The following is a 55,017-nucleotide window of genomic DNA, read 5'->3' on the forward strand; positions in this document are numbered from 1 at the left end:
TGACCTTCACCGGTGACGTGCTCAACGGCATCATAAAGAGCATCGTCTTTGCCTTTGTGGTGACCTGGATTGCCGTATTCCAAGGCTATGACTGTGAGCCCACTTCAGAGGGGATCAGCCGTGCCACTACCAAGACCGTTGTATACGCCTCGCTGGCGGTACTGGGCCTTGACTTCATTTTGACCGCCTTGATGTTTGGAGATTTCTGATGCAAAACCGCACTGTGGAAATCGGTGTCGGCCTTTTCTTGCTGGCTGGCATCCTGGCTTTACTGTTGCTGGCCCTGCGAGTCAGCGGCCTTTCGGCCAGCCCTACCGCCGATACCTATAAACTTTACGCGTACTTCGACAATATCGCCGGTTTGACGGTCAGATCCAAAGTGACCATGGCCGGTGTCACCATCGGCAAGGTCACGGCAATCGATCTGGATCGCGACAGCTTTACCGGTCGGGTAACGATGCAACTGGACAAGAAGGTAGATAATCTGCCAACTGACTCCACGGCATCTATCCTCACTGCGGGTTTGCTGGGCGAGAAGTACATCGGGGTCAGCGTGGGTGGGGAAACAGCCCTGCTCAAGGATGGTTCGACCATCCACGACACACAGTCGTCGCTGGTGCTTGAAGACCTGATCGGGAAATTTTTGCTCAATACGGTCAATAAAGACGCTAAATGAGGAATCTGTTCATGATCTCTACCTTGCGACGTGGCCTGCTGGTACTGCTTGCAGCATTGCCGATGATGGCCAACGCGGCAGGTTCTGCCCACGATTTGGTGCAGGACACCACCAGCAAAATGCTGGCTGACCTCAAGGCTAATAAAGAACAGTACAAGCAAGACCCTTCCAAGTTCTACAACGCGCTCAACACGATCGTTGGCCCTGTGGTCGATGCTGAAGGCATCTCCAAAAGCATCATGACGGTCAAGTATTCGCGCAAGGCTACGCCTGCACAGATGCAGACGTTCCAGGAAAACTTCAAGAAGGGTCTGTTCCAGTTCTACGGCAACGCTCTGTTGGAATACAACAACCAGGGCATTATCGTTGATGCGCCCAAGGACGAGTCGGGCGACCGTGCTGAAGTCGGGATGAAAGTCTCCGGCAGCAATGGCGCCGTGTACCCTGTGTCCTACACCCTGACGAAGATCAACGGTGAGTGGAAACTGCGTAACGTGATCATCAACGGTATCAACATCGGCAAGCTGTTCCGTGATCAGTTCGCCGACGCGATGCAGCGCAATGGCAACGATCTGGACAAGACCATCAACGGTTGGGCCGGTGAAGTGGCCAAGGCCAAGGAAGAAACCGATAAAGCTGCCGGGAAGCCTGCGCAATGACCGAGTCGGCTGTTCGTATCGGCGACGCCGGCGAGCTGTTCCTCAGCGGCGTGCTGGATTACCGCACCGGGCCTGACCTGCGCAAGCAGGGCCAGGCGCTGATCAAGGCCAGCAAGGCGCCAGAGCTGGTGCTTGATTGCTCGGCGGTGACCAAGTCCAGCAGCGTCGGCCTGTCGTTGTTGCTGTGCTTCATGCGTGATGCCGAGGCGGCGAAAAAACCGGTCAGTATCCGTGCGTTGCCGGAAGACATGCGCGAAATTGCCGAAGTTTCCGGTTTGACCGAGCTACTGGCGCATCCTTAATACACATTGTTAAAGAAGCCCCCCGTCAGAGTCCTGCTATGCGGGGTTCGCAGGCGCGGGGCTTTTTTGTATGATGTGCGACCCGTGCGCACTGGGCGCCGATAGAGGTTGAGCATGCAGGCCCTAGAAGTTAAGAGCTTCCTTGAAGGAAAGCTGCCTGAAACGACTGTAGAAGTCGAAGGCGAAGGCTGCAATTTCCAGCTGAACGTGATTAGCGATGAACTGGCGGCATTGAGCCCGGTCAAGCGTCAGCAGCAGATCTATGCCCATTTGAACCCATGGATCACCGATGGCAGCATCCATGCGGTCACTATGAAATTTTTCAGCCGCGCGGCCTGGGCCGAGCGCACCTGAGCCCCCAAGGCGTCGAGATTCTTATGGATAAATTGATTATTACCGGCGGTGCCCGCCTTGATGGCGAGATTCGCATTTCCGGTGCGAAAAACTCCGCCTTGCCGATCCTGGCAGCGACCCTGCTGTGCGATGGCCCGGTGACTGTGGCCAACCTGCCGCACCTGCACGACATCACCACCATGATCGAGCTGTTCGGTCGCATGGGCATTGAGCCGGTGATCGACGAGAAGCTGGCCGTCGAAATTGACCCACGTACCATCAAGACCCTGATTGCCCCGTACGAACTGGTGAAAACCATGCGTGCGTCGATCCTGGTGCTGGGCCCGATGGTTGCCCGTTTCGGCGAAGCCGAAGTAGCCTTGCCTGGCGGTTGCGCCATTGGTTCGCGTCCGGTCGACCTGCACATCCGTGGCCTTGAGGCCATGGGCGCAGTCATCGACGTCGAAGGCGGCTACATCAAGGCCAAGGCGCCGGAAGGCGGCCTGCGCGGCGCGAACTTCTTCTTTGATACCGTCAGCGTCACCGGTACCGAGAACATCATGATGGCCGCTGCCCTGGCCAACGGTCGCAGCGTGTTGCAGAACGCCGCACGCGAGCCGGAAGTGGTCGACCTGGCCAACTTCCTCAACGCCATGGGCGCCAAAGTTTCCGGCGCTGGCACTGACACCATCACTATTGATGGTGTAGAGCGTCTGCACACCGCCACCTACAAAGTCATGCCTGACCGCATCGAGACCGGTACCTACCTGGTTGCCGCTGCCGTGACCGGTGGCCGTGTGAAGGTCAAGGACACCGATCCGACCATCCTGGAAGCCGTCCTGGAAAAACTCAAGGAAGCCGGCGCAGAGATCACCACCGGCGAAGACTGGATCGAGCTGAACATGCACGGCAAGCGGCCAAAAGCCGTCAACGTGCGTACCGCTCCGTACCCGGCGTTCCCGACCGACATGCAAGCGCAGTTCATCTCCTTGAACGCGATTGCCGAAGGCACCGGTGCTGTGATCGAGACCATCTTCGAAAACCGCTTCATGCACGTGTATGAACTGCACCGCATGGGCGCCAAGATCCAGGTCGAAGGCAACACCGCCATCGTCACCGGGATCGACAAGCTCAAGGGCGCGCCAGTAATGGCAACCGACCTGCGTGCCTCGGCCAGCCTGGTAATCTCGGCACTGTGCGCCGAAGGTGACACCCTGATCGACCGCATCTACCACATAGACCGTGGTTACGAGTGCATCGAAGAGAAACTGCAGATGCTCGGCGCGAAGATTCGCCGCGTACCGGGCTAGTCCCCGCTGCCCTGTAGGAGCGAGCTTGCTCGCGAAGGCCTCATGTGCACCGCGTTGACTCTGAATAAACGCGTTATCGTTGACGTTCTTCGCGAGCAAGCTCGCTCCTACAAACACTGGTTTGTTTCAAATCGAGGCTGTCATGGCCTCGATCTGTGTCTGGCGCCGTTTGCGACCGGACAGCAATAGCCTGATGAAGGACTGACATTTCCCATGTTGACCATCGCACTGTCCAAGGGCCGCATCCTTGACGACACGTTGCCGCTTCTGGCTGAAGCGGGCATCGTGCCGACCGAGAATCCGGACAAGAGCCGCAAGCTGATCATCCCCACGACCCAGGACGACGTGCGCCTGCTGATCGTGCGGGCTACCGACGTGCCGACCTACGTTGAACATGGCGCCGCCGACCTGGGTGTTGCCGGCAAGGACGTGCTGATGGAATACGGTGGCCAGGGCCTGTACGAGCCTCTGGACCTGCGCATCGCCCTGTGCAAGCTGATGACCGCTGGCCGCGTGGGTGATGTCGAGCCCAAGGGCCGCCTGCGGGTCGCCACCAAGTTCGTCAACGTTGCCAAGCGCTATTACGCCGAACAAGGCCGTCAGGTCGATATCATCAAGCTCTACGGCTCCATGGAGCTGGCACCGCTGATCGGGCTGGCCGACAAGATCATCGACGTGGTCGACACCGGCAACACCCTGCGCGCCAACGGTTTGGAGCCCCAGGATTTTATCGCTGACATCAGCTCCCGCCTGATCGTCAATAAAGCATCGATGAAGATGCAGCACGCCCGTATTCAGGCGTTGATCGACACCCTGCGCAAGGCAGTGGAGTCTCGACACCGCGGTTGACTCACCCGCGTAGCTGAAGAGCTGCGCCCGTCTATCCGCCTCATAGCCAGAATTCTCAGGTGCCCAAGCGGAAACGACTGCTAGTTTAGGGCGCCTGAGTTTTTGCCAATTCTATTGAGGCCCTCGCTATGACCACGTCCACTGCAATTGCCCGACTCAACGCTGCCGACCCGGATTTCGCCCATCATCTGGATCATCTGCTGAGCTGGGAAAGCGTGTCTGACGACTCGGTCAACCAGCGGGTGCTCGACATCATCAAGGCCGTGCGTGAGCGCGGTGATGCTGCGCTGGTGGATTTCACCCGCCAGTTCGACGGCCTGGACGTGCAGTCCATGGCTGACCTGATCCTGCCGCGTGAACGCCTTGAGCTGGCGCTGACGCGCATCACCGCACCGCAGCGCGAAGCCCTCGAAGTCGCTGCGGCGCGGGTACGCAGCTATCACGAAAAACAGAAGCAGGACTCCTGGAGCTACACCGAGGCCGACGGCACTGTGCTGGGCCAGAAGGTCACGCCACTGGACCGCGCCGGCCTTTACGTGCCGGGCGGTAAGGCGTCGTATCCATCGTCGGTGTTGATGAATGCGATCCCGGCCAAAGTCGCCGGCGTGACCGAAGTGGTCATGGTGGTGCCGACCCCCCGTGGCGAGATCAACGAGCTGGTGCTGGCTGCCGCCTGCATCGCCGGTGTCGACCGGGTATTCACCATCGGTGGCGCCCAGGCCGTTGCAGCGCTGGCCTATGGCACCGAAAGCGTGCCGAAGGTCGACAAAGTGGTCGGCCCCGGCAATATCTACGTCGCGACTGCCAAGCGCCATGTGTTTGGCCAGGTCGGTATCGACATGATCGCCGGTCCTTCGGAAATCCTCGTGGTGTGTGACGGCCAGACCGACCCGGACTGGATCGCCATGGACCTGTTCTCCCAGGCGGAGCACGATGAAGACGCCCAGGCGATCCTGGTCAGCCCCGATGCCGAGTTCCTCGACAAGGTCGCCGCCAGCATCAATAAGCTGCTGCCGACCATGGAGCGTGCCGAGATCATCGAGAAGTCGATCAACGGCCGTGGTGCGCTGATTCGGGTGCGTGACATGGAGCAGGCCATTGAAGTGGCCAATCGCATCGCACCGGAGCACCTGGAGCTGTCCGTAGCGGACCCACAGGCCTGGTTGCCATCGATCCGTCACGCTGGGGCGATCTTCATGGGCCGTCACACCAGTGAAGCCCTGGGCGACTATTGCGCCGGCCCCAATCACGTGTTGCCCACCTCCGGCACTGCGCGTTTCTCGTCGCCGCTGGGGGTGTACGACTTCCAGAAACGCTCGTCGATTATCTTCTGCTCGCCACAAGGCGCTTCCGAGCTGGGCAAGACCGCCTCGGTGCTGGCCCGTGGTGAATCCCTCAGCGCGCACGCACGCAGCGCTGAATACCGCATCGTCAAGGGAGCGTAAGGCATGAGCAAATTCTGGAGCCCTTTCGTCAAGGACCTGGTGCCTTACGTACCCGGTGAGCAACCGAAGCTGACCAAACTGGTCAAGCTCAACACCAACGAAAACCCCTACGGCCCATCCCCCAAGGCGCTGGCGGCAATGCAGGCCGAGTTGAACGACAACTTGCGCCTGTACCCGGACCCCAACAGCGACCTGCTCAAGCAGGCCGTGGCCAGGTATTACGGGATCGATGCCGGCAAGGTGTTCCTCGGCAACGGTTCTGACGAAGTCCTGGCGCACATCTTCCATGGCCTGTTCCAGCACGATCTGCCGCTGCTGTTCCCGGATATCAGCTACAGCTTCTACCCGGTGTACTGCGGCCTGTACGGCATTACGTTCGACGCGGTGTCACTGGACGAACAGTTCCAGATTCGGGCCGCTGACTATGCCAGGCCCAACGGCGGGATCATCTTCCCCAACCCTAACGCGCCCACCGGCTGCGTACTGGCGCTGGACGCGGTGGAGCAGATCCTCAAGGCCAGCCCGGACTCGGTGGTGGTGGTCGATGAAGCCTATATCGACTTCGGCGGCGAAACTGCCATCAGCCTGGTCGACCGTTACCCGAACCTGCTGGTGACCCAGACCCTGTCCAAATCGCGCTCACTGGCCGGTTTGCGTGTGGGCCTGGCTGTGGGCCACCCAGACCTGATCGAGGCGCTGGAGCGGGTCAAGAACAGCTTCAACTCCTACCCGTTGGATCGGTTGGCGATTGTTGGCGCGGCGGCCGCGTTTGACGACCGTGAATACTTTGAGAAAACCTGCCAGTGGGTGATCGACAGCCGCAACCAGGTCGTCGCGCAATTGGAAGCGAAGGGATTCGAGGTATTGCCATCGGCAGCGAACTTCATCTTCGCCCGTCACCCGCGGCATGACGCTGCAGGGCTGGCCGCCAAGTTGCGTGAGCAAGGGGTGATCGTGCGGCACTTCAAGCAGGAGCGGATTGCCCAGTTCCTGCGGATCAGCATCGGGACGCCGGAGCAGAACCAGGCGCTGATCGACGGGCTCGGTGAGCTCTAACAGACGCTGAAAATCAAATGTGGGAGCTGGCTTGCCTGCGATGACGGTGTAACAGTCGACCTATCTGTCGTTTGATACACCGCTATCGCAGGCAAGCCAGCTCCCACACTGATTTGCGTTTAGTCAGTTACAGCAGCGGCTCATCCGGCTTCTTGTTCTTCCAGCCATCATTGCCCGGTAGCAGCAAGTTCAAACCAATTGCCACCACCGCACACAGGGCGATGCCCTTGAGGCCGAAATCATCCGGGCCGGTGCCGGTACCCACCAGCACACCGCCAATCCCGAACACCAACGTTACCGACACAATCACCAGGTTGCGCGCCTCGCCCAGGTCGATCTTGTGGCGAATCAGCGTGTTCATCCCCACCGCGGCAATCGAGCCGAACAGCAGGCACAGAATCCCGCCCATCACCGGCACCGGGATGCTCTGCAGCAGCGCGCCGAACTTGCCGATGAACGCCAGGCTGATGGCAAACACTGCCGCCCAGGTCATGATTTTCGGGTTGTAGTTCTTGGTTAGCATCACGGCGCCGGTCACTTCGGCGTAGGTGGTGTTCGGCGGGCCGCCAAACATGCCGGCAGCCGTGGTGGCGATACCGTCACCCAGCAGCGTGCGATGCAGGCCAGGCTTTTTCAGGTAATCGCGGCCGGTCACGCTGCCTACCGCAATCACACCCCCGATATGCTCGATCGCCGGGGCCAGTGCTACCGGGACGATAAACAGGATCGCCTGCCAGTTGAACTCCGGCGCCGTGAAGTGGGGCAGGGCGAACCAGGGGGCGGCGGCGATTTTCGCCGTGTCGACCACACCAAAGTAGAACGACATGGCAAAACCCACCAGCACGCCGGAAATGATCGGCACCAGGCGGAAAATGCCCTTGCCGAACACCGCCACGATCAAAGTGGTAAGCAGCGCTGGCATCGAGATCAGCATCGCCGTCTGATAGTGGATCAGCTCTGCACCGTCGCCAGACTTGCCCATGGCCATGTTGGCGGCAATCGGCGCCATGGCCAGGCCGATCGAGATAATCACTGGGCCAATCACCACGGGCGGCAGCAGCCGGTCGATAAAACCGGTGCCCTTGACCTTCACGGCCAGTCCCAGGAACGTATAGACGAAACCCGCCGCCATCACGCCGCCCATGGTCGCCGCCAGGCCGAACTGGCCCTTGGCGAGAATGATCGGGGTGATGAACGCGAAGCTCGATGCCAAAAATACCGGCACCTGCCGCCCTGTCACCACCTGGAACAACAACGTGCCCAGGCCTGCGGTAAACAGCGCGACGTTTGGATCAAGACCTGTGATCAGCGGCATCAACACCAACGCGCCAAATGCTACGAAGAGCATTTGTGCGCCAGACAGGATCTGGCGCCAAAGCGGGTCGTTGAATTCATCCTGCATGCTCACGCGTCCTTCTGCTTGGTGCCGAAGATCTTGTCACCGGCATCGCCCAGGCCCGGGATAATGTAGCCGTGTTCATTCAGGCGCTCATCGATGGATGCGGTGTAGATCTGTACGTCCGGATGGGCCTTCTCGACGGCGGCGATGCCTTCTGGCGCGGCCACCAGCACCATGGCGCGGATGTCCCGGCAACCGGCTTTTTTCAGCAAGTCGATGGTGGCGACCATGGAACTGCCGGTGGCGAGCATCGGGTCGATGATCATGGCCAGGCGTTCGTTGATTTCCGGGACGAGTTTCTCCAGGTAGGTGTGGGCCTGCAGTGTTTCTTCATTGCGGGCTACGCCCACGGCGCTGACCTTGGCGCCCGGGATCAGGCTGAGTACACCTTCGAGCATACCGATACCGGCACGCAGGATAGGGACGACGGTAATTTTCTTACCGGCGATTTTCTCCACTTGTACGGGACCAGCCCAACCGGGGATCTCGTAGGTTTCCAGGGGCAAATCCTTGGTGGCTTCGTAAGTGAGCAACGCTCCGACTTCCTGAGCAAGCTCACGGAAGTTCTTCGTGCTAATGTCGGCACGGCGCATAAGGCCGAGTTTGTGTCGGATCAGCGGGTGGCGGATCTCGCGAGTGGGCATAGGAAAGGCTCCGGCGGCGGGCAAAAAAACCGGCCTAGATTAATCTATCCGAGGGTGTTGTCCTATAGACATCAAGTACGTTAGTCCATAAAGGCTTGATTGGAGCGCACGAGAAGCGTACCTTCGCCCGCTTTTCTTGCCACAGCACCCCCTTGGAGAGCGCCATGTCTGCTGATCTCGAGCATATCCGTCAAATCATGCACGAGGCTGACTGCCTGTACACCGAAGCGCAAGTCGAAGCAGCGATCGCCAAGGTTGGCGCGCACATCACCCGCGAAATGGCCGACACCAACCCGGTGGTCTTCTGCGTGATGAACGGTGGCCTGATCTTCGCCGGTAAATTGCTGACTCACCTGCAGTTCCCGCTGGAAGCCTCTTACCTGCACGCCACCCGCTATCGCAATGAGACCAGCGGCGGCGACTTGTTCTGGAAGGCCAAGCCGGAAGTGTCGTTCATCGACCGCGATGTGTTGATCATCGATGACATTCTCGATGAAGGTCACACCCTGGGCGCTATCATCGATTTCTGCAAACATGCCGGCGCACGCAAAGTGCACACCGCCGTGCTGATCGACAAAGACCACGACCGCAAGGCGCGCCCAGAGCTGAAAGCCGACTTTGTCGGGTTGCCGTGCGTCGACCGTTATATCTTCGGGTATGGCATGGACTACAAGGGCTACTGGCGTAATGCCAATGGCATCTACGCCGTTAAAGGAATGTAATCGATGGCCCGCTTTCTTGATCAGACGCTGTTTGCCGAGTTGGCCGAGAAAGCGGCCGCCAATCCCCGTGGTCGTCAAAACGTTAACTTCCATGAGATGCAAGAGCCTTGTCATCGCATGGCCGTCGGTTTGCAGCCCAGCACCTATGTACAGCCTCACCGTCACCTGAGTGCCGATAAGGCGGAGACGTTGCTGGTGCTCAAAGGGCGTCTGGGAATCCTGATTTTCAGCGAGACGGGGGAAGTGTTGAGCAAGCGTGTGTTGGAAGCGGGCGGGGAATGCCAGGGCGTCGACCTGTCGCCCGGCGTGTTCCATGGCCTGGTAGTGCTTGAGCCGGACAGCGTGATGTTTGAGTGCAAGGCTGGCCCTTACCGCGCTGTGGGTGAGGGTGAGCTGGCCGACTGGGCTCCCCGTGAAGGCGAGGCAGGTATGGCTGAATATCATCGCTGGATGCTTGCCCAGTTCGACTGAGCAAGCCCCGTCCCACATTGCTTTCTCACCGCTTTCGAAGCCGGCGTCGCGCAGGTAGACTTCAAGCCCCGTGTAAATGTCTGCAGGCTGGAGTCGGTAATGCGTAAAGATAAGAAACAGGTGATTGGCGACGAAATCGGTGACGACCAGATCAAGTTGTTCCTGGACTTCGAGCCGGTTGATGCGACGTCGCCGTCCCTGCACAAACTGATCAAGGCCTATCGCGGCCTGCGTATCGACGACTTCGAGCGTTTCCTGGGCTTTTTCAAAGAAGCAGGCCTGGACCTGGACGGCAAGGACGAGCATGGCCAGACCTTCGTCGACCTGATCAAAGACCAGCGCAACGCCGCCGAATACATCGAGCTGATCGACAACGCCCGCGGCTGATTATCCGAGCCACAAAAAAACGCCCCGGCCTCATGAGAGGCCGGGGCGTTTCGCGCTCGTTCCCACGCTCTGCGTGGGAATGCATTCTGTGACGCTCTGCGTCACGACCTCACGCGTAGCTTTCAGCCTCGTTGCTTTGCTCCACCAGCTCCAGGCTGATGTTGTTCTGCGTGTTGAGCTTGCGATACAGCTCGGCGTCCGTCTCCAGCACTTTCTCGCGTGCCGGGAAGATCTCATGCAGCTTGGTAGCCCACTCACCGGCGGCTTTCTCCGGGAAGCAGCGCTCGATCAGCTCCAGCATGATCGAGACCGTGACCGAAGCACCAGGAGACGCGCCCAGCAGTGCCGCAAGCGAACCGTCCTTGGCCGCGACCAGTTCGGTGCCGAACTGCAGCACGCCGCCTTTCTTCGGGTCTTTCTTGATGATCTGCACGCGCTGGCCGGCCACTTCCAGGCGCCAGTCTTCGGCTTTCGCCTCGGGGTAGAAGCGACGCAGGGATTCCAGGCGCTGTTCCATGGACTGGCGCACTTCGCTGACCAGGTACTTGGTCAGGTCCATGTTGTCGCGGGCCACGGCCAGCATTGGGCCGATGTTGCCGGCGCGAATCGACATCGGCAGGTCAAGGAACGAGCCGTGCTTGAGGAACTTGGTGGTGAAACCGGCGTATGGCCCGAACAGCAGGGATTTCTTGCCATCCACCACGCGGGTGTCCAGGTGCGGCACGGACATCGGCGGCGAGCCCACGGCAGCCTGGCTGTAGACCTTGGCCTGGTGCTGCTTGACCACTTCCGGGTTGTCGCAACGCAGCCACTGGCCGCTCACCGGGAAGCCGCCGAAGCCTTTGCTCTCTTCGATGCCCGAAGCCTGCAGTAACGGCAGCGCCGCACCGCCAGCGCCGAGGAACACGAACTTGGCATCGACGTCGCGGCTGTTACCGCTGTTGACGTCCTTGATGCTCACGGTCCAGCCTGCGCCGTTGCGCTTGAGGCCGGTTACGCGCTTGCAGTACTTGACCTGGGCGTCTGGCGAACTGGTCAGGTGGCTGAGCAGCTGATTGGTCAGGGCTCCAAAGTTGACGTCGGTGCCGTTCATCACGCGGGTGGCGGCGATTTTTTCGTCGAGCGGGCGGCCCGGCATCATCAACGGCATCCACTCGGCCATTTCGCTGCGGTCTTCGGTGTAGTGCATGTCCGAAAACGCGTGGTGCTGGCTGAGGGTCTCAAAGCGCTTCTTGAGGAAGGACACGCCTTTGTCGCCCTGCACGAAGCTCAGGTGCGGCACTGGGCTGATGAACGACTTGGACGAGCCAAAGGTGCCTTTCTTGGTCAGGTAAGCCCAGAACTGCTTCGACACCTCGAACTGGGTGTTGATGTGCACGGCTTTCTTGATGTCGATGGAACCATCGGCGGCCTGTGGCGTGTAGTTCAGCTCACACAGCCCGGCATGGCCGGTGCCGGCGTTGTTCCACGGGTTGGAACTCTCCGCGGCACCCGAGTCCATCAGCTCAACGACTTCCAGCGTGAGGCTGGGGTCGAGCTCTTTGAGCAGTACGGCCAGGGTGGCACTCATGATGCCGGCCCCTACCAGTACTACGTCGACTGCTTCGTTATGCGCCATTTAACGCGTCTCCAAAATCTGCAGCACCAAATTGACGGCATGGCTGCCAGGAGTGACGGGGCGATTCACGTGTTGCCCCAGGTTACCCATGGCCAGGATCGCCATGTCCGTTTCGCAATTCTTTGCAACTTCAGCACACGCTTCCTGCCGGGCTAATCTGCCTATGAACGCATTCATGGGCGCCTGTGGCAATTCGACTTATGGTCAAAGCGTGCGATTCGTGCAACCAATCCGTAGCGGACAGGCTCAAGCTCCGGTTTTTGAGGCGTGCTCGATCCTGTGTAATTGGGCTGACCCAGACGCTGATGGTGCTTGTACAAACGCCAAACTATTCATTTGCTCGCCACACTCTTGTGAAGTTGTGAAAACCCGTTTTTTCACGCTCTTTTGAAGACGTGAACCTCAAAAAAGGGCTGCCCCAGCCTGGCACCTGGCCCGTAAACCTCTGCCGACACGCGGCAAAACGGGCAAACAACTCAAGTGGCCGAGCGCAATGGCAGCTCTGGCAGATTCGATGAAAGACGGGGTGGTTTGCAAAGGAAACAGCAAGCACGCCAGCTTCACTCGATCTGTGTGGGCGGCTCTCTGTGGGCGATTTTGGGGGCTAATGCCTGGGCATTAACGATGCTGCGGGGCCCGATCAGGAGACGTCCTTATAATCGGGGGGAGATTGTAGCGAAGAATGCCAAGGAAATGGGCGTGTTTTATGACTTTTATTCGGGTCCCGGTCAGGAGGCCAACGCTTGCCGATGTTGTGCGCGAAAAACCTGCGGGCTGACCCGGGCGCTGGCCGGCAGTGGGCGGTGCATCCAGCCCAGGTGAGTCTCGGTCACTTCCACCCAGCCTTCACCGACGGGCGGCAGGCTGCACTGCTTGAATGCCTGGCAATGGCCTTTGGCATCGAGCAAGGCAAAGTGACGATGGCGCGTGTGTGACATGAACAGGGTCTTGAGAAGGCGCATGGCTGTGTACCTGGTGTGTTACATGCTTGAAGGTTGCCAGTGTGGCATGACACTGGGGTGACGAATTTATGCGAATTTGTAATTTGCACCGGGGCTTCAGCCGTCGTTCAGGATCGCTGGTGAGTGGCGCGCATGCACCGTTATACTGGCGACCTGTCTGCACCTAGTCCTGGAGAAATGCGATGTTGCAACGCCTGTTGTTCGGTTTGATCACTGTGACCAGTTTGACCCTTGTCGGCTGCGCCAACAGCCCGCAACAACTCAGCCCGCAACCTAAAGTCACTGCGCCGTTGGCTGCGGTAGGCCATGGCCAGCCGGTGTCGGTGCGCGTGGTCGACGGTCGTCCGTCGCCGACCCTGGGCTCGCGTGGCGGCCTGTACCCGGAGACCGCACTGATTTCGGTGACCGGCCAGGATGTGCTGCCCAAGTTGCAGGCCCAGGCTGAAGCTGCTGTGCGTTTGTTGGGCTTTACGCCGACCAACTCGCCAGGCGTACCACAACTGACCGTGACCCTGGCCGAGCTTAAATACCAGTCGCCCAAAGACGGCCTGTATGTGACCGAGGCTTCCATCGGCGCCACCTTCAAGTCTGACGTCAGTGCCGGCACCCGCCGTTACAGTGGCCGCTACGCCGCCTCGCTCAACCAGCGTTTCGGCATGTCGCCCAACCAGGAAACCAACACCAAGCTGGTCAGCGACGTGCTCAGCGATGCCCTGACCCGCCTGTTCAAGGACCCAAGCATCGGCCAACTGCTCAGCGCGCAATAAGCCGCTCACAAAAAAACCGGGCTCATCGCTGTGCCCGGTTTTTTTATGTCTGTGGTTTTGTCATGCCGCCGTATCGACATAAAAGTCCAGCATGCTCACGCCGGTGAGCACATCCAGCTCCGGCAGATCGGCATGCTGGTGCCCGCCGAGGGCGCAATACACCAGCCAATGGCGGTCCTGAACGTTGAACGCGAGGCTGCCGATCAGCGCCTCCTGTTCATCGCTCTGGGCGATCAGATACAGCCGATCCTGGTTTTGCGCATGCAACATGACAAGCTCCTCAAGCGTCGAAGGGCAACAGAGTGGCTTGTTAAGGTGACGTTCAGGTGACGGCGTAAATTACTGGATACATTAGCCGTCCATGGGGAAGGAGCATTAAAGGCGCAGGAGGCGACTGTCGTTCAGGTGTGTATCTGGACTGATACCCGAACACTGGTTCACCGAGGTTTGCGATGGCGCTGCCCGCACTGCTCATTAATATTGTTGCCCTGTTGGTTGCCTGCTCGGGCGCCTGGGTGCTGTTCATCACCCGCCTGCATGCACAGCGTGCGATGGCCGACCTGGCCCTGCGCAGCGAAGAGCGCGCTATCGACCAGCCGATGCTGTTTCTGGATACACGCACCGAGCGGGCGCATCGCCTGGCATACCGCGTCGGGTTCGCCTGCCTTGGCTTGGCCCTGGCCATCTCCTGGCTCAGCACCCACTTTTAATTCCACTGCAAAACCAAATGTGGGAGCGGGCTTGCCCGCGAAGGCGGTGTATCAGCCGCTGAATCTTTAACTGACCCACCGCTATCGCAGGCAAGCCAGCTCCCACACTGGCCATGTACTGCCCACAGAATCAGCGCTTGCCCCATATCCCCTGTGGGCTCACATATTTGGGTTGGTGTTTATAGAGGGATCCCAGCCTTGACTCGGTATTGGTTGCGTACCGGCGTCGCATACTGCACCACCAGATAAGGCCGGTGCTCCGCCGGGCATTCGTTCAAGCGCCGTTCCCATTCCGCCTTGGCCTTGGCCAGCTCATCGGCAGGGAATACGTCCGCCGCCTTGGGCACCTGCAATTGCGGGTCGGCGTCACTCCACTGCGCATATGCCAGGTAGTGCACCGGGAACAACCGATAGCCGCCCAGGATCTGCCGGTCCATTTCCACGGCCAGCAGCTTGGTGTCTTCGAAACGCTCGGTGATCGGCGGCGCAAAGTTCACGTGTACCCGGCCTTTATAGCCGGTAATGCCCAGGGCAATGCTCACATCATCCTCGCCCGGTGCCTTGCTGTAGGTACCGGTGGTGGCGCGGATATACAACTCGCGGGCTTTGGCGGCATCGCAAGGGTCGTACTCGTAGCTGATGGACACCGGCGTCAGGTTCAACGACTGGATGACCTCGGCAAATGGCTCGTCCTTGCGGCTGACGTGGAACATCTTGAGGATCGCCGATTCGGTACGGTCATCGCCATCCTTGGCCCGGCCTTCAGCCTGGGCAATCCAGATCGACTGGCAGTCGTTGCGGATCGAATGGTTGATGTAGGCCGACAGCAGGTTGTAAGCCGCCATCTTCTCCTTTCGCCCGGTGATCGAACGGTGCACGATGAAGCTCTTGTTCAAGCGCATCAGGTCGCTGACAAACGGCTTTTGCAGCAGGTTGTCGCCGATGGCGATGCGCGGCGTCGGCAGGCCGGCGTGGTACACGGCGTAGTTGACGAAGGCCGGATCCATCACGATGTCGCGGTGGTTGGCCAGGAACAGGTAGGCGGTGCCGGATTTCAGTTGCTCGACGCCGGTATAGGTCACGCCGTCGGTCGCCCGGTCAATGGTGTGGTCAACGTAGTACTCGACCTTGTCCTGCAGCGTGGCCACGGTGGTGACGCCAGCGAACTCACGCCGCAGTTTGCGCGCGATCATTGGCTTGAGCAGCCAGCCCAGGGCGCCTGCAAAGCGCGGGAAGCGGAAGTGGGTCAGGATGTCCAGAAAGGCCTTGTCACTGAACAGGCGCGCCAGCACTGCCGGGACTTCGCTGTCGTTGTAAGGTCGGATGGTATCGAATTCGCCCATCATGCTCTCTTGTTAGAAACGGCTAGGGTAAGTAAAAGGAAATGTCAGGGTGCGGTCCGAATAAGGGGCCGGCCAAGAATAGCCCTGTAAATAGACCGGCGATTATACGCACAAGTCACCTGGGAGACTGCGATGCTCGAAACTGCGCTGTACGATTGTCCTTATTGTGGCGAAGAGGTCGAGACAACGGTGGATTTGTCCGGTGGTGACCAGACCTATATAGAAGACTGCCAAGTGTGTTGCCGGCCGATCACATTCGACCTGCAAGTTCATGGTGAAGAGTGGATGCTTGAAACTCGCAGCGAAAATGAATAATGCGCAGCGGGAACGAATAAAAAGGTACGCCCATGCAGCGAGTCTACGAACCGGAAAACCTGATGGAGGGCGAGTTGCTGCAGCAGATGCTTGCCAGTGAAGGTATCGAGGCGCATCTGGTGGGGCGCCACCTGCTCGGCGGCACGGGCGAGTTGCCGATCTTCGGCTTGCTGGGGCTGGAGGTCGATAACGATCAGGCGGCTGTTGCCCGCGAGCTGATCACTGCCTATATCGGCGCGCAACCGTTGCCCGGCGACGAACCCGACAGCTTCCCCGACGTATTGGTCTGTTAGGCTGTCGGTCGGTTTACCCCAAGAGTCGTGTTGCCCCATGTGTGGACGTTATGCCCTGTTTCGCTGGAACCCTGCCTTTGCTGCCTTGCCCGGCTTCCCCGCGGATCAGCAGGCCCAGTGGAACATTTCCCCCAATGATTCGGTACTGATCCAGCGCCTGAGCGAAGGCCAGCTCACCCTGGCGCGTGCCCGTTGGGGCCTTACGCCGCCTTGGCTGACAGACCTGTCGCGTACCCCAGCCCATGCCCGCGCCGAAACCCTGGCCGAACAACCGATGTTCCGTGAAGCGTTCCGCCAGCGCCGCTGCCTGCTGCCGGCCAACGGTTTCTACGAATGGCGCGGCACCCAGCGCAAGCGCCCGTATTGGCTCACGCCGGGGGAGGGCTCCACGTTGTTCTTTGCCGCAGTGTGGGAAGCGTATCCGGTGCAGGAGCAGGTATGGCTGAGTACGGCGGTGGTTACCCAAGCGGCGCAAAGTCAGCGCCGGCCATTGATCCTGGACGCGGCAGCGCAGGCCGCCTGGCTCGACCCCGAGACACCGCTGCATGTATTGCAGAGCCTGCTGGCGGCTGAGCCTGCCGTGCTGCGCGAGCGGGTGCTGGCCAATATGGTCAACGATCCGAAGCTCAATGGGCCCGAGTGCCTGACCCCGGCGTGAGCTTTGCCAGTCCGGTCGCGTTCGGATGTATCTGAAATTCAGCGGTTAAACGTCTGGTGTATCTGGCGCAGATACCAATGACCGCCTACGATACGCGCCATGTTTTCAGGGAGCGTGTTCATGAAGAAGTCATTGGTGGTAAGCGGTTTGGTTGCAGCGATGCTGCTGGCGGGTTGTCAGTCGGTCAATACCACCAGCGGCGGCGCCGTTGGGGTGGAGCGCAAGCAGTACATGTTCAGCATGCTGTCGAGCCAGGAAGTCGACCAGATGTATGCCCAGTCTTATCAGCAGACCCTGGGTGAAGCCAGCAGCAAAGGGGTGTTGGACAAGACCAGCGCCAACGCCAAGCGCGTGCAGGCCATTGCCAAGCGCCTGATCGCCCAGGCTCCGACTTTCCGCGCGGATGCGGCCCAGTGGAACTGGGATGTGAACCTGATCAAAAGCGATGAGATGAACGCCAACTGCGGGCCTGGCGGCAAGATCCTGGTGTACAGCGGCTTGATCGACAACCTCAAGCTCACCGATGACGAACTGGCCGCCGTGATGGGCCATGAAATCGCCCACGCCTTGCGTGAGCACGGCCGAGAAGCCATGTCCAAGGCTTACGGTATCCAGATGGCCAAGCAGGGCGCCGGGGCAATATTCGGTCTCGGCCAGGACAGCCTGGCACTGGCCGATACCGTGGCCAACTACGGCATGACCTTGCCCAACAGCCGCAGCAATGAAAACGAAGCCGACCTGATCGGCCTGGAACTGGCCGCCCGCGCTGGTTACAACCCGAACGCGGCCATCACCTTGTGGAACAAGATGGCCAAGGCTTCGGAAGGCGCACCGCCGGAATTCATGAGCACGCACCCGGCTTCCGACAGCCGCATCGCGTCCTTGCAGGCGGCGATTCCGAAGGTAATGCCGCTCTACCAGCAGGCCAAAAAATCCTGATCCTGTAGGAGCGAGCTTGCTCGCGAAAAACTCACCGGCGCCGCGTTTATTCAGGCAGCACGCGTTATCGTTGACGTTTTTCGCGAGCAAGCTCGCTCCTACAGGCAGTGTTCGGTTTACAGCCAGCCGCTGCTTTGCATCGCTTTGTACACCGCAATAATCGCCAGGATGAAGAACGCTGTTGCCGCCAAGCGACGAATCAAGGTCAGCGGCAGCTTCTCCGCGGCAAAATTCCCCGCCAGCACCACCGGAACGTTGGCAATCAACATGCCCAGGGTGGTACCGATAATCACCAGCCAAAGTTCCGGGTATTGCGCCGCCAGCATCACCGTGGCGATCTGGGTCTTGTCACCGATTTCGGCGAGGAAGAATGCAATCAAGGTGGTCAGGAAGGGCCCGAACTTACGGGTGGTACTGGCTTCGTCATCATCGAGTTTGTCCGGCACCAGAGTCCACAGCGCCGTGGCGCAGAAGCTCGCGGCGAGGATCCAGTGCAGCACCGCATCCGAGAAGAAACTCCCGAACCAGGCGCCCACGGCACCGGCCGCCGCATGGTTGGCCAGGGTCGCGGCGACGATACCGGCGATGATCGGCCAGGGCTTGCGAAAGCGCGCAGCAAGGATGAGTGCGAGCAGTTGCGTCTTGTCGCCGATTTCGGCCAAGGCAACGATTGCGGTAGGAACGAGTAGTGAATCCAGCATCAGGTAGTTTCCAGGGGCGGGTCGACACGGCTATGACACGTACAGCCTTCCCGCCCCGGGTAAGGTGTGCGTGTCATAGGTCTTGTCAAACCCCGGTCCGTCTGTGCGGACTCCTGGGTCGCATACGCCATGGTCTGCTGACCAAGTATGTTGACGTATGCCGGACGAGCATGGCGCTCGTGGGAGACTACTCCCCTAGGACGCTGCGGATTCTGCCTAGGCAAAACCCATTCGGCAAGCGTTCTTTTTCAAACCTCCGTCAGGGACGCTTGGCGCGGTAAATGCGAAAACCATTGCCTTCGGCCTTGATTGCGCAGATGCCCAAATGCTCTTCGATCAGTGGCTGGTACTTCAGGAAACTATTGGCGACCAAGCGAAGTTCGCCACCTTTTGCCAGGTGTTTCGCCGCTTTTCGCAGCAGATTCTCCGTGGCGAAATAATCGGTGTGCACGCCGACATGGAACGGCGGATTGCTCAAAATCGCGTTCAAACCCATGGGCGCGGCGTCGATGCCGTCACCGGTCAACACATCAGCTTCCAGGCCGTTCGCTGCCAGCGTCAGGCGACTGCTGGCGGCGGCGAAGGCATCCACATCCAGCATCGTCACGGTGTTATGCGGGTAGCGGCGTTTGACCGCAGCCCCCAACACCCCGGCGCCGCAACCGAAATCGAGCAGGTTGCCGCTGGGCAGCTTGTCCAAGTGCTCCAGCAACAACTCGGTGCCGCGGTCCAGGCGACCATGGCTGAACACCCCTGGCAAGCTCACCACCTTCAGCGGGCCTTCGGCCAGCGGTACGTCGAAGACCTGTGCCAGGCTCTCAAGCTCCACGGCGTGCGGCGCGTTGGCGACGGTGACCTGCCACAGCTGGCAATGCCGTGCACTATCGAGCTTGCGCGGTTTGCCGAACGGAACCATCTGTTTGGCGGCGCTTTCGATACCCCCCTTTTTCTCGCCCACCAGAAACAGCTCAGCGCCAGGCAGGCGCGCGGCCACGGCGTTGAGCAGGTAGTCGGTGAGGTCTTTGGACTTGGGCAGGAAAATCACCGCCGCATCAAAGGCGCGCTCTGGCACCGTCACGCCAAACTGGCTGCGCTCTGCGAAGCGCGCATCGAGCGCCGCTTGGTCACCGGCATGCCAGCACCAGCCGTGGGCATTGGGCAGGCGCCCAAGCAAATCGTCGGCAGGCAAACCTACGAGCAGCAGGTTGCCTTGAAAAAGTTCGGCCTGGCGAAGCAGTACTTCACTGCGCGGATCCATAGTCTGCTCCTTGAAAAGGGGCGCAGTTTATCAACTGACGACGCGCAGCGGGGTGCCGTTGAAAAAGCCCTGGGCGTTTTCCGTGAGCTGGCCGACGATGCGCTGCCGCGCTTCGCGACTGCCCCAGGCGTTGTGGGGCGTGACGATCAAGCGTGGAATGTTTCCCGCCAGCAGCGGATTACCAGTGACTGGCGGCTCGACACTCAACACGTCAGTCGCGGCGCCGCCAAGATGACCACTGCGCAGCGCGTCGGCCAGGGCCTGTTCATTGATCAAGCCACCGCGTGCGGTGTTGACGATAAACGCGCCGGGCTTGAGCAGCGCCAGTTCACGGGCGCCGATAAAGTCGCGGGTGTGTTCATTGAGTGGGCAATGCAGGGTCAGCGCATCGACCTGGGTCAGCAATTCGTCCAGCGGCACACGGTCGGCGCGGGCAGGGCGCCCAGGTATCGCGCCGAGCACCACGCGCATGCCGAACGCTTCAGCCAGGCGTGCCACGGCACTGCCCAATTCACCGTGGCCGAGCAGGCCGAGGGTTTTGCCTTCCAGTTCGACGATCGGATGGTCCAGCAGGCAAAACTGTTTGGCCTGCTGCCATTTGCCAGCGGCCACATCCTGTTGATAGTCCTTCAAGCGCGTGGCGAGGTTGAGCAGCAGCATGATCGTATGTTGTGCCACCGACGGCGTGCCATAGCCCTGGCAGTTGCTCACGGTGATGCCGTGGGCGCGGGCCGCTTCAAGGTCGATATTGTTGGTGCCAGTGGCCGACACCAGGATCAGTTTGAGCTCGGGGCAGGCGGCCAGGGTTTGCGCCGTGAGCGGGATTTTATTGCTGATGGCGACTTGGGCGCCCTGCAAGCGCTCCAGCACATTTTCTGGCGTGGTCTGTTCAAACAACTGAAGCTGGCTGAAGCAGTCATGCAAACCGCTGAGGTCGAGGTCGCCCAAGTCCAGGGAAGGGTGGTCGAGGAAGACGGCGCGGCGATTGTTCATGATCAACTGTACCTTTTGCGACGAGGTTCGAAGGCGTAATCTGCCGAGCCTATCAGATGAAATAATCAGTTACTTAATGGAGTGAGCATGTACGTCGCCGAGTTTTTGACCGTAGCCTTGATTCACTTGTTGGCAGTGGCGAGCCCCGGCCCGGATTTCGCCGTGGTGGTGCGTGAAAGCGTGACCCACGGCCGCCGTGCCGGAACCTGGACGGCCTTGGGTGTCGGTTCGGCGATTTTCCTGCATGTGGGTTACTCGTTGCTGGGTATCGGCTTGATCGTGTCCCAGTCTATTGTGCTGTTCAATGCGTTGAAGTGGGCCGCAGCCGCGTACCTGCTGTACATCGGCTTCAAGGCCCTGCGCGCTCAGCCGGCCAAGCCTGCGGCCGAGGGCGATCTGCACCGTGAAGCGGGCGAGCGCACTCCACGCGGCGCGTTTACCGCAGGCTTTGTGACCAATGGCTTGAACCCCAAGGCCACGCTGTTCTTCCTGTCGCTGTTCACCGTGGTGATCAACCCCCACACACCGCTGGCGGTACAGGCTGGTTACGGTGTGTACCTGGCGGTGGCCACGGCCCTGTGGTTTTGCCTGGTGGCCATGTTGTTCAGCCAGCAGCGCGTGCGCGCCGGGTTTGCAAAGATGGGTCATTGGTTTGATCGGACCATGGGCGCGGTGTTGATTGCCATCGGGGTGAAGCTGGCCTTTACCAGCATGAAATAATCACTTTTCTCAAGTCAGCACAGTCCAAATGTGGGAGCGGGCTTGCTCGCGAATGCGGTGGTTCAGTCAAAGATATACTGGCTGACACTCCGCATTCGCGAGCAAGCCCGCTCCCACATTGGGTCTCATTAGGTCCTCGGTAATGGCGTAACGCTAGCATTTGCTGGTCCCTGCAAATCATTCCTTTGGCTGATTTGGCTGAAACATAAGCGCTCTACAGTGCAGGTCTTCAAGCCAAGACCGTGCAGTCATTAAAGGGATTCTTATGTTGCAGACCCGTGTTATCCCGCCCGCCGAAGGTGCGTACCAGTACCCGCTGTTGATCAAGCGCCTGTTGATGTCCGGGACTCGCTACGAGAAGACCCGGGAAATTATCTACCGCGACAAGCTGCGCTACAGCTACCCGACGCTGATCGAGCGCGTTGCGCGCCTGGCCAATGTGCTGACCGAAGCCGGGGTCAAGGCTGGTGATACTGTGGCGGTGATGGACTGGGACAGCCACCGTTACCTGGAGTGCATGTTCGCCATCCCGATGATCGGCGCGGTGATTCACACCATCAACGTGCGCCTGTCGCCAGAACAGATTCTGTACACCATGAACCACGCCGAAGACCGCTTTGTGCTGGTCAACAGTGAGTTCGTGGGGCTCTACCAGGCCATTGCCGGGCAGCTCACCACCGTCGACAAGACCTTGTTGATTACCGATGGTGACACCCTCACCGCCGAGCTACCCAACCTGGTGGGTGAGTATGAAACCCTGCTGGCCGCGGCCAGCCCCATCTATGACTTCGAGGATTTCGACGAAAACTCGGTCGCCACCACCTTCTACACCACCGGCACCACCGGTAACCCCAAGGGCGTGTACTTCACCCACCGGCAACTGGTGCTGCACACCATTGGCGTGGCGACCATCATGGGCAGCGTCGACAGTGTGCGCCTGCTGGGCACCAACGATGTGTATATGCCGATCACGCCGATGTTCCACGTACACGCCTGGGGCTTGCCGTATGTGGCGACCATGCTCGGGCTCAAACAGGTGTACCCCGGCCGCTACGACCCCGAATACCTGGTGGAACTGTGGCGCAAGGAGAAGGTGACGTTCTCCCACTGTGTGCCGACCATTCTGCAAATGGTGCTCAACGCCAAGGCTGCGCAGAACGTGGATTTCGGCGGCTGGAAAATCGTCATCGGCGGCAGCGCCCTCAACCGTTCGCTGTATGAAGCTGCCAAGGCTCGTGGCATTCAGCTGACCGCTGCGTATGGCATGTCCGAGACCGGGCCGCTGGTGTCCTGCGCTCACCTCAATGATGAGCTGATGGCCGGCAGCGAAGATGAGCGCACCACCTACCGCATCAAGGCCGGTGTGCCGGGCCCGTTGGTCGAGGCGGCAATCATGGACACCGACGGTCGTTTCCTACCCGCCGATGGCGAAACCCAGGGCGAACTGGTGCTGCGCGCGCCGTGGCTGACCGAGGGTTACTACAACGAGCCGCACAAGGGCGCCGAGCTATGGGCCGGTGGCTGGCTGCACACCGGTGATGTGGCCACGCTGGATGCCTTCGGTGTGATTGATATCCGCGACCGCATCAAGGATGTGATCAAGACCGGCGGCGAATGGATCTCTTCCCTGGCACTCGAAGATCTGGTCAGCCGCCACCCGGCGGTACGGGAAGTGGCGGTGGTGGGCATTGCCGATCCGCAATGGGGCGAGCGGCCCTTCGCCTTGTTGGTGGTGCGTGAAGGGCATGTGATCGATGCGCGAGAGCTCAAGGAACACCTCAAGCCTTTTGTCGAGCTGGGCCATTTGAGCAAGTGGGCGATCCCGAGCCAGATCGCCGTTGTTACTGAAATTCCCAAGACCAGTGTCGGCAAACTCGACAAGAAACGTATCCGTGTCGACATCATCGAATGGCAGGCCAACAACAGCACGTTCCTGTCCACGCTCTAAACCCTCTCGCCGCGCCCGTTCGGGCGCGGCAATGCTCTATATCAAGCCTTTACTTGTGATTTGCCGAATTTCAGCCATCCTTCCCGCGTCGACCTTCGTCGGCGTGGCGAAAGGGTTGTGGCAGACAGGTTGGTGATGCAAATCACACTTTAGAGGGATCAAGCACTACCCCCCTCTGGCTATAGTCCCTTTCAGAGTTTTTCGCGGATGTTGCGCTTCGAGCCATGGAGGCTCGGTGGCGATGCGGCATTGGAATCGTTGTATCCCGGCCGTTACATCTGAAGAAAGGGCTCACTGCCATAACAATAAAATATGCACATGGAGTAGCGTCGATGACCTCAGTAAACCAGTTCTGGCGCCGGGCAAGACTGCCCCTGGCCGTCAGCCTCGCTTCTACGCTCGCCGGGCCGGCATTCGGCGTCAGTTTCAACATTGGTGAAATCGAAGGGAGCTTTGACTCGTCGCTTTCCGTGGGGGCGAGCTGGTCCACGGCCAAACCCAATCGTGACCTGATCGGTGCCAACAACGGCGGCAAGGGCCTGTCCCAGACCTCCGATGACGGCCACTTGAACTTCAAGCGCGGCGAGACGTTCTCGAAGATCTTCAAGGGCATCCACGACCTGGAACTGAAGTACGGCGACACCGGTGTGTTTGTGCGGGGCAAGTACTGGTACGACTTTGAACTCAAGGACGAAAGCCGTCCGTTCAAGGACATCAGCGACAACAACCGCAAGGAAGGCGCCAAGTCTTCGGGCGGGCAGATTCTCGACGCATTCGTCTACCACAACTACTCGATTGCCGATGCGCCGGGTTCCGTGCGTTTTGGTAAGCAGGTGGTGAGCTGGGGCGAAAGTACCTTCATCGGCGGCGGCATCAACTCCATTAACCCGATCGACGTGTCGGCGTTTCGCCGTCCGGGGGCCGAGATCAAGGAAGGCTTGATCCCGGTGAACATGTTCTACGTGTCCCAGTCGCTCACCGACAATCTGTCGGCCGAGGCGTTTTACCAGCTGGAGTGGGACCAGACCGTGACCGATAACTGCGGCACGTTCTTCTCGCAGCCGGACGTGATCTCCGATGGTTGCAGCAATAACCTGCGGGTACTGAACAAGCGTTCGACCATTCCTGCCGCCGCCCTGCCGACCCTGGGTGCCCTGGGGGTGGACGTGAACAGCGAAGGCGTGCTGGTGCGCCGTGGGCCGGACCGTGATGCCCGCGACAGCGGCCAGTTTGGCGTGGCCATGCGCTACAACTTCGAACCGCTGGATACCGAATTCGGCGCCTACTTCATGAACTACCACAGCCGTGCGCCGATCTTCAGCGCGCAGGGCGCGCCATCGGCGGCCTACACGCGTCCGCTGGGGCCACTGGGGGCCTTGCGACCGTTGATCGTGGCGGGTAGCTCGAACTACTTCGTCGAGTACCCGGAAGATATTCGCCTCTACGGCCTGAGTTTCTCCACCACCTTGCCTACCGGCACCGCCTGGAGCGGTGAGTTGAGCTACCGTCCGAATGCGCCGGTGCAGTTGAGCACCACTGACATTCTGTTCGCCGGTGTCACGCCGATCCCCGGCTTTGGCAATGCGTCCGTGCTCAAGGGCACGCCGGGCCAGGACCTGCACGGCTACAACCGCAAGGAGGTCACCCAGTTCCAGACCACCTTCACGCACTTCTTCGATCAGGTGATGGGCGCCAGCCGCCTCACCACCGTCGGTGAAATCGGCGTGACCCACGTGGGTGGCCTGGAAAGCAAATCCCAGGCTCGTTACGGCCGCGACCCGGTGTTCGGCCCAGGCACGCTGCCAGGTGGGTTCTGCAACGCCCTCAACAACTCCACCGCCAACGGCGCCGGCTTGCCCAACGCTGCTGGCCTGAACACCAACTGCAACAACGACGGCTACACCACCGCAACGTCCTGGGGCTACCGCGCCCGTGCCATCTGGGAATACCCGGACGTGTTCGCGGGCGTGAACCTCAAACCCAACGTGGCCTGGTCCCATGACGTCAAAGGTTACTCGCCAGGCCCTGGCGGCAACTTTGAAGAAGGTCGCAAGGCGGTCAGCCTGGGCCTGGATGCCGAATACCAGAACACCTATACCGCGAGCCTGGCGTACACCAACTTCTTTGGTGGCAAGTTCAGCACTGTGGATGACCGCGACTTTGTCGCCTTGAGCTTCGGCGCCAACTTCTAAGCACACTCTTTTCAAGTGGCATGTATTCAGGAAGACCAGAGCATGAAAATAACAAAAAGTCTGTTGCACGTGGGTGTGCTTGGGCTGTCGATCCTGGCGAGTAACGTCATGGCGGCAGTCTCGGCAGATGAAGCCGCCAAGCTCGGCACGACCCTGACCCCGATGGGCGCCGAGATGGCCGGTAACGCGGCCGGCACCATTCCAAAATGGTCGCCATTGCCGACCAATGCCGGTGCGGTCGACGCCCGTGGTTTCCTCGCCAACCCGTATGCCAGCGAGCAACCGCAGTTCACCATCACCGCGCAGAACGTCGAGCAGTACAAAGACAAGCTGGCCCCCGGGCAATACGCGATGTTCAAGCGTTACCCGGACAGCTTCAAGATGCCGGTGTACCCGACCCATCGCGGCGCCACCGTGCCGGCCGAGGTGTTTGCCTCGATCAAGAAAAACGCCACCACCACCAACCTGGTGTCCGGCGGCAACGGTCTGGAAAACTTTGAAACCGCCGTCCCGTTCCCGATTCCCAAGAGCGGCGTTGAAGTGATCTGGAACCACATCACCCGTTACCGCGGCGGCAGCGTGACCCGCCTGGTTACCCAGGCCACCCCGCAAACCAACGGTTCCTACAGCCTGGTGTACTTCCGCGACCAGTTCGTGTTCCGCGACAAGATGAAGGACTTCGATCCGAAAAACCCAGGCAACGTGCTGTTCTACTTCAAGCAGCAAGTGACTGCGCCAGCGCGCCTGGCCGGTGGTGTGCTGCTGGTGCACGAAACCCTGGACCAGGTCAAAGAACCGCGTTCGGCCTGGGTCTACAACGCCGGGCAGCGCCGTGTGCGTCGGGCGCCGCAAGTGTCCTATGACGGGCCGGGTACTGCCGCCGATGGCCTGCGCACCTCCGACAACCTCGACATGTACAACGGTGCGCCGGACCGCTACGACTGGAAGCTGGAAGGCAAGAAAGAAATCTACATTGCCTCCAACAGCTACAAGATCGACGATCCCAAGCTCAAGTACGCCGATATCATCAAGGCTGGCCACATCAACCAGGACCTGGCTCGCTACGAGCTGCGCCGTGTCTGGCACGTGGTCGCCACCTTGAAGGAAGGCCAGCGCCACATCTACGCCAAGCGTGACTTCTACATCGACGAAGACACCTGGCAGGCAGCGGTGATCGACCACTACGACGGTCGTGGCCAACTGTGGCGCGTCGCCGAGGCCCATGGTGAGAACTACTACGACAAGCAAGTGCCGTGGTACGCCCTGGAAACCCTCTACGACCTGCAGTCCGGCCGCTACCTGGCCCTGGGCATGAAGAACGAAGAGAAGCAGGCCTATGACTTCGGCTTCACCGCCAGCACCAGCGACTTCACCCCAGCGGCCCTGCGCCAGGACGGTGTTCGCTAACCTCTGCTGATGCGCCCTGTGGGAGGGGGCTTGCTCCCGATAGCGGTCTGACAGTCGCTGAATGCGTGACTGATCCGCCGCTATCGGGAGCAAGCCCCCTCCCACTTTTGTTTGTGGGGCCCGCAGGGATATTTCTTGTCGCAGTTCTTTTTCAGCCATTTGTTGCAAAGATCTACAATCCCGCCGCTTTTACCGCTAGTCTGCGGACATCTGCAATGCCGACAACAGCCTTCTACAAGAGCCCGGCGATGACTGATCTGTCCCGAACCCATGGGCCTGCCAGTGTGGTGATGCCGCCGCTGGAAGGCCGCTTTTACCGGCCCCCGCTGCCTGACGGCTACGTGCTGCGCCCGCGCCTGTGCGAACGGCTGAATGCGGGCCTTGATGGGCGACTGTTGCTGGTCAGCGCGCCCGCGGGGTTCGGCAAGAGTTCGTTGGCGGTGGAGTTCTGCCAGGGCTTGCCAGCCCAGTGGCAAAGCCTGTGGTTGGGCCTGAGCCCTCGTGACAGCGACCCCGGCCGTTTCCTGGAGCGGCTGCTCGACGGCTTGCAACAGTATTTTCCGCAACTCGGCGCCCAATCCCTGGGGTTGCTGAAAATGCGCCAGCGTCACCAACCCTTTGCCTTCGAAGAATGGCTCGATGGCCTGCTCGACGAACTGGCCGTGCACCTGTCTGCACGTTCGCCGTTATTGCTGGTGCTGGATGACTATCACCTGGCCCAGGGCCCGGTGCTGGATCGTTGCCTGCAGTTTTTTCTCAATCATTTGCCTGATGGCCTGGTGGTGCTGGTCACCAGCCGGCAGCGTCCGGACTGGCACCTGGCACGCCTGCGTCTGTCGCGACACCTGTTGGAACTGCATGAGCAAGACCTGCGCCTGACCCATGACGAATCCCTGGCGGTGCTGGATGGACACGGCAATGCATTGCGCGGTGAGGCGTTGGAAAACCTGATCCGTCGTAGCGAGGGCTGGGTGGCCGGCCTGCGCTTCTGGTTGTTGGCGGCCTCCGAAGCCGGCAGTGAGGGCGCCTTGCCGCAAAGCCTGCACGGTGGCGAAGGGCTGATTCGCGATTACCTGCTCGAAGAAGTCATCGACTGCCTGCCCGCAGAAGTGCAAGCGTTCCTGTATGACACCGCACCTCAGGAGCGTTTTTGCAGCGAATTATGCGACGCCGTCCGCGAGGCCCATGACAGCGCAGAAATCCTGCGCTATTTGCAGGCTCATCAAGTGTTCCTGGTGCCGTTGGATGAGCAAGGGCACTGGTACCGTTATCACCATTTGTTCTCCGACCTGCTGCGTACCCGCCGCGAGAAAAGCGCCACCTTGCCGCCGGCCAGCCTGCACTTGCGCGCCTGTCGCTGGTTTAACACCCAGGGCTTGATCGACGAGGCGGTGGAGCAGGCGCTGCGGGCCGGGCATCTGGATGTGGCGGCGAATCTGGTGCAGAACCTGTCCGAAGAGCAACTGCTGGCAGAGCAGAACATCGGCATGCTGCTGCGCTGGAAGATGGACTTGCCCGACAGCCTGCTGATCAGCACGCCGCGTTTGATCGTGCTGTACAGCTGGGCGCTGGGGCTCGCATGCCAATTGGATGCAGCGCAGGAGCTGTCCAGCTACCTCAGCCGCTTCCTGCCGGCGCCATCGGCCACCGCGCAAAAATCCATGTTGGCCCAATGGTTGGCGCTGAGCGGGATTATTGCCCGTGGGCGCGGAGACCGTGAGCTGACCCAGCGCTATTGCAACGAAGCGTTGGAAAGCTTGCCGCCAAAGCGTTACGGCCAGCGCCTGATGTGCCTCTCGACCCTGTCCAACCTGGCGATCGTCGATGCCGACCTGTGGCGCGCTCGTGGCCTGAACCGCGAATCGTTGGAGCTGGCGCAGCGCGTCGGTAACCCCTTGTTTGAAGCCTTGGCCCATTACGACCGGGCGCGGGTGCTGCAGGCGCGGGGGGAGATCCTGCGTTCCCTGGATGAAGCCCGCCAGGGCCTTGAGCGCCTGCATGGGCTGGCGCCCCAGCGCCTGTATGCCGTGCGCGCACGGCTGTCGCTGTACGAGGGGTACCTGCTGCTGGTGCGTTACCAGCCCGAAGCCGGCCTGGCGCGTTTGCGCGCCGGCCTGGCCGAGGCCCGTGCCTGCCGCGATATCAGCGTGCTGATCGGGCACTGCGTCATCGCCAGCTTCGAAGGGCGGCGTGGGGAGTTTGCCCATGCTTTTGCCGAACTGGCCGAGGCCGAACGCTTGATGCACATCTGGGATGTGCCGCCGATCTATTACCTGGCGATGATCACCCTGATCAAATGCGAGTTGTGGCTGGCCCAGGGGCGCACTGACCTGGCCGACGCCTGGCTGGCCCGCCTGGGGCAGACCTACAACGGCGAGCACGCCGCGGCCGCCCCCGAGTTTCATCCGCACCTGCCGCAACATATCGAGCTGCAACAAGCCGCGCTCGATGCCACGCGCCATCAGCCCGACAGTGCGCTGCAACGCCTGGAAGCGTTGGCCCAACAGGCCCATGACAGTGGGCGCCAGATGATTGCCCTGATGGCGCTGGTCCAGCAGGTGCAGTTACTTCTGGATAATGGCCAGGAAGCCAAGGCCAGGCCGGTGTTCGCCCGTGCCCTGGAAGCCGGTTCGGGTGGTGCGTTGCAGCCGTTTCAACGGTTGTTGGAGGGTTACCCGCAGTGGATGCGCGAGCAGTTGGGCAAGGATTCCCATGGGCTGCTCAATCAGAGCTTGCTGGCGTTGCTGCCCCAAGTCAGCGCAGTTGAAGCCGCACCTCAACAGGAAACCCTCAGCACCCGAGAGCTGGCGGTGCTGCAACTGATTGCCCAAGGCTGTTCAAACCAGGAAATCAGCAACCAGTTGTTCATCTCTCTGCACACGGTGAAGACCCACGCCAGCCACATCAACAGCAAGCTCGGCGTGGAGCGTCGTACCCAGGCAGTAGCGCGGGCCAAGGCCATGGGCTTGTTGGCCTGAGCCCTGGGTTTATGGCGTGGTCGGGCAGCCTTTGAGTGAGGTGTCGACGGTCTGATTGATCAGCGCCGCGAAACGCTTGAGGTTGTTCTGATGCGCCACCACCAACTCGTCGATGCTCGGCCCGGCAGGTGATTGCAAGGTGGTGCGGCAGGTCAAGGCCGGGCGATCGCCATTGACTTGCCTCAGGCGCCAGCGCACATCGAGCAATGCGTACTGCCCCGGTACCGAGTCAAACCGCTGCACGTCTACGCGTAAAGCCACGGCTTGCCGGGCATTGCTGTTGGCCAATTGATCGACCAAGGCGCTCCTCAGTTCATCGGCGAGGGTGGCGGCCCACCACTGGGTTTCAAGAATCGCCAGGCCGCTGTCGCCCTGGCGGATCACTATCTGCGCGCGGTCGACCTGAGGCGGCACGCTGATGCTCTCAATGCGCACACCGCCGGCCTCTGCTCGCGTACTCGGGCTCAAGTGCGCCGGGGTCAGGGTATGAAAAGCGATGGGTTCACTGCGACAGGCACCGAGCAGCAGCAGGGCGCTCAGTAACGTGATCTTCAACGGCAATGTCATGGCGGCTCCAATGGTCATTTGCGGGGTGGCCCTTGCAGGTCCGTCGGTGCGGCGTTATCGGGGCGGCCGCGAATCAGCGACTCCGGATGCCGGCCCAGATAATCCGAAAGCTCGCGCAGGGAACGCGACATGCGCCCCAACTCGTCGAGGGTCTGGGTCAGTTGTTCACGCTGCGGCGAGTCTTCGGCCAGGGTTGAACTGGCCGATTGCAGGGTCTTGCTCACGTCGGCCAAGGTCGTTTGCACACCCGGCAGCGTCTTGGCGTTGAATTGCGCCAGGCCCTTGCGCAGTTCGACCAGGCTGGCGTCGAGGTTGCCGGCAATACGCTCGACAGGCAGTTGGCTGATCTTGTTGACGATGCCTTCGAACTTCTCTTGCAGCTGTTCCAGGTTGCCCGGGATGGTGGGGATGCCCACGGGGCGCTGGTTCGGGTCGAACGCGACTTTTTCCGCCTTGGGGTAGAAGTCCAGGGCGATGTAGAGCTGGCCGGTCAGCAAGTTACCGCTGCGAGCCTGGGCGCGCAGGCCGTTTTCGATGAAGGTCCCGATCAGGCGTACGCCGGCTGCCTCATCGTCAGGGTTATTGTTCATGGCCTTGAGCAGCTTGGTGTGGGCCTCGCCGAGCAGTTGCGGGTAGATCACGATGCCGACATTGACCGGGAAGGTGCGTTTCTTCGCATCGAAATCCAGGTTGATCGATACAACCCTGCCGAACTCGACGCCGAGGAACTCCACCGGTGCGTCGACTTTCAGCCCGCGCAGGGCCTGATCGAAGCGCAGGACCATGTATTGCCCCTTGCCGTTGGGCGGGGCGAGGGCGCTTTGCTGGTCTTCGAACAATTCAAAGCTGCGACTTTCTTCGGCCGGTTTGTCATTGGGGTTGTAGGGCGGCGCCTGGAAGGCAATCCCCCCCATCAACATGGACGACAAGGATTCGGTTTTCAGCGCAAAGCCATTGGCACCGACGCTCAAGTCGACGCCGCTGGCATTCCAGAACCGCGTGTTCTCGGTGATGTACACATCATTGGGCGCATGCACGAAGATTTCGACATTCACGCCCTTGCCCTCGTTGTCCAGCTCATAGGCCACCACCTGGCCCACCGGGATCTTGCGGTAATAGACGGGGGAGCCGATGTCCAGGGAACCCAGGGCCTGGGTGTGCAGGGTGAAGCGCTTGCCCGGCTCGCCGTAGGTGATGGGCGGCGGGTTTTCCAAGCCGGTGAAGTGCTTGGCGCGGGTCTCGGATTGACCGATGTCCGCGCCGATATAGTCGCCGGACAACAACGTGTCGATGCCCGACACGCCGCCTGCGCCAATGCGCGGGCGCACCACCCAGAATTTCGAATCTTCGCGGGTGAAGCTTTCGGCCTGTTTGACCAGCTCGACGGTGGCATTGACGCTTTTCTGGTCATCACTCAGAGCTACGGCGGTTACTTGGCCGATCACCACGTTGCGGTATTTGACCTCGGTTTTGTTGGCAACCAGCCCGCTGCCGGTCTTGAAGTTGAGGACGATGGTCGGCCCTTGTTGCATGACGCTGTGAATCACCAGCGAGATCCCCACCAGTACGGCGACAATCGGCACGATCCAGACCAGCGAGACACTGAAACGACGCGTCTTGATCACGGGTTGCCCCGCAGGGGTGTCAGCCTTGGATGAGCTCATCCGAGGTCTCCTCGTTATGTGGGTTTTCCCAGATTAGCCGGGGATCAAAGCTCATGGCCGCGAGCATCGTAAACACGACCACCAGGCCAAAAAACAGAATGCCCAGGCGCGGTTCTATCGTGCCCAGGGCTTGAAACTTCACCAGTGCGGCCACCAGGGCGACCACGATGACATCGAGCATCGACCAATAGCCGATCAGTTCGATAAACCGAAACAGCTTCGAACGCTCCTTGCGCGCCCACTGGCTATTGCGCTGCACAGTGACCAGCAGCAGCCCCAGCGACAGGAACTTGATGCCCGGCACGGCAATGCTGGCGATGAAAATGATCAGCGCAATGTCCCAGGCGCCATGTTGCCAGAACTCCAGCACGCCGCTCATGATGGTGCTGTCTGCGCCCGAGCCGAGCATAGTGGTGTTCATCACTGGCAATAAATTGGCCGGGACATAAAAGGCGAGGGCGGTGAGCATGTAGGCCCAGGTTCGGGTCAGGGACTGCACCTTGCGCCGATGCAGCGCGGCGCCACAGCGGTCGCACTCGGTGGGCTCAAGGCGCATGTCGCAGGGCTGGCCGCAGGTGTGGCACAGGCACAGGTTCAGCTCGCGGGCGGTGGGCGGTGAATTCATACGGTGTCCCACAGGTCGCGCACATCGCGCCCGGCAATGCGGATCAGCAACAGGCTCAGGGCGGCCAAGGCGAACAGGCCGGTGCCTGGGATCACATCCAGCATGCCGGCCAGCTTGAACACCGCGACCATCGCGCCCAATAGGCACACCTCCAGCATGCTCCAGGGCCGGAGTGCTTCGAGCCAGCGCATGCACAGCTTGAACGCCGGCGAGCGCCTGCCGGCCAAGGCGAAACTCAGCACCCAGATCAGCAATAGCAGCTGAAACACCGGCGCGATAATGATGGAAATCGCCGCTACCAAGGCAATGAACGTGATCGGCCCCAGGCTCAGTGCAACCACTGAGTCCCAGAGGGTGGCGCTGTTTTTCAAGCCCTGCAGGCTGATGCTCATCACCGGATAAAAGTTGGCGAAGGTCCACAGCACTGCGGCAGTCACCGTCAGGGCGAGGCGTTGCTGCACCGACAAGCCGTTATAGCGCTGCAGTACGCCCGAGCAACGTACGCATAGGGCTTTTTGATGTTTGGCGAGCGTGACTTTCTCGTACACGCAGTCGCAGTGCTCGCAGATGATCTGTTGATTCGCCATGGGTGTTGCTCCAAATGCGACTGACTGCAGCGGGGGATTTCAATGGCGCGTGTGTAGCTTAGCAGCGGATAGACCGCGCAATCGACTCCTTCCAGAGCAGGGGCAAGCTACACCATACTGCACTTGGAACGCGCCAGAGAGCTTGCAGGACACCCATGACTATTGAAAAACAACCGTTGATTCGCGAAACCTTTCCCGTCGGCCCGTTGCAGTGCAACTGCACCATCATTGGTGACCCGGTCACAAAAAAAGCCATCGTCGTCGACCCCGGCGGCAATCACGAGTTGATTCTGGCGCGCCTTGATGCGCTGGGCCTGAAGGTGGTGAGCATTATCCACACCCATGCTCACCTTGATCATTTCCTGGCTTCCGGCCAATTGAAGGAAAAGACCGGTGCTACGTTGCACCTGCATAAGGATGATCAATTTCTGTGGGACAACCTGGAAATGCAATGCCAGATGTTTCGCGTGCCCTACGTCCCGGTGCCGTCTCCGGATCGCTGGCTGGAGCATGACGAAGAACTGGCCTGCGGCTGCGGCGTGGCCTTGCACACCCCAGGGCATACACCGGGCTCGATGAGTTTCTGGTTTGCCGACGCCAAGCTGTTGATCGCCGGCGATACCTTGTTTCGTCGCGGGGTAGGGCGTACGGATTTATGGGGCGGCGACCAGGTGACGATTGTGCGGTCGATCAAGCAGCGCCTGTATACGCTGGACGAAGGCGCGACGGTGGTCACTGGGCATGGGCCGGATACGTTGCTGGGCGATGAGATGCGGGAGAATCCTTTCGTGCGTGCGTGATGGGTTGTCGGCTCTGATACAAGCCGGTACAGACACACAGGCACAGGCCCGAGCCAAAGACAGCTATGCTTTACGCACCCCTGCACGGAATTTTTGCCGTTTGTCGCGTTCCAAACTCGGCACAGGTCCATTGCCAATGTCCTCTGCATCACAGAATGCAAAAGTAGGAGCTTCCTTCATGTTCACTCCGCGTCGTCTGCTTGTTGTCGCTACCGCCGTAGCCCTGTTGTCTGGCTGCGCTTCACCTAACCCTTATGACGGCAGCCAGGGACAGGCCAGCAATGGTTCCGAAAGCGGCATGAGCAAAACCGCCAAGTACGGCGGCCTCGGTGCGCTGGCTGGCGCATTGGCCGGTGCAGCCATCGACCATAACAACCGTGGCAAGGGCGCGCTGATTGGCGCAGTCGTTGCGGGTGCCGGTGCGGCGGGCTACGGCTACTACGCCGACCAGCAGGAGAAAAAACTGCGCGAAAGCATGGCCAATACCGGGGTTGAGGTGCAGCGCCAGGGCGACCAGATCAAGCTGATCATGCCGGGTAACATTACCTTCGCCACCAACTCGGACGCGATCTCCAGCAGCTTCTATCAGCCGCTGAACAACCTGGCCAACTCCCTCAAGCAGTTCAACCAAAACACCATCCAGATCGTTGGCTACACCGACAGCACCGGTAGCCGTCAACTGAACATGGACCTGTCCCAGCGCCGTGCGCAGAGCGTGGCCAACTACCTGACCTCCCAAGGTGTCAACGGTGCCAACCTGAGCGCACGCGGGGCCGGCCCGGATAACCCGATTGCCAGCAACGCCGACGTGAATGGCCGTGCCCAGAACCGTCGTGTCGAGGTCAACCTCGGCCCGATCCCTGGCCAGCAATACGGCCAGCCTGGCCAGCAGCAGGCGCCACAGCAGAACAACCAGTTCCAGGGCAACCCGTACCAGCAATACCAGTAAACCCTGGGCACTAAAAGGGCGCCGTGCAGTCAATGCACGGCGCCCTTTTTTGATCGTTCCCACGCTCTGCGTGGGAATGCCCGCTCCTTCGGATGCTCCGCGTCCTACTCTTGGCGCAAAAGCTGAAGCGTGTGCGGTGACGCGGAGCGTCACGGGATGCGTTCCCACGCAGAGCGTGGGAACGATCAGGCACCTTCGATCTACATCAGTCGATGTATTCGAACACCTTCACGATCTTCTGTACGCCCGACACGCCCTGTACCAGGTTGGCGGCGCGGGTGGCTTCTGCCTGGGTCAGCAGGCCCATCATGTAGACGATGCCGTTATCGGTGACGATCTTGATCCGCGAGCCTGGCACTGCACTGTCGGTCAGCATCTGGGCCTTGATTTTGGTGGTCAGCAGCGCATCATTGCTGATGGCCAGCAGAGTGATCGGGTCCATGACCTGCAGTTCGTTGTGGACCTTCTTGACGCGTTGCACGCCGGCGGCGGCTTGCTCGGCCTGGGCCTTGAGGTCGGCGCGCGGGGTTTGGCCTGCCAGCAGGACCACACCGTTGAAGCTGGTCACCACGATGCGCGAGGCACCGTTGCCCAGGTCGGTAGCCGCCTTGGCGACGTTGACCTTGACCTTGGTTTCGATCAGCGAATCATCGATGGTGCTGCCGAAGGTACGTGTGCCACGGTCGTCCTGGATAGGGGTGTCCCGTGTAGCGGTGATAGCCGAGCTGCAGCCGCTGATGGCGACGCACAGCGTGATGGCCAAAAGACTGAGGCGATTAACGGTCATTCTTCACTCCCGAACAGTTGGCTGTCGATCAGATCGCACAGGCAGTGGATCGCCAGCAGATGAACTTCTTGGATGCGTGCAGTGACATTGGCCGGGACGCGAATCTCCACGTCCTCCGGCAGCAGCAGCGAAGCCATGCCGCCGCCGTCGCGACCGGTCAAGGCTACGACAATCATTTCGCGATCATGTGCGGCCTGGATCGCTTGAATAATATTGGCCGAGTTGCCGCTGGTGGAAATCGCCAGCAATACATCGCCCGGCTGGCCGAGGGCGCGGATCTGCTTGGAGAAGATTTCGTTGTAGCTGTAGTCGTTGGCAATCGAAGTGATCGTCGACGAGTCGGTGGTCAAGGCAATAGCCGGCAGGCTCGGGCGCTCACGTTCGAAACGGTTGAGCAGCTCGGAGGAAAAATGCTGGGCATCGCCAGCCGAACCGCCATTGCCGCACGAAAGCATTTTGCCTTCGTTGAGCAAGGCGTTGACCATCACCTGGCTGGCTTGCTCGATGTGCGGTGCAAGTACGTCCATCGCCTGTTGCTTGGTGTCGATGCTGGCCTGGAAAAGCTGGCGAATTCGGGATTGCATGTCCATCTGTGTGACCTTAAGTAGCGCGGCTGTTTGGCACAGGTAATGTGCAGCCCGCAAAGCAAAGAGCAAAAATGAGTGGTGAAGGTGCCCGGCGAATCAGCTGTCAAAGGCATTTTTGAGCCAGGTCAGATCAGCTGTGCCTGACGGGGTGCTTTCCATGGCAACCACATCGAAACGGCAGGGGCAGTCAGCCCAGCGATGCTCTTTTTGCAGAAAAAACTGCGCAGCGAGTATCAGCTTTTGACGCTTGCGCCCGTCGATACTGGCGAGCGCGCCACCCCATTGTGCGTGTTTTCTGTAGCGGACTTCGACGAATACTACTGTATCGCCGTCAAGCATGACCAGATCAAGCTCGCCGCGTTTACATAACCAGTTCTGCGCCAGAAGGCGCAGACCCTGTTGTTGCAGGTAGTTGAGTGCATGCAGTTCGGCATCCTTGCCGCTGTGTGCGCTGGACCGCTCGGGCATCAGCGTGGGGTATCGGGCAGGCGCTGAATGTCGCCGCCGACGAACTTCGCCCACGGCATCTGGCGATCAACGCGCTGGTTGGCGCTGATGCCCAGGTTGCCCGAGAGGCCGTCGACACGGGTGTCCGGCAGTGCCTTGAGCTGGCCCAGGCGTGGCGCCAGGCGGTAGGCATCGACGCCCATCGCGTAGAGGCGGCCCAGGCTGCCATTGGCTTGCGGCCATTGCGCGGCGACCTGGTTGCGCAGTGGGTCGGTGGTATTAAGCAGCCAAGGGGTTTCGCAGAACATCACGTTGGTCATGTCCAGGTACTGGTTACGATCACCGCTGGCGCTGTACACGTGGGAGGTTGCGTATACCGGCACATCCCCGGCGTACTGGAAGTTCAGGGTCGGCTTGATCTGCTGGGCCAGTTGCGGCGTGACGGCCAGGAAGATGAACTCGATGTCCTGGCGACGCGAAGGCTGGGCGGCGACGTCGGTACCGACTGTGCTTTGCAGGCTCTTGGCGCGGCCTTCGCTCTTGCGCAGTTGGAACAGATCGGCGATCTGCTGGGCCAGGGCCACAGGTTGGTCGACATATTCAACGCCCATGACGGTGCCGCCATTGGCTTCCCAATCCTGGCGGAACGCCTTGTAGACACGCTCACCCCATTCGCCACGGGGCACCATGGCGGCGGCGCGATGCAGGCCATCGGCACGGGCACGGCGCGACACTTCGCGGGCTTCGTCTTCAGCGGCCAGGCCGAATTGGAACAACTGCGCCGGGCCCTGATCGGTCTCGCTGTAGTTCAGGGCCAGGGTGGTGATAGGTAGCTGCGGGCGCGCGCTGAGTTGCTTGACCAGCGGTTTTTCCAGCGGGCCGACCACCAGTTGCACACCGGCGGCCTGGGCCTTGGCATAGAACTCGTCGAGGGAGGCCAGGCGCGAGCTGTCATAGAACTCAATGACCGGCGGCTTCTGCCCGGCTTGCTCAGCCTGGTAGTGCGCCGCCATGAAGCCTTCGCGCAGCGCTTTGCCTACAGCAGCCAGCGGACCTTCCTGCGGCAGCAGCAGGGCAATCTTGTTCAGGGGCTGGCTGGCCAGTTCCTTGAGCTTGGTCAGCGGTGCTGGCAGTTGCACTGCCGCCGGGTGCCCTGGGTTCTGAGCGCGCCAGGTGTCGATGGCGGCTTGTTGTTGCTCCAGCGTACCGGCGCCCTTGACCGCCTGGGCCAGAGTGATCCAGCCATCGAGGGTCGGGTTGCCGGTAGCTTGCAGCTGTTCGGCTGGCAGCGCGGCAATCAATACCCAGATAGCCTCGTGGTTGCTGCTGGCAGCTTCAGCCGTCAGCAGGGGCGCCATGGCCACCCGCTCGCGAGCGGCGGCGAGGGTCTGGCCGTCGGCTTCATAGGCGCGTGCATGTACGGTACCGGTGCGGATCTGCTGGTCGGCCGGCAGTTCCTTCAGGTTTTGCAGGCTAGGGTGGTTCAGCGCTGCCAAGGCCGCCTTGGGCTGGTTGCGCCCCATGGCCAGTTCTGCGGCCAGGGTGCTGGCAAATACTTGCGCGGCTGGCTTCAGGGCATCCAGGGGCACTTGCGCAAGGATCTGCGAGGAGCGGCCGGGATTGTTCTGCTGGTAGGCCAGGTCCGCCGCGCTCAGGCGCAGCAACGCGGCTTTTTCTGGCGTCTTGGCGTTCGTCGCCTGTTCGAGCAGTTGCTCGATACTGGCATCGGGCGTGCGTGGCAGTTCGCCAAGACTGGAGGAGGGCGAACTGGCGCAAGCGGCCAGCAAGGCAGCGAGGCAGAGGGCGGAGAGCAGCCGCAGGCAAGCGATCATGTAAGTGTTCCTGATACCGATCAAATTAGCGTGGAAGTGTACCCAAGCACTGGCCCAGGCGCGATGTTCATGGCGTTAAACCGTGGATTTAGGTCGTGCAAATGTTGCCAATAGCTGACGGTGGCTGAAACGGCATCGGCCGTGATGGCATATTTTCAAGGCGTCTACGCGCTACAATGTGGCTTTTGCCAACCATCGAGGTGTGCGCTTTGACTGCTCCAGGTCCTTTGAATTCCACTGCTGGCTCGCTTTTTGTGGTGGCGACGCCCATTGGCAACCTGGACGACATCAGTGCCCGGGCGCTGAAGGTGTTGCGCGAGGTGAAATTGATCGCGGCAGAAGACACGCGGCACTCCCAACGGTTGATGCAGCATTTTGGTATCAGCACGCCATTAGCGGCCTGCCACGAACACAACGAACGTGAAGAGGGTAGCCGCTTTATCACGCGTCTATTGGCGGGTGATGACGTGGCGCTGATTTCCGACGCGGGCACGCCCCTGATTTCCGATCCTGGTTACCATCTGGTCCGCCAGGCGCGCGCCGCTGGTATCAATGTAGTGCCTGTTCCAGGAGCCTGCGCGCTGATTGCTGCATTATCGGCCGCCGGGTTGCCCTCGGACCGCTTTATCTTCGAAGGCTTCCTGCCCGCCAAGGCCGTAGGGCGTCGGGCGCGTCTGCAGGCACTTAAAGAAGAGCCGCGCACCTTAATCTTTTATGAGGCCCCGCATCGCATTCTTGAATGCCTGCAAGACATGGAGCTGGTGTTCGGCGGCGAGCGCCTGGCCTTGTTGGCCCGGGAGTTGACCAAGACCTTCGAAACCCTCAAGGGGTTGCCGCTGGAGGAACTGCGAGCGTTTGTCGAGGGCGACAGCAATCAGCAGCGCGGCGAATGCGTGGTGCTGGTAGCAGGCTGGACCGCGCCGGAGAATGAAGACGCGGTGGGCAGCGAGGCCATGCGCGTCCTCGATTTGCTGCTCAAGGAAATGCCGCTCAAGCGCGCCGCCGCTCTGGCCGCGGAAATTACTGGCGTTCGCAAGAATGTGTTGTATCAGGTCGCGCTGGATAAACAGAAGGCCGAATAGTTCCGGGACCAAATCTGTATTTCGTCTGAACGTGATGGCAATGCTGCACTTTTAATACTTGTCCTCAAGCCGCCGTGCCGTTAACCTTCGCGGCGGAGAGTCGATTGGACAGTCGCTGCCCTCTATGAAAATTAGGGGGGGGAGGAAAGTCCGGGCTCCATAGGGCGAAGTGCCAGGTAATGCCTGGGAGGCGTGAGCCTACGGAAAGTGCCACAGAAAATAACCGCCTAAGCACTTCGGTGCCGGTAAGGGTGAAAAGGTGCGGTAAGAGCGCACCGCACGACTGGCAACAGTTCGTGGCTAGGTAAACCCCACTTGGAGCAAGACCAAATAGGGTCCCAAGGCGTGGCCCGCGCTGGGACCGGGTAGGTTGCTAAAGATGTCCAGTGATGGCCATCGTAGACGAATGACTGTTCAAGACAGAACCCGGCTTACAGATCGACTCTCCACCTTTTTTCCTTGCGTTCGAATCTCGTGCGCAAACCCGGTAGTAACGCAAGACTCCCTCCCTGCCAAATCATTGGCAGATGCATCTTCGTAATACCAAAAAAATCTTACTCTTAATAAATTACTTTAACTTTGCGCTCTAGCTCTTTGAGCTATTTGCTGTTGTTGAGTCAAAAACATCGCAAAACTCTCGTTTCTCCTCCTTTTACCCTCCTAAATCTCCGTTCTGTAAGGCTTTTCCTTGAATACGCGCCTTGACGGTGTGGTAGGCGCATTCCTATAGTGTGCGCAAGTGGCGGAAAGTGGCACAAAGTGGGTTTTTTGAACGTAAAACGCTAAAATTTGGAGAAACGCATCTGTGTTTCGCGGAGCTAACGCTATCAGTCTCGATGCAAAAGGCCGTCTCGCTATGCCGAGCCGGTATCGTGACGAGCTCATTTCGCGAAGTTCAGGGCAATTAATCATCACGATTGACGCCGTTGATCCTTGTTTATGTGTTTACCCCCTCGATGAGTGGGAGTTGATTGAAACCAAGTTGCGCGCGCTGCCTTCATTGCGTGAAGAAAACCGCCGACTCCAGCGTTTGCTGATCGGTAATGCCGTCGACCTTGAACTCGATGGCAGTGGTCGTTTCCTGGTGCCGCCGCGACTGCGCGAGTACGCCAAGCTCGACAAGCGCGCAATGCTGGTAGGCCAACTGAACAAGTTCCAATTGTGGGACGAAGATGCCTGGGATGCTGTGTCTGCAGCGGACCTGGCTGCTATTCAACAACCGGGCGCCATGCCTGATGAACTGCGTGATTTGATCCTGTGACTATTGATAGCGGCTTTAACCACATCACCGTACTGCTTGACGAAGCCGTCGAGGCTCTCGCCGTACGCGCGGATGGCTGCTACGTCGATGGCACATTCGGCAGGGGCGGGCATAGCCGGTTGATACTCAGCCAGCTCGGGTCCGACGGCAAACTCCTTGGGTTCGACAAAGACCCTCAAGCGATTGCCACCGGGCAAGCGCTAGCGGCCGAAGACGGCCGCTTTGTCGTTGTGCAGCGCAGCTTTGCCGAGCTGGGGGCCGAAGTTGCCGAGCGCGGCATGGCGGGCAAGGTGGCCGGGGTTCTGCTCGACCTGGGCGTGTCTTCGCCACAGCTCGATGACCCGGAGCGCGGCTTCAGCTTCATGAACGACGGCCCCCTCGACATGCGCATGGACCCTACCCGTGGGGTCAGTGCCGCACAATTCATCGCCACCGCGCCGGTGGAAGAAATCGCCCGTGTGTTCAAGGAATACGGTGAGGAGCGCTTCGCCGGTCGAATGGCGCGTGCCGTGGTCGAGCGCCGCGAAATCCAGCCGTTCGAACGCACCGCTGACCTGGCCGAAGTGCTGAAAGTGGCCAACCCTGCCTGGGAAAAGGGCAAGAACCCGGCTACCCGCGCGTTCCAGGGCCTGCGTATCCACGTCAACAACGAATTGGGCGATCTGGAGGCCGGCCTCGAAGCCGCTCTGGATGCTTTGGAAGTGGGCGGTCGCCTGGTGGTGATCAGCTTCCACTCCCTGGAAGACCGCATCGTCAAATTGTTCATGCGTCGCCTGGTCAAGGGCGAGTCCGATAACCTGCCGCGCAACCTGCCGGTGCGTTTCGAAGCCTTTGTGCCGAAAATCAAAATCCATGGCAAAGCGCAGTTCGCTTCCGAAGCCGAACTCAAGGCCAACCCACGTTCCCGTAGCGCCGTCATGCGTGTTGCGGAGAAATTGCGGTGAGCAAGCTTTTCGCCAAGCCCCTCCCGGGCGGCAGCTTCTTTATGTTGCTGCTGTTTGTCGGCGTGCTGGTATCCGCGATTGCGGTGTCCTACAGCGCCCACTGGAATCGCCAGTTGCTCAATACCCTGTACGGGGAATTGAGCGTGCGTGACAAAGCCCAGGCAGAGTGGGGCCGGCTGATCCTTGAGCAAAGCACCTGGACGGCTCACAGCCGTATCGAAGTGCTGGCCACTGAACAATTGAAGATGCACATCCCTGGCGCGGCTGAAGTTCGCATGGTGGCGCCATGATGAAACTCGAAGGGGCACTCTACCCGTGGCGCTTCCGCCTGATGCTCGGCTTGCTGGCATTGATGGTGGGGGCGATTGTCTGGCGCATCTTCGACCTGCAGGTCGTCGACCGCGACTTCCTGATCGGCCAGGGTGACGCCCGCAGCCTGCGGCATATTCCGATTCCTGCGCACCGTGGCCTGATTACCGACCGTAACGGCGAGCCTCTGGCCGTCAGTACCCCGGTGACCACCCTGTGGGCCAACGCCAAGGAACTGCAAGTTGCCAAGGACAAGTGGCCTGAACTGGCCGCTGCCCTGGGGCAAGACCGCAAGGCCCTGACTGAGCGCCTGGAAGCCCAGGCCAACAAAGAATTCATCTACCTGGTGCGCGGGCTTACCCCTGAGCAAGGCCAGCAAGTGCTCGACCTTAAAATCCCCGGTGTCTACGGCATCGAGGAGTTTCGTCGTTTCTACCCGGCCGGTGAAACCACCGCGCATATGGTCGGCTTTACCGATATCGATGACCATGGTCGCGAAGGTGTCGAACTGGCCTACGACGAATGGCTGGCCGGAGTTCCCGGCAAGCGGCAGGTCATCAAGGATCGGCGCGGCAGACTGATCAAGGATGTCCAGGTCACCAAAAACGCCAAGGCCGGCAAGCCTCTGGCGTTGTCGATCGATTTGCGCCTGCAATACCTGGCCAACCGCGAACTGCGTAACGCGATCATCGAGAACGGCGCCAAGGCCGGCAGCCTGGTGATCATGGATGTGAAGACTGGCGAGATCCTCGCCATGGTCAACCAGCCGACCTACAACCCGAACAACCGTCGCAACCTGCAGCCGGCGATGATGCGTAACCGCGCGATGATCGACGTGTTCGAGCCGGGCTCGACCATGAAAGCGATCTCCATGAGCGCTGCCCTGGAAACCGGCCGCTGGAAACCCAGCGACAAGGTCGAGGTTTACCCAGGCACCTTGCAGTTGGGCAAGTACACCATTCGTGACGTGTCCCGCACCGAGGGGCCAGTGCTGGACCTGACCGGCATCCTGATCAACTCCAGTAACGTCGGCATGAGTAAGGTGGCCTTCGATATCGGCGGCGAGACTATTTATCACTTGGCGCAAAAGATCGGCCTGGGCCAACCCACCGGCCTCGACTTCCCGGGCGAGCGGGTCGGTAACCTGCCGAACTACCGCGAGTGGAGAAAAGCCGAGACTGCCACGCTGTCCTACGGCTACGGCCTGTCGGTGACCGCCATCCAGTTGGCCCACGCGTTCTCTGTATTGGCCAATAACGGCCGTATGGTTCCGCTGAGCCTGATCCACGTCGACGAAGCGCCAAAAGCCACCCAAGTGATCCCGGAAAACGTCGCCAAGACCATGCAAGGCATGCTGCAACAAGTGATCGAGGCACCGCGCGGCGTATTCCGCGCCCAGGTGCCGGCGTACCACGTTGCTGGCAAGTCCGGTACGGCGCGTAAGACCTCGGTGGGCACCAAGGGCTATGCCGAAAACTCCTACCGTTCGCTGTTCGCCGGCTTCGGCCCGATGAGCGACCCGCGCTACGCCATCGTCGTGGTCATCGACGAACCTAGTAAAGCCGGTTACTTCGGTGGCCTGGTTTCGGCGCCCGTGTTCAGCAAAGTGATGTCCGGCACCCTGCGCTTGATGAATATCACGCCGGACAACCTGCCGCCGACGCAACAAGCCAACGCTGGTCCACCGGCTGCCGCTGTCAAAGCCAATGGAGGGCGCGGCTGATGTCTCTTAGCCTGAACAAGATTTTTGCCCATGCCGGCCACGATCTGCTGATTCGTGAGCTGACCCTGGACAGTCGTAATGTACGCGCCGGCGACCTGTTCCTGGCGGTACCTGGCGGCAAGCTCGATGGCCGTGCGCATATCGCCGATGCCCTGCAACGCGGTGCGGCTGCGGTCGCCTATGAAGTGGAAGGCGCCACCGTGCTGCCGATCACCGATGTGCCGTTGATTCCGGTCAGGGGCCTGGCTGCGCAGCTTTCTGACATCGCCGGGCGTTTCTATGGTGACCCGAGCCGCCAGCTCAACCTGGTGGGCGTGACGGGCACCAACGGCAAGACCAGCGTGACCCAATTGGTCGCCCAGGCTTTGGACCTGCTGGGTCAGCACTGCGGCATCGTCGGCACCCTGGGCACCGGCTTCTATGGCGCGCTGCAAAGCGGCCTGCACACCACGCCAAACCCGATTGCCGTGCAAGCGACCCTGGCCGACCTGAAAAAGGCCGGCGCCAAGGCGGTTGCAATGGAAGTGTCTTCCCATGGCCTGGACCAAGGGCGTGTCACTGCTCTGGCCTTTGACGTGGCGGTGATGACCAACCTGTCCCGCGATCACCTCGACTACCACGGCACTATGGAGGCGTATGCTGCCGCCAAGGCCAAGCTGTTTGCCTGGAGTGACCTGAAGTGCCGGGTGGTCAACCTCGACGACGCGTTTGGCCGCCAACTGGCGGGCGAAGACAGCGACGCACGCCTGGTCAGCTATAGCCTGCAAGATGCCAGTGCCTACCTGTATTGCCGCGAAGCCCAATTCAATGATGAAGGCGTGCGCGCCACATTGGTGACGCCGCAGGGCGAACACCACTTGCGCAGCACCTTGCTCGGGCGGTTCAACCTGAGCAACGTGCTCGCCGCTATCGGTGCACTGCTGGGCCTGGACTACGCCCTGGATGAAATCCTGCGGGTACTGCCGAAGCTGGAAGGCCCGGCCGGTCGCATGCAGCGCCTGGGTGGCGGCACGCAACCGCTGGTGGTGGTCGATTACGCCCACACACCGGATGCCCTGGAAAAAGTCCTCGAAGCCCTGCGCCCACATGCCAAAGGCAAACTGCTGTGCCTGTTCGGTTGCGGCGGTGATCGCGATCGCGGCAAGCGCCCATTGATGGCCGAGATCGTCGAGCGTTTGGCCGACGGCGTACTTGTCACCGACGACAACCCGCGCAGCGAAGACCCGAGCCAGATTTTCGACGACATCCGTGTCGGTTTCAAAGACGCCTCCAAGGTCACGTTTGTGGCTGGTCGCGGCGCCGCCATTGCCCAACTGATCGCCAGTGCCGGCGCGGACGACGTCGTGGTGCTCGCGGGTAAGGGCCACGAGGACTATCAGGAAATCAACGGTGAGCGCCATGCCTTCTCCGATCTGGTCGAGGCGGATCACGCCCTGACCGCCTGGGAGGTCGCCCATGCTTAAGGCGATGACGTTCAGCGAACTGGCCCAGGCCCTGTCGGCCCGTGTGCTGTCGAGCGACTGCACATTCACCGGCGTCAGTATCGACAGTCGTAACATCCAGCCGGGGCAGCTGTTTGTCGCCCTGGCCGGCCCGCGTTTCGATGGTCACGACTACCTCAACGACGTTGCCGCCAAAGGTGCCGTCGGTGCCTTGGTGCAGCGTGAAGTGGCCGATTCTGCCTTGCCGCAATTGCTGGTAGCCGACACCCGCCTGGCCCTGGGCCAACTGGGTGCGCTTAACCGTGCTGCTTTTGATAAGCCGGTGGCGGCCATTACCGGTTCCAGCGGCAAGACCACGGTCAAGGAACTGCTTGCTGGCGTCTTGCGTACGCGCGGGCCGGTACTCGCGACCCGTGGCAACCTGAACAATGATTTCGGCGCACCGCTGACCCTGCTCGAACTGGCCCCGGAACACACGGCGGCAGTGATTGAACTGGGGGCTTCGCGCATCGGCGAAATCGCCTATACCGTGGCGCTGACCCAGCCTCACGTGGCGATCATCAACAACGCCGGTACCGCCCATGTCGGTGAGTTCGGCGGCCCGGAAAAAATCGTCGAAGCCAAGGGCGAAATCCTTGAGGGCCTCGACGCCTCGGGCACTGCGGTACTGAACCTGGATGACAAGGCGTTCGAGACCTGGCGTGTACGCGCTGCCGGTCGCAAGGTCCTGACGTTTGCAGTGCTGAATGCCGCAGCCGATTTTCACGCCTCCAACATCAATGTCGATGCCCGTGGCTGCCCGTCCTTCACCTTGCACACTCCGCAAGGTGATGAGCACGTACAGTTGAACCTGCTGGGCAACCATAACGTCGCCAACGCCTTGGCCGCCGCCGCTGCCGCCCATGCCCTGGGTGTGTCGCTGTTCGGTATTGCCACGGGCCTGGGCGCGGTGCAGCCGGTCAAGGGCCGCACTGTGGCGCAACTGGCTGGCAACGGCATGCGCGTGATTGATGACACTTACAACGCCAACCCGTCCTCCATCAATGCCGCTGTGGACCTGCTCAAAGGCTTTGATGGGCGCAAGGTGCTGGTGCTGGGCGATATCGGCGAACTGGGCGATTGGGCTGAACAAGGCCACCGTGAAGTCGGCGCCTATGCCGCCGGCAAAGTGGACGCGCTCTATGCCGTTGGCACGAACATGGCTCATGCGGTCAACGCTTTCGGCCCCGGCGCGCGGCATTTCGCCAGCCAGGCCGAGCTGATCCAGGCGTTGACGGCGGCTGAACATGACAAACACACAACCATTTTGATCAAGGGATCGCGCAGCGCGGTGATGGAAAACGTCGTCGCAGCCTTGTGTGGCTCAAGTACGGAGAAACATTAATGCTGCTGCTGCTGGCTGAGTATCTGCAACAGTTCCACAAAGGCTTCGCGGTCTTCCAGTACCTGACCCTGCGCGGGATTCTGGGTGTGCTGACCGCGCTGTCTTTGTCGCTGTTTTTAGGGCCGTGGATGATCCGCACCCTGCAGAACCTGCAAATTGGTCAATCGGTTCGTAACGACGGCCCGCAGTCGCACCTGTCCAAGTCTGGCACTCCGACCATGGGCGGCGCGCTGATCCTGTCGTCCATCGGCGTCAGCACCTTGCTCTGGGCCGACCTGCATAACCGCTACGTGTGGGTGGTGTTGCTGGTGACCCTGCTGTTCGGTGCCATCGGCTGGGTGGATGACTACCGCAAAGTGATCGAGAAAAACTCCAAGGGGCTGCCAAGCCGCTGGAAGTATTTCTGGCAGTCGGTGTTCGGCCTGGCCGCCGCGATCTTCCTGTACACCACCGCGCCAAGTGCCGTGGAAACTACCTTGATCATCCCGATGCTCAAGGATGTGAGCATCCCACTGGGTGTCGGTTTTGTGGTGCTGACCTACTTCGTGATCGTCGGCTCCAGCAACGCGGTGAACCTGACCGATGGCCTCGACGGCCTGGCGATCATGCCGACGGTGATGGTGGGCGGCGCGCTCGGTATCTTCTGCTACCTCTCCGGTAACGTGAAATTCGCTGAATACCTGCTGATCCCTTATGTACCGGGCGCCGGTGAGCTGATCGTGTTCTGCGGTGCGCTGATCGGTGCCGGCCTGGGGTTCCTGTGGTTCAACACCTACCCAGCACAAGTCTTCATGGGCGACGTCGGCGCACTGGCGCTGGGCGCGGCCTTGGGCACCATCGCGGTGATCGTTCGCCAGGAAATCGTGCTGTTCATCATGGGCGGCGTGTTCGTGATGGAAACCCTGTCGGTGGTCATCCAGGTGGCGTCCTTCAAGTTGACCGGGCGCCGCGTGTTCCGCATGGCGCCGATTCACCACCATTTTGAACTCAAGGGCTGGCCTGAGCCACGCGTGATTGTCCGCTTCTGGATCATCACCGTGATTCTGGTACTGGTCGGCCTTGCCACCCTGAAACTGAGGTAGAAACGAGTGTCCCTGATCGCTTCAGACCACTTCCGCATCGTTGTCGGCCTCGGCAAGAGCGGCATGTCCCTGGTTCGCTTCCTGGCGAACCGGGGCACGTCGTTTGCCGTGGCCGATACGCGGGAAAATCCACCGGAGCTGGTCACGCTGCGCCGTGACTACCCGCACGTGGAAGTGCGTTGTGGCGAGCTGGATGTCGAGTTTCTGTGCCGTGCCGACGAGCTCTACGTGAGCCCGGGCCTGGCCCTGGCGACACCGGCCCTGCAAGCGGCTGCGGCCCGTGGCGTGAAGCTGTCTGGCGATATCGACCTGTTCGCACGCAACGCGAAGGCGCCGATCGTGGCCATCAGCGGTTCCAACGCAAAAAGCACCGTCACCACTCTGGTCGGCGAGATGGCGGCTGCGGCGGGCAAGCGTGTGGCCGTCGGCGGCAATCTTGGCGTGCCGGCACTGGATTTGCTCAGCGACGACGTCGAGTTGTACGTGATGGAGTTGTCGAGCTTCCAGCTGGAAACCACCCACGACCTGGGCGCTGAAGTGGCGACGGTATTGAACGTCAGCGAAGACCATATGGACCGCTACAGCGGCCTGCCGGCTTATCACCTGGCCAAGCACCGGATCTTCCGTGGCGCCAAGCAATTTGTCGTCAACCGTCAGGATGCCCTGAGCCGTCCGCTGATAGGCGAGGGCATGCCTTGCTGGACCTTCGGCCTGGGCAAACCGGACTTCAAAGGCTTCGGCATTCGTGAAGAGAGCGGCGAGAAGTACCTGGCGTTCGAATTCCAGAACCTGATGCCGGTACGCGAACTGAAAATCCGTGGCGCACACAACCAGTCCAATGCCCTGGCGGCCTTGGCGCTCGGTCACGCGGTTGGCCTGCCGTTCGACGCCATGCTCGCGAGCCTGCGCACCTTTGCCGGGCTTGAGCATCGCTGCCAGTGGGTGCGCGACCTCAATGACGTCAGCTATTACAACGACTCCAAAGCCACCAATGTCGGTGCAGCCCTGGCGGCCATCGAAGGCCTGGGGGCCGATATCGACGGCAAGCTGGTGCTGATCGCCGGTGGTGATGGCAAGGGGGCCGACTTCAAGGACCTCAAAGCTCCAGTGGCCGCCCATTGCCGCGCCGTGGTGCTGATGGGCCGCGATTCGGACCTGATCGCCGCCGCCCTCGGTGACGCTGTACCGCAAGTACGCGCAGCTTCCCTGGACGACGCCATTGCCCAGTGCAAAGCCCTGGCCCAGCCTGGCGATGCGGTGTTGCTGTCGCCCGCGTGCGCCAGCTTCGACATGTTCAAGAACTATGAAGAGCGCGGCCAACTGTTCGCCCGCGCCGTGGAGGCTTTGGCATGAGCCTCAACCTGAGAAACATCATCAAGCCATACCCGTCGCCGATCATTACCGGGCGCGGCATCGACCTCGATTTCCCGATGCTCGCCGGTTGCCTGGCGCTGCTCGGCCTGGGCCTGGTGATGATCACTTCGGCGTCCTCCGAAGTGGCCGCCGTGCAGTCGGGCAACACGCTGTACATGATGATCCGCCACCTGGTGTACCTGGTGATCGGCCTGGGCGCCTGCATCGTCACCATGATGATTCCGATTGCCACCTGGCAGCGTCTGGGTTGGCTGATGCTGATCGGTGCGTTCGGCTTGCTGGTCATGGTGATCGTGCCCGGCATCGGCCGCGAGGTGAACGGTTCGATGCGCTGGATCGGCTTCGGCGCGTTCAACGTGCAGCCGTCGGAAATTGCCAAAGTGTTCGTGGTGATCTACCTCGCCGGTTACCTGGTGCGCCGTCAGAAAGAAGTACGCGAAAGCTGGATGGGCTTCTTCAAGCCGTTCATCGTGCTGCTGCCCATGGCTGGCCTATTGCTGATGGAGCCCGACTTCGGGGCCACGGTGGTGATGATGGGCGCCGCCGCCGCGATGCTGTTCCTGGGTGGTGTCGGGCTGTTCCGCTTCACCTTGATGGTGGTGCTGGCCGTCGCGGCGGTGACCATCCTGGTGCAGGCGCAACCCTACCGGATGGCGCGTTTGATCACCTTTACCGACCCCTGGTCCGACCAGTTCGGCTCCGGCTACCAGTTGACCCAGGCGCTGATTGCCTTCGGTCGCGGCGAGTGGCTGGGTGTGGGCCTGGGCAACAGTGTGCAGAAGCAGTTCTACCTGCCGGAAGCCCACACCGACTTCGTGTTCTCGGTATTGGCCGAAGAGTTGGGTGTGGTGGGTTCGCTGTGCACCGTGGCACTGTTTGTATTCGTCTGCGTGCGCGCCATGTACATCGGCTTGTGGGCCGAGAAGGCCAAGCAGTTCTTCGCCGCCTACGTGGCCTATGGGTTGGCTTTCCTGTGGATCGGCCAGTTCCTGATCAACATCGGCGTGAACGTCGGCCTGCTGCCGACCAAGGGCCTGACCTTGCCGTTCCTCAGTTACGGCGGCAGTTCGTTGGTGATTTGCTGCGCCTGTCTCGGTTTGTTGCTGCGTATCGAGTGGGAGAGTCGCACCCACCTGGGCAGCGAAGAGATGGAGTTCAGCGAGAGCGACTTCGCCGAGGAGCCGACCCATGGGCGCTAACGTGCTGATCATGGCGGGCGGCACCGGGGGCCATGTGTTCCCGGCCCTGGCTTGCGCCCGTGAATTCCAGAACCGTGGCTACACCGTGCACTGGCTGGGTACGCCCCGTGGCATCGAAAACGAATTGGTGCCCAATGCCGGCTTGCCGCTGCATTTGATCAACGTCACCGGCCTGCGTGGCAAGAGCAAGTTGTCATTGCTCAAGGCACCGTTCGTGTTGCTCAAGGCGGTCATGCAGGCGCGCAGTATCATTCGCGAGTTGAAGCCGGTGTGTGTACTCGGCTTTGGCGGTTATGTGACCGGCCCTGGTGGTGTTGCGGCGAAACTCGCGGGTGTGCCGGTGATCGTTCACGAACAGAACGCCGTCGCCGGTACTGCCAACCGTCTGCTAGTGCCGTTGGCTGCGCGGGTGTGTGAAGCCTTCCCGAAAACCTTCGCCGCCTCCGACAAGCTTCGCACCACCGGTAACCCGGTGCGTACCGAACTGTTCATGGCCATTGCGCGTGACGCGCTGGCGGGGCGCAAGGCTCACCTGCTGATCCTGGGCGGAAGCCTGGGCGCCGAGCCGCTGAATAAATTGCTGCCTGAAGCCGTTGCGCAACTTCCTGAGGATGTGCGCCCGGAGATCTTCCACCAGGCCGGCAAGAACCACGATGAAGTCACCGCCGCGCGTTATCGCGAGGCCGGTGTAGAGGCCAATGTACAGCCCTTCATCAAAGACATGGCCCAAGCCTATGGCTGGGCCGACCTGGTGGTCTGCCGCGCTGGTGCGCTGACCGTCAGTGAACTGGCGGCCGCCGGTCTGCCGTCCTTGCTGGTGCCTTTGCCCCACGCCATCGACGATCACCAGACCCGCAACGCCGAATATTTGGCCGGGGAGGGCGCTGCCTTCCTGCTGCCGCAAAGAACGACTGGCGCCGCCGATTTGGCCGCACGCCTGACCGAGGTTTTGATGCAACCGGAACGACTCAACAGCATGGCGAGCACCGCAAGCCGCCTGGCCAAACCTGACGCAACCCGCACCGTGGTCGATATCTGCCTGGAGGTGGCCCATGGTTGAGAATCAGAAAGCCATGCCGCAACCCGAGATGCGCCGCATCCGTCGTATTCACTTCGTCGGTATCGGTGGCGTGGGCATGTGCGGGATTGCCGAAGTGTTGCTGAACCTGGGCTACCAGGTGTCCGGCTCGGACTTGAAAGAGTCGCCGGTCACCGAGCGCCTGAAGTCCTTTGGCGCACAGATCTTCATCGGCCACCGTGCCGAGAACGCCGCCGAGGCTGACGTGCTGGTGGTGTCCAGCGCCGTGAACACCTCCAACCCGGAAGTGGCCACCGCCCTTGAGCGCCGTATCCCTGTGGTGCCGCGTGCCGAAATGCTCGCCGAGCTGATGCGCTATCGCCACGGCATCGCCGTGGCCGGTACCCATGGCAAGACCACCACCACCAGCCTGATCGCCTCGGTGTTCGCCGCCGGTGGCCTGGACCCGACCTTCGTCATCGGTGGCCGCCTGAATGCAGCTGGCACCAATGCCCAGCTGGGCACCAGTCGCTACCTGATCGCCGAAGCCGATGAAAGTGACGCAAGCTTCCTGCACTTGCAACCGCTGGTCGCCGTCGTCACCAACATCGACGAAGACCACATGGCGACCTACGACGGCGACTTCAACAAGTTGAAGAAAACCTTCGTCGACTTCCTGCACAACCTGCCGTTCTATGGGTTGGCGGTGGTGTGCCTGGACGACCCGGTGGTGCGTGAAATCCTGCCCCAGGTCAAACGCCCTACCGTGACCTACGGCTTCAGCGAAGACGCCGACGTGCGCGCAATCAATGTGCGCCAGGAAGGCATGCAAACCTTCTTCACCGTGCTGCGCCCCGATCGCGAGCCGCTGGACGTGTCGGTGAACATGCCGGGCAACCACAACGTGCTGAACTCTTTGGCGACCATCTGCATTGCCACCGATGAAGGCGTCAGCGATGAAGCCATCGTCGAGGGCCTGTCGCGCTTTGCCGGTGTGGGCCGTCGCTTCCAGGTCTACGGCCAACTGCCGGTTGAAGGTGGTGACGTGATGCTGGTGGACGACTACGGCCACCACCCGACCGAAGTTGCGGCCGTTATCAAGGCCGTGCGCGGCGGCTGGCCGGAGCGCCGGCTGGTGATGGTGTACCAGCCGCACCGCTACAGCCGCACCCGTGACCTGTACGACGATTTCGTCAATGTACTGGCCGATGCCAACGTGCTGCTGCTGATGGAAGTCTACCCGGCCGGTGAAGAACCGATCCCGGGCGCTGACAGCCGCAAGCTGTGCAACAGCATCCGCCAGCGCGGCCAGTTGGACCCGATCTACATCGAGCGTGGCGTGGACCTGGCGCCTATCGTCAAGCCGCTGCTGCGCGCCGGCGACATCCTGCTGTGCCAGGGCGCCGGTGATATCGGTGGCCTTGCGCCCAAGTTGCTGGCGAGCCCGCTGTTTGCAGCCGCCGCCAAGGGGAAGTCGAAATGACCACTGATTACGGCTCCCTGTTTTCCACCCTTGCGCCTGCCGACTTCGGTCGCGTGGCCGTGTTGTTCGGCGGCAAGAGCGCTGAGCGCGAAGTGTCGCTCAAGTCCGGCAATGCGGTGCTTGAGGCGCTGCAAAGTGCTGGCGTGAATGCCTTCGGTATCGATGTGGGCGATGACTTCCTTGCCCGTCTGCAGGCTGAAAAAATCGACCGCGCCTTTCTCATTCTTCACGGCCGCGGCGGTGAGGACGGCAGCATGCAGGGCCTGCTCGAATGCGCCGGCATCCCTTACACCGGCAGCGGCATCCTCGCATCGGCCTTGGCGATGGACAAGTTGCGCACCAAGCAGGTGTGGCACAGCCTGGGCATTCCGACCCCACGTCACGCCGTACTGTGCAGTGAAGACGATTGTATTTCTGCGGCCAAGGAACTGGGCCTGCCTTTGATCGTCAAACCAGCCCATGAAGGCTCCAGTATCGGCATGGCCAAAGTGAACTCGGCCGCCGAATTGATCGACGCATGGAAAGCGGCAAGTACCTACGATTCGCAAGTGTTGGTGGAACAGTGGATTTCCGGTCCCGAGTACACCATCGCCACCCTGCGTGGCCAGGTATTGCCGCCCATCGCTTTGGGCACGCCCCACACCTTTTATGACTACGACGCCAAGTACCTGGCTTCCGATACTCAGTACCGGATCCCATGCGGCCTCGAAGCAACCAAGGAACAAGAATTGATGGACCTCACGGCGAAAGCCTGTGAGGCGCTGGGTATCGCCGGTTGGGCGCGGGCAGACGTGATGCAGGATGACCAAGGGAATTTCTGGTTCCTTGAAGTCAACACCGCACCGGGCATGACCGATCACAGCCTGGTTCCCATGGCTGCCCGTGCCGCCGGTCTGGATTTCCAGCAGTTAGTGCTGGCGATCCTGGCCGACAGCATTGAGCCAAGAGGCTAAACACATGAACGGCGCATCGCTTCGTCATCAGCCCCCACAAGCACCGAGCCGCAAGCCGGTGCCACGGGGTGCAAGCCGAATGGTGGCTAAAGAGCCGATGTCTTCGCGCCTGCCAAAAGCCAACTTTGGTTTTATCAAGGCGCTGTTCTGGCCGGTGCTGCTGGTGGTGCTGGGCTTTGGCACGTACGAAGGCGCGCAGCGTCTGTTGCCGTATGCCGACCGGCCGATCACCAAGATCAGCGTGCAGGGCGACTTGAGCTACATCAGCCAGCAAGCGGTACAGCAGCGCATCGGCCCATACCTGGCGGCGAGCTTCTTTACCATCGACCTGGCTGGCATGCGCTCGGAGCTGGAACAGATGCCGTGGATCGCCCACGCCGAAGTTCGCCGTGTATGGCCGGACCAGGTCACGATCCGCCTGGAAGAACAACTGCCCGTGGCCCGTTGGGGCGATGAAGCGCTGTTGAACAACCAGGGCCAGGCGTTCACCCCGCGTGAGCTGGCCAACTATGAACACCTGCCGCAGCTGTTCGGGCCGCAGCGGGCGCAGCAGCAAGTGATGCAGCAGTACCAGGCCTTGAGCCAGATGCTGCGGCCACTGGGCTTCTCCATTGCACGCCTGGAATTGCGTGAGCGGGGCAGCTGGTTTTTGACGACCGGGGCAGGCAGTTCCGGCCCGGGCATCGAGTTGTTGCTGGGACGCGACCGCTTGGTGGAAAAGATGCGCCGCTTTATTGCCATCTATGAAAAAACCTTGAAAGAACAGATTACGAACATTGCGAGCGTCGACCTGCGTTACGCCAACGGCCTGGCCGTCGGCTGGCGTACACCGGCTGCGCCCACGGCAGCACAACCCGCTGTCG

At 60.8% G+C, this 55,017-nt stretch carries 56 protein-coding genes, 1 other RNA gene and 1 riboswitch (2 of these 58 cut by a window edge); of the genes, 40 read left to right on the forward strand and 17 right to left on the reverse strand.

Going from position 1 to position 55,017, the window contains the following annotated elements; genetic code table 11:
• The 9 genes from mlaE to hisC form a co-directional block, all read left to right on the forward strand.
• On the forward strand, window positions 1-209 hold the final stretch of the coding sequence (mlaE, locus tag BMH52_RS07105; protein ID WP_003188592.1) for a lipid asymmetry maintenance ABC transporter permease subunit MlaE. Its footprint begins 589 nt before the window's first position; 209 of the gene's 798 nt are visible here — the last part of the coding sequence; the start codon falls outside the window, past its left edge; it ends in the stop codon at window positions 207-209.
• Window positions 209-676, forward strand: a complete 468-nt coding sequence (gene mlaD, locus BMH52_RS07110) for an outer membrane lipid asymmetry maintenance protein MlaD (protein ID WP_003188593.1) — start codon at window positions 209-211, stop codon at window positions 674-676. Before mlaE ends, mlaD begins: the two co-directional genes overlap by 1 nt.
• A gap of 11 nt (window positions 677-687) precedes the next feature.
• On the forward strand, window positions 688-1,335 hold the full coding sequence (locus tag BMH52_RS07115) for a phospholipid-binding protein MlaC (RefSeq protein WP_014716940.1): 648 nt from the start codon (window positions 688-690) through the stop codon (window positions 1,333-1,335).
• Window positions 1,332-1,637 carry a lipid asymmetry maintenance protein MlaB gene (locus tag BMH52_RS07120; RefSeq protein WP_003188596.1) on the forward strand — a complete coding sequence of 102 codons (306 nt, stop codon included), beginning with the start codon at window positions 1,332-1,334 and terminating at the stop codon, window positions 1,635-1,637. The genes BMH52_RS07115 and BMH52_RS07120 overlap by 4 nt, the downstream gene beginning before the upstream one ends.
• Window positions 1,638-1,751: 114 nt before the next feature.
• The gene (locus tag BMH52_RS07125; RefSeq protein ID WP_003188597.1) at window positions 1,752-1,991 is read left to right on the forward strand and encodes a BolA family protein; all 240 of its coding nucleotides are present in this window, start codon (window positions 1,752-1,754) and stop codon (window positions 1,989-1,991) included.
• 23 nt (window positions 1,992-2,014) lie between these two features.
• On the forward strand, window positions 2,015-3,280 hold the full coding sequence (gene murA, locus BMH52_RS07130) for a UDP-N-acetylglucosamine 1-carboxyvinyltransferase (RefSeq protein ID WP_003188598.1): 1,266 nt from the start codon (window positions 2,015-2,017) through the stop codon (window positions 3,278-3,280).
• A gap of 213 nt (window positions 3,281-3,493) precedes the next feature.
• Window positions 3,494-4,129 (forward strand): ATP phosphoribosyltransferase, encoded by a 636-nt coding sequence (hisG, locus tag BMH52_RS07135; protein WP_003188599.1) that lies wholly within the window; start codon window positions 3,494-3,496, stop codon window positions 4,127-4,129.
• Window positions 4,130-4,257: 128 nt separating this feature from the next.
• On the forward strand, window positions 4,258-5,574 hold the full coding sequence (hisD, locus tag BMH52_RS07140) for a histidinol dehydrogenase (protein WP_020301263.1): 1,317 nt from the start codon (window positions 4,258-4,260) through the stop codon (window positions 5,572-5,574).
• Window positions 5,575-5,577: 3 nt separating this feature from the next.
• Complete coding sequence (hisC, locus tag BMH52_RS07145) at window positions 5,578-6,630, forward strand: histidinol-phosphate transaminase (protein WP_014716942.1); 1,053 nt, start codon at window positions 5,578-5,580, stop codon at window positions 6,628-6,630.
• Between the two features lie 127 nt (window positions 6,631-6,757).
• Here hisC and BMH52_RS07150 read toward each other — a convergent pair whose 3' ends face one another.
• Window positions 6,758-8,032, reverse strand: a complete 1,275-nt coding sequence (locus tag BMH52_RS07150; protein ID WP_003188606.1) for a uracil-xanthine permease family protein — start codon at window positions 8,030-8,032, stop codon at window positions 6,758-6,760.
• A 2-nt stretch (window positions 8,033-8,034) separates the two neighbouring features.
• Complete coding sequence (gene upp / locus BMH52_RS07155; RefSeq protein ID WP_003188608.1) at window positions 8,035-8,673, reverse strand: uracil phosphoribosyltransferase; 639 nt, start codon at window positions 8,671-8,673, stop codon at window positions 8,035-8,037.
• 164 nt (window positions 8,674-8,837) lie between these two features.
• On the opposite strand from upp, the gene BMH52_RS07160 reads away from it, so the two are divergent.
• From BMH52_RS07160 to BMH52_RS07170, 3 genes are all read left to right on the forward strand, one after another.
• The gene (locus tag BMH52_RS07160; protein ID WP_003188610.1) at window positions 8,838-9,395 is read left to right on the forward strand and encodes a hypoxanthine-guanine phosphoribosyltransferase; all 558 of its coding nucleotides are present in this window, start codon (window positions 8,838-8,840) and stop codon (window positions 9,393-9,395) included.
• 3 nt (window positions 9,396-9,398) lie between these two features.
• Window positions 9,399-9,866 (forward strand): WbuC family cupin fold metalloprotein, encoded by a 468-nt coding sequence (locus BMH52_RS07165; protein ID WP_014716943.1) that lies wholly within the window; start codon window positions 9,399-9,401, stop codon window positions 9,864-9,866.
• A gap of 99 nt (window positions 9,867-9,965) precedes the next feature.
• A complete protein-coding gene (locus BMH52_RS07170; protein WP_003188614.1) occupies window positions 9,966-10,253 on the forward strand; it encodes a PA4642 family protein in 288 nt (95 codons plus the stop codon).
• 109 nt (window positions 10,254-10,362) lie between these two features.
• On the opposite strand, the gene mqo is transcribed toward BMH52_RS07170, so the two are convergent.
• Window positions 10,363-11,871 carry a malate dehydrogenase (quinone) gene (gene mqo, locus BMH52_RS07175; protein WP_014716944.1) on the reverse strand — a complete coding sequence of 503 codons (1,509 nt, stop codon included), beginning with the start codon at window positions 11,869-11,871 and terminating at the stop codon, window positions 10,363-10,365.
• A gap of 728 nt (window positions 11,872-12,599) precedes the next feature.
• Entirely contained in the window at window positions 12,600-12,833 is a 234-nt protein-coding gene (locus BMH52_RS07180) for a hypothetical protein (RefSeq protein ID WP_014716945.1), read from the reverse strand.
• A gap of 182 nt (window positions 12,834-13,015) precedes the next feature.
• Between BMH52_RS07180 and BMH52_RS07185 the strand changes: the two genes are divergently transcribed.
• A complete protein-coding gene (locus BMH52_RS07185) occupies window positions 13,016-13,600 on the forward strand; it encodes a YajG family lipoprotein (RefSeq protein WP_014716946.1) in 585 nt (194 codons plus the stop codon).
• 60 nt (window positions 13,601-13,660) lie between these two features.
• Here BMH52_RS07185 and BMH52_RS07190 read toward each other — a convergent pair whose 3' ends face one another.
• Window positions 13,661-13,870 carry a hypothetical protein gene (locus BMH52_RS07190; RefSeq protein ID WP_014716947.1) on the reverse strand — a complete coding sequence of 70 codons (210 nt, stop codon included), beginning with the start codon at window positions 13,868-13,870 and terminating at the stop codon, window positions 13,661-13,663.
• 182 nt (window positions 13,871-14,052) lie between these two features.
• Between BMH52_RS07190 and BMH52_RS07195 the strand changes: the two genes are divergently transcribed.
• Window positions 14,053-14,310 (forward strand): hypothetical protein, encoded by a 258-nt coding sequence (locus BMH52_RS07195; RefSeq protein WP_014716948.1) that lies wholly within the window; start codon window positions 14,053-14,055, stop codon window positions 14,308-14,310.
• Between the two features lie 179 nt (window positions 14,311-14,489).
• On the opposite strand, the gene BMH52_RS07200 is transcribed toward BMH52_RS07195, so the two are convergent.
• A complete protein-coding gene (locus tag BMH52_RS07200) occupies window positions 14,490-15,653 on the reverse strand; it encodes a 1-acyl-sn-glycerol-3-phosphate acyltransferase (RefSeq protein WP_014716949.1) in 1,164 nt (387 codons plus the stop codon).
• Between the two features lie 132 nt (window positions 15,654-15,785).
• On the opposite strand from BMH52_RS07200, the gene BMH52_RS07205 reads away from it, so the two are divergent.
• From BMH52_RS07205 to BMH52_RS07220, 4 genes are all read left to right on the forward strand, one after another.
• Window positions 15,786-15,968 carry a CPXCG motif-containing cysteine-rich protein gene (locus BMH52_RS07205; protein ID WP_014716950.1) on the forward strand — a complete coding sequence of 61 codons (183 nt, stop codon included), beginning with the start codon at window positions 15,786-15,788 and terminating at the stop codon, window positions 15,966-15,968.
• A gap of 32 nt (window positions 15,969-16,000) precedes the next feature.
• On the forward strand, window positions 16,001-16,261 hold the full coding sequence (locus tag BMH52_RS07210; protein ID WP_014716951.1) for a putative signal transducing protein: 261 nt from the start codon (window positions 16,001-16,003) through the stop codon (window positions 16,259-16,261).
• Window positions 16,262-16,298: 37 nt separating this feature from the next.
• Window positions 16,299-16,919 (forward strand): SOS response-associated peptidase, encoded by a 621-nt coding sequence (locus tag BMH52_RS07215; RefSeq protein ID WP_014716952.1) that lies wholly within the window; start codon window positions 16,299-16,301, stop codon window positions 16,917-16,919.
• Window positions 16,920-17,039: 120 nt separating this feature from the next.
• On the forward strand, window positions 17,040-17,858 hold the full coding sequence (locus BMH52_RS07220) for a M48 family metallopeptidase (protein ID WP_014716953.1): 819 nt from the start codon (window positions 17,040-17,042) through the stop codon (window positions 17,856-17,858).
• Window positions 17,859-17,974: 116 nt separating this feature from the next.
• Here the strand turns inward: BMH52_RS07220 and BMH52_RS07225 are convergent, their stop codons facing one another.
• The 3 genes from BMH52_RS07225 to BMH52_RS07235 form a co-directional block, all read right to left on the reverse strand.
• Window positions 17,975-18,559, reverse strand: a complete 585-nt coding sequence (locus tag BMH52_RS07225) for a TMEM165/GDT1 family protein (protein ID WP_073843267.1) — start codon at window positions 18,557-18,559, stop codon at window positions 17,975-17,977.
• Window positions 18,560-18,647: 88 nt separating this feature from the next.
• A riboswitch (yybP-ykoY riboswitch) is annotated at window positions 18,648-18,767 on the reverse strand.
• Between the two features lie 51 nt (window positions 18,768-18,818).
• The gene (locus BMH52_RS07230; RefSeq protein ID WP_014716955.1) at window positions 18,819-19,817 is read right to left on the reverse strand and encodes a class I SAM-dependent methyltransferase; all 999 of its coding nucleotides are present in this window, start codon (window positions 19,815-19,817) and stop codon (window positions 18,819-18,821) included.
• A 30-nt stretch (window positions 19,818-19,847) separates the two neighbouring features.
• Window positions 19,848-20,813 (reverse strand): 2-hydroxyacid dehydrogenase, encoded by a 966-nt coding sequence (locus BMH52_RS07235; protein WP_032872246.1) that lies wholly within the window; start codon window positions 20,811-20,813, stop codon window positions 19,848-19,850.
• A gap of 84 nt (window positions 20,814-20,897) precedes the next feature.
• Between BMH52_RS07235 and BMH52_RS07240 the strand changes: the two genes are divergently transcribed.
• From BMH52_RS07240 to BMH52_RS07260, 5 genes are all read left to right on the forward strand, one after another.
• On the forward strand, window positions 20,898-21,530 hold the full coding sequence (locus BMH52_RS07240; RefSeq protein WP_058409869.1) for a LysE family translocator: 633 nt from the start codon (window positions 20,898-20,900) through the stop codon (window positions 21,528-21,530).
• 265 nt (window positions 21,531-21,795) lie between these two features.
• Window positions 21,796-23,478 carry a fatty acid--CoA ligase gene (locus BMH52_RS07245; RefSeq protein ID WP_014716958.1) on the forward strand — a complete coding sequence of 561 codons (1,683 nt, stop codon included), beginning with the start codon at window positions 21,796-21,798 and terminating at the stop codon, window positions 23,476-23,478.
• Between the two features lie 332 nt (window positions 23,479-23,810).
• Window positions 23,811-25,670, forward strand: coding sequence for a DUF1302 domain-containing protein (locus tag BMH52_RS07250; protein ID WP_003188640.1), 1,860 nt, complete (start codon window positions 23,811-23,813; stop codon window positions 25,668-25,670).
• Window positions 25,671-25,712: 42 nt separating this feature from the next.
• Entirely contained in the window at window positions 25,713-27,077 is a 1,365-nt protein-coding gene (locus tag BMH52_RS07255; RefSeq protein WP_014716959.1) for a DUF1329 domain-containing protein, read from the forward strand.
• 248 nt (window positions 27,078-27,325) lie between these two features.
• Window positions 27,326-30,055: a LuxR C-terminal-related transcriptional regulator gene (locus BMH52_RS07260; RefSeq protein ID WP_014716960.1), complete on the forward strand. Its 2,730-nt coding sequence runs from the start codon at window positions 27,326-27,328 to the stop codon at window positions 30,053-30,055.
• Window positions 30,056-30,064: 9 nt separating this feature from the next.
• Here BMH52_RS07260 and BMH52_RS07265 read toward each other — a convergent pair whose 3' ends face one another.
• The 4 genes from BMH52_RS07265 to BMH52_RS07280 are packed head-to-tail and all read right to left on the reverse strand — an operon-like array spanning window position 30,065 to window position 33,498.
• A complete protein-coding gene (locus tag BMH52_RS07265) occupies window positions 30,065-30,622 on the reverse strand; it encodes a membrane integrity-associated transporter subunit PqiC (protein ID WP_019816952.1) in 558 nt (185 codons plus the stop codon).
• A 14-nt stretch (window positions 30,623-30,636) separates the two neighbouring features.
• Window positions 30,637-32,286 (reverse strand): intermembrane transport protein PqiB, encoded by a 1,650-nt coding sequence (locus BMH52_RS07270; RefSeq protein WP_014716962.1) that lies wholly within the window; start codon window positions 32,284-32,286, stop codon window positions 30,637-30,639.
• Complete coding sequence (locus BMH52_RS07275) at window positions 32,267-32,911, reverse strand: paraquat-inducible protein A (RefSeq protein ID WP_014716963.1); 645 nt, start codon at window positions 32,909-32,911, stop codon at window positions 32,267-32,269. Before BMH52_RS07275 ends, BMH52_RS07270 begins: the two co-directional genes overlap by 20 nt.
• Window positions 32,908-33,498: a paraquat-inducible protein A gene (locus tag BMH52_RS07280; protein WP_014716964.1), complete on the reverse strand. Its 591-nt coding sequence runs from the start codon at window positions 33,496-33,498 to the stop codon at window positions 32,908-32,910. Before BMH52_RS07280 ends, BMH52_RS07275 begins: the two co-directional genes overlap by 4 nt.
• Window positions 33,499-33,653: 155 nt before the next feature.
• Between BMH52_RS07280 and BMH52_RS07285 the strand changes: the two genes are divergently transcribed.
• Both BMH52_RS07285 and BMH52_RS07290 read left to right on the forward strand, forming a co-directional pair.
• On the forward strand, window positions 33,654-34,298 hold the full coding sequence (locus tag BMH52_RS07285) for an MBL fold metallo-hydrolase (protein ID WP_073843269.1): 645 nt from the start codon (window positions 33,654-33,656) through the stop codon (window positions 34,296-34,298).
• Window positions 34,299-34,476: 178 nt separating this feature from the next.
• Window positions 34,477-35,247 (forward strand): OmpA family lipoprotein, encoded by a 771-nt coding sequence (locus BMH52_RS07290; protein WP_019816951.1) that lies wholly within the window; start codon window positions 34,477-34,479, stop codon window positions 35,245-35,247.
• Window positions 35,248-35,452: 205 nt separating this feature from the next.
• Here the strand turns inward: BMH52_RS07290 and BMH52_RS07295 are convergent, their stop codons facing one another.
• From BMH52_RS07295 to BMH52_RS07310, 4 genes are all read right to left on the reverse strand, one after another.
• A complete protein-coding gene (locus BMH52_RS07295; protein WP_003188655.1) occupies window positions 35,453-36,034 on the reverse strand; it encodes a BON domain-containing protein in 582 nt (193 codons plus the stop codon).
• On the reverse strand, window positions 36,031-36,624 hold the full coding sequence (locus tag BMH52_RS07300; protein ID WP_007904374.1) for a phosphoheptose isomerase: 594 nt from the start codon (window positions 36,622-36,624) through the stop codon (window positions 36,031-36,033). The genes BMH52_RS07295 and BMH52_RS07300 overlap by 4 nt, the downstream gene beginning before the upstream one ends.
• Window positions 36,625-36,717: 93 nt before the next feature.
• Entirely contained in the window at window positions 36,718-37,089 is a 372-nt protein-coding gene (locus BMH52_RS07305; RefSeq protein ID WP_014716967.1) for a YraN family protein, read from the reverse strand.
• The gene (locus BMH52_RS07310; protein ID WP_032903365.1) at window positions 37,089-38,900 is read right to left on the reverse strand and encodes a penicillin-binding protein activator; all 1,812 of its coding nucleotides are present in this window, start codon (window positions 38,898-38,900) and stop codon (window positions 37,089-37,091) included. Before BMH52_RS07310 ends, BMH52_RS07305 begins: the two co-directional genes overlap by 1 nt.
• 176 nt (window positions 38,901-39,076) lie before the next feature.
• Here BMH52_RS07310 and rsmI point away from each other — a divergent pair, with 176 nt between their 5' ends.
• The 15 genes from rsmI to BMH52_RS07385 all read left to right on the forward strand — a co-directional run.
• Window positions 39,077-39,982, forward strand: coding sequence for a 16S rRNA (cytidine(1402)-2'-O)-methyltransferase (rsmI, locus tag BMH52_RS07315; protein ID WP_020301255.1), 906 nt, complete (start codon window positions 39,077-39,079; stop codon window positions 39,980-39,982).
• A 96-nt stretch (window positions 39,983-40,078) separates the two neighbouring features.
• An RNA gene (gene rnpB, locus BMH52_RS07320) (RNase P RNA component class A) lies at window positions 40,079-40,432 on the forward strand.
• 355 nt (window positions 40,433-40,787) lie between these two features.
• Window positions 40,788-41,243 carry a division/cell wall cluster transcriptional repressor MraZ gene (gene mraZ, locus BMH52_RS07325; protein ID WP_003171868.1) on the forward strand — a complete coding sequence of 152 codons (456 nt, stop codon included), beginning with the start codon at window positions 40,788-40,790 and terminating at the stop codon, window positions 41,241-41,243.
• Window positions 41,240-42,187, forward strand: a complete 948-nt coding sequence (gene rsmH / locus BMH52_RS07330; RefSeq protein WP_003188661.1) for a 16S rRNA (cytosine(1402)-N(4))-methyltransferase RsmH — start codon at window positions 41,240-41,242, stop codon at window positions 42,185-42,187. The genes mraZ and rsmH overlap by 4 nt, the downstream gene beginning before the upstream one ends.
• A complete protein-coding gene (gene ftsL / locus BMH52_RS07335; protein WP_003188663.1) occupies window positions 42,184-42,477 on the forward strand; it encodes a cell division protein FtsL in 294 nt (97 codons plus the stop codon). The genes rsmH and ftsL overlap by 4 nt, the downstream gene beginning before the upstream one ends.
• Entirely contained in the window at window positions 42,477-44,219 is a 1,743-nt protein-coding gene (locus tag BMH52_RS07340) for a penicillin-binding protein 2 (protein ID WP_019816949.1), read from the forward strand. The genes ftsL and BMH52_RS07340 overlap by 1 nt, the downstream gene beginning before the upstream one ends.
• Window positions 44,219-45,682 carry a UDP-N-acetylmuramoyl-L-alanyl-D-glutamate--2,6-diaminopimelate ligase gene (locus BMH52_RS07345; protein ID WP_073843271.1) on the forward strand — a complete coding sequence of 488 codons (1,464 nt, stop codon included), beginning with the start codon at window positions 44,219-44,221 and terminating at the stop codon, window positions 45,680-45,682. Before BMH52_RS07340 ends, BMH52_RS07345 begins: the two co-directional genes overlap by 1 nt.
• A complete protein-coding gene (gene murF, locus BMH52_RS07350) occupies window positions 45,675-47,045 on the forward strand; it encodes a UDP-N-acetylmuramoyl-tripeptide--D-alanyl-D-alanine ligase (protein WP_054898898.1) in 1,371 nt (456 codons plus the stop codon). Before BMH52_RS07345 ends, murF begins: the two co-directional genes overlap by 8 nt.
• Window positions 47,045-48,127, forward strand: a complete 1,083-nt coding sequence (gene mraY, locus BMH52_RS07355) for a phospho-N-acetylmuramoyl-pentapeptide-transferase (protein ID WP_003188670.1) — start codon at window positions 47,045-47,047, stop codon at window positions 48,125-48,127. The genes murF and mraY overlap by 1 nt, the downstream gene beginning before the upstream one ends.
• A gap of 6 nt (window positions 48,128-48,133) precedes the next feature.
• Window positions 48,134-49,480 (forward strand): UDP-N-acetylmuramoyl-L-alanine--D-glutamate ligase, encoded by a 1,347-nt coding sequence (gene murD, locus BMH52_RS07360; RefSeq protein ID WP_073843275.1) that lies wholly within the window; start codon window positions 48,134-48,136, stop codon window positions 49,478-49,480.
• On the forward strand, window positions 49,477-50,700 hold the full coding sequence (gene ftsW, locus BMH52_RS07365) for a putative lipid II flippase FtsW (protein WP_003188673.1): 1,224 nt from the start codon (window positions 49,477-49,479) through the stop codon (window positions 50,698-50,700). The genes murD and ftsW overlap by 4 nt, the downstream gene beginning before the upstream one ends.
• Window positions 50,690-51,760 (forward strand): undecaprenyldiphospho-muramoylpentapeptide beta-N-acetylglucosaminyltransferase, encoded by a 1,071-nt coding sequence (gene murG, locus BMH52_RS07370; protein WP_073843276.1) that lies wholly within the window; start codon window positions 50,690-50,692, stop codon window positions 51,758-51,760. The genes ftsW and murG overlap by 11 nt, the downstream gene beginning before the upstream one ends.
• A complete protein-coding gene (gene murC, locus BMH52_RS07375) occupies window positions 51,753-53,201 on the forward strand; it encodes a UDP-N-acetylmuramate--L-alanine ligase (RefSeq protein ID WP_003188677.1) in 1,449 nt (482 codons plus the stop codon). Before murG ends, murC begins: the two co-directional genes overlap by 8 nt.
• Complete coding sequence (locus BMH52_RS07380; protein WP_014716974.1) at window positions 53,198-54,154, forward strand: D-alanine--D-alanine ligase; 957 nt, start codon at window positions 53,198-53,200, stop codon at window positions 54,152-54,154. The genes murC and BMH52_RS07380 overlap by 4 nt, the downstream gene beginning before the upstream one ends.
• Before the next feature lie 4 nt (window positions 54,155-54,158).
• Window positions 54,159-55,017 carry the 5' portion of a cell division protein FtsQ/DivIB gene (locus BMH52_RS07385; protein ID WP_032893516.1) on the forward strand. 11 nt of this gene lie beyond the right edge of the window, so only the first 859 of its 870 coding nucleotides appear in the window; its start codon is at window positions 54,159-54,161; its stop codon lies off the right edge, out of view.

Origin of the sequence: Pseudomonas sp. BTN1, from assembly GCF_001907715.1 — a bacterium.
GTDB lineage: Bacteria > Pseudomonadota > Gammaproteobacteria > Pseudomonadales > Pseudomonadaceae > Aquipseudomonas > Aquipseudomonas paracarnis.

Excerpts from the sequence above, each read along its gene's own strand:
- BMH52_RS07265 (WP_019816952.1), bottom strand. The coding sequence starts at position 30,622 with ATGACATTGCCGTTGAAGATCACGTTACTGAGCGCCCTGCTGCTGCTC.
- murC (WP_003188677.1), top strand. The coding sequence starts at position 51,753 with ATGGTTGAGAATCAGAAAGCCATGCCGCAACCCGAGATGCGCCGCATC.
- upp (WP_003188608.1), bottom strand. The coding sequence starts at position 8,673 with ATGCCCACTCGCGAGATCCGCCACCCGCTGATCCGACACAAACTCGGC.
- BMH52_RS07165 (WP_014716943.1), top strand. The coding sequence starts at position 9,399 with ATGGCCCGCTTTCTTGATCAGACGCTGTTTGCCGAGTTGGCCGAGAAA.
- hisC (WP_014716942.1), top strand. The coding sequence starts at position 5,578 with ATGAGCAAATTCTGGAGCCCTTTCGTCAAGGACCTGGTGCCTTACGTA.
- murA (WP_003188598.1), top strand. The coding sequence starts at position 2,015 with ATGGATAAATTGATTATTACCGGCGGTGCCCGCCTTGATGGCGAGATT.
- BMH52_RS07295 (WP_003188655.1), bottom strand. The coding sequence starts at position 36,034 with ATGACCGTTAATCGCCTCAGTCTTTTGGCCATCACGCTGTGCGTCGCC.
- BMH52_RS07200 (WP_014716949.1), bottom strand. The coding sequence starts at position 15,653 with ATGGGCGAATTCGATACCATCCGACCTTACAACGACAGCGAAGTCCCG.
- BMH52_RS07215 (WP_014716952.1), top strand. The coding sequence starts at position 16,299 with ATGTGTGGACGTTATGCCCTGTTTCGCTGGAACCCTGCCTTTGCTGCC.
- ftsW (WP_003188673.1), top strand. The coding sequence starts at position 49,477 with ATGAGCCTCAACCTGAGAAACATCATCAAGCCATACCCGTCGCCGATC.
- BMH52_RS07250 (WP_003188640.1), top strand. The coding sequence starts at position 23,811 with ATGACCTCAGTAAACCAGTTCTGGCGCCGGGCAAGACTGCCCCTGGCC.
- BMH52_RS07300 (WP_007904374.1), bottom strand. The coding sequence starts at position 36,624 with ATGGACATGCAATCCCGAATTCGCCAGCTTTTCCAGGCCAGCATCGAC.
- hisG (WP_003188599.1), top strand. The coding sequence starts at position 3,494 with ATGTTGACCATCGCACTGTCCAAGGGCCGCATCCTTGACGACACGTTG.
- mraY (WP_003188670.1), top strand. The coding sequence starts at position 47,045 with ATGCTGCTGCTGCTGGCTGAGTATCTGCAACAGTTCCACAAAGGCTTC.
- BMH52_RS07205 (WP_014716950.1), top strand. The coding sequence starts at position 15,786 with ATGCTCGAAACTGCGCTGTACGATTGTCCTTATTGTGGCGAAGAGGTC.
- murF (WP_054898898.1), top strand. The coding sequence starts at position 45,675 with ATGCTTAAGGCGATGACGTTCAGCGAACTGGCCCAGGCCCTGTCGGCC.
- BMH52_RS07255 (WP_014716959.1), top strand. The coding sequence starts at position 25,713 with ATGAAAATAACAAAAAGTCTGTTGCACGTGGGTGTGCTTGGGCTGTCG.
- BMH52_RS07305 (WP_014716967.1), bottom strand. The coding sequence starts at position 37,089 with ATGCCCGAGCGGTCCAGCGCACACAGCGGCAAGGATGCCGAACTGCAT.
- BMH52_RS07310 (WP_032903365.1), bottom strand. The coding sequence starts at position 38,900 with ATGATCGCTTGCCTGCGGCTGCTCTCCGCCCTCTGCCTCGCTGCCTTG.
- BMH52_RS07210 (WP_014716951.1), top strand. The coding sequence starts at position 16,001 with ATGCAGCGAGTCTACGAACCGGAAAACCTGATGGAGGGCGAGTTGCTG.
- BMH52_RS07285 (WP_073843269.1), top strand. The coding sequence starts at position 33,654 with ATGACTATTGAAAAACAACCGTTGATTCGCGAAACCTTTCCCGTCGGC.
- BMH52_RS07275 (WP_014716963.1), bottom strand. The coding sequence starts at position 32,911 with ATGAATTCACCGCCCACCGCCCGCGAGCTGAACCTGTGCCTGTGCCAC.
- BMH52_RS07120 (WP_003188596.1), top strand. The coding sequence starts at position 1,332 with ATGACCGAGTCGGCTGTTCGTATCGGCGACGCCGGCGAGCTGTTCCTC.
- BMH52_RS07245 (WP_014716958.1), top strand. The coding sequence starts at position 21,796 with ATGTTGCAGACCCGTGTTATCCCGCCCGCCGAAGGTGCGTACCAGTAC.
- BMH52_RS07345 (WP_073843271.1), top strand. The coding sequence starts at position 44,219 with ATGTCTCTTAGCCTGAACAAGATTTTTGCCCATGCCGGCCACGATCTG.
- BMH52_RS07115 (WP_014716940.1), top strand. The coding sequence starts at position 688 with ATGATCTCTACCTTGCGACGTGGCCTGCTGGTACTGCTTGCAGCATTG.
- murG (WP_073843276.1), top strand. The coding sequence starts at position 50,690 with ATGGGCGCTAACGTGCTGATCATGGCGGGCGGCACCGGGGGCCATGTG.
- BMH52_RS07170 (WP_003188614.1), top strand. The coding sequence starts at position 9,966 with ATGCGTAAAGATAAGAAACAGGTGATTGGCGACGAAATCGGTGACGAC.
- BMH52_RS07280 (WP_014716964.1), bottom strand. The coding sequence starts at position 33,498 with ATGGCGAATCAACAGATCATCTGCGAGCACTGCGACTGCGTGTACGAG.
- BMH52_RS07240 (WP_058409869.1), top strand. The coding sequence starts at position 20,898 with ATGTACGTCGCCGAGTTTTTGACCGTAGCCTTGATTCACTTGTTGGCA.
- BMH52_RS07380 (WP_014716974.1), top strand. The coding sequence starts at position 53,198 with ATGACCACTGATTACGGCTCCCTGTTTTCCACCCTTGCGCCTGCCGAC.
- BMH52_RS07270 (WP_014716962.1), bottom strand. The coding sequence starts at position 32,286 with ATGAGCTCATCCAAGGCTGACACCCCTGCGGGGCAACCCGTGATCAAG.
- hisD (WP_020301263.1), top strand. The coding sequence starts at position 4,258 with ATGACCACGTCCACTGCAATTGCCCGACTCAACGCTGCCGACCCGGAT.
- BMH52_RS07195 (WP_014716948.1), top strand. The coding sequence starts at position 14,053 with ATGGCGCTGCCCGCACTGCTCATTAATATTGTTGCCCTGTTGGTTGCC.
- BMH52_RS07125 (WP_003188597.1), top strand. The coding sequence starts at position 1,752 with ATGCAGGCCCTAGAAGTTAAGAGCTTCCTTGAAGGAAAGCTGCCTGAA.
- rsmI (WP_020301255.1), top strand. The coding sequence starts at position 39,077 with ATGTGGCTTTTGCCAACCATCGAGGTGTGCGCTTTGACTGCTCCAGGT.
- BMH52_RS07150 (WP_003188606.1), bottom strand. The coding sequence starts at position 8,032 with ATGCAGGATGAATTCAACGACCCGCTTTGGCGCCAGATCCTGTCTGGC.
- mqo (WP_014716944.1), bottom strand. The coding sequence starts at position 11,871 with ATGGCGCATAACGAAGCAGTCGACGTAGTACTGGTAGGGGCCGGCATC.
- BMH52_RS07230 (WP_014716955.1), bottom strand. The coding sequence starts at position 19,817 with ATGGATCCGCGCAGTGAAGTACTGCTTCGCCAGGCCGAACTTTTTCAA.
- BMH52_RS07160 (WP_003188610.1), top strand. The coding sequence starts at position 8,838 with ATGTCTGCTGATCTCGAGCATATCCGTCAAATCATGCACGAGGCTGAC.
- BMH52_RS07220 (WP_014716953.1), top strand. The coding sequence starts at position 17,040 with ATGAAGAAGTCATTGGTGGTAAGCGGTTTGGTTGCAGCGATGCTGCTG.
- BMH52_RS07185 (WP_014716946.1), top strand. The coding sequence starts at position 13,016 with ATGTTGCAACGCCTGTTGTTCGGTTTGATCACTGTGACCAGTTTGACC.
- mlaD (WP_003188593.1), top strand. The coding sequence starts at position 209 with ATGCAAAACCGCACTGTGGAAATCGGTGTCGGCCTTTTCTTGCTGGCT.
- BMH52_RS07290 (WP_019816951.1), top strand. The coding sequence starts at position 34,477 with ATGTTCACTCCGCGTCGTCTGCTTGTTGTCGCTACCGCCGTAGCCCTG.
- BMH52_RS07340 (WP_019816949.1), top strand. The coding sequence starts at position 42,477 with ATGAAACTCGAAGGGGCACTCTACCCGTGGCGCTTCCGCCTGATGCTC.
- BMH52_RS07180 (WP_014716945.1), bottom strand. The coding sequence starts at position 12,833 with ATGCGCCTTCTCAAGACCCTGTTCATGTCACACACGCGCCATCGTCAC.
- BMH52_RS07260 (WP_014716960.1), top strand. The coding sequence starts at position 27,326 with ATGACTGATCTGTCCCGAACCCATGGGCCTGCCAGTGTGGTGATGCCG.
- BMH52_RS07190 (WP_014716947.1), bottom strand. The coding sequence starts at position 13,870 with ATGTTGCATGCGCAAAACCAGGATCGGCTGTATCTGATCGCCCAGAGC.
- BMH52_RS07225 (WP_073843267.1), bottom strand. The coding sequence starts at position 18,559 with ATGCTGGATTCACTACTCGTTCCTACCGCAATCGTTGCCTTGGCCGAA.